The organism is Kitasatospora sp. NPDC015120 (genome assembly GCF_043080305.1).
In the GTDB taxonomy this organism is placed as follows: Bacteria; Actinomycetota; Actinomycetes; order Streptomycetales; family Streptomycetaceae; genus Kitasatospora.
The window spans coordinates 283,528-338,383 of the sequence record NZ_JBIBVJ010000007.1 but is presented as its reverse complement, the minus strand read 5'-3'; the positions used below and the strand labels follow the sequence as shown (position 1 = coordinate 338,383).

General features: G+C 75.9%; 53 protein-coding genes (2 of these 53 running past the window's edge). 31 read left to right on the top strand and 22 right to left on the bottom strand.

The window, feature by feature from the left end; translation table 11 throughout:
• Both ACF1AK_RS19730 and ACF1AK_RS19725 read left to right on the top strand, forming a co-directional pair.
• A protein-coding gene (locus ACF1AK_RS19730; protein ID WP_391500061.1) for a lysozyme crosses the window boundary here: on the top strand, positions 1-905 show its 3' portion. 46 nt of this gene lie to the left of the window's left edge; the window shows 905 of its 951 coding nt (coding positions 47-951); the start codon falls outside the window, past its left edge; the stop codon is at positions 903-905.
• Positions 906-1,112: 207 nt separating this feature from the next.
• A complete protein-coding gene (locus ACF1AK_RS19725) occupies positions 1,113-1,394 on the top strand; it encodes a hypothetical protein (protein ID WP_391500060.1) in 282 nt (93 codons plus the stop codon).
• 70 nt (positions 1,395-1,464) lie between these two features.
• On the opposite strand, the gene ACF1AK_RS19720 is transcribed toward ACF1AK_RS19725, so the two are convergent.
• The gene (locus ACF1AK_RS19720) at positions 1,465-2,439 is read right to left on the bottom strand and encodes a GNAT family N-acetyltransferase (protein ID WP_391500059.1); all 975 of its coding nucleotides are present in this window, start codon (positions 2,437-2,439) and stop codon (positions 1,465-1,467) included.
• Between the two features lie 135 nt (positions 2,440-2,574).
• Here ACF1AK_RS19720 and ACF1AK_RS19715 point away from each other — a divergent pair, with 135 nt between their 5' ends.
• Positions 2,575-3,891 carry a BTAD domain-containing putative transcriptional regulator gene (locus tag ACF1AK_RS19715; RefSeq protein WP_391500058.1) on the top strand — a complete coding sequence of 439 codons (1,317 nt, stop codon included), beginning with the start codon at positions 2,575-2,577 and terminating at the stop codon, positions 3,889-3,891.
• A 43-nt stretch (positions 3,892-3,934) separates the two neighbouring features.
• On the opposite strand, the gene ACF1AK_RS19710 is transcribed toward ACF1AK_RS19715, so the two are convergent.
• The gene (locus ACF1AK_RS19710; RefSeq protein ID WP_391500057.1) at positions 3,935-4,582 is read right to left on the bottom strand and encodes a TetR family transcriptional regulator; all 648 of its coding nucleotides are present in this window, start codon (positions 4,580-4,582) and stop codon (positions 3,935-3,937) included.
• 184 nt (positions 4,583-4,766) lie between these two features.
• Here ACF1AK_RS19710 and ACF1AK_RS19705 point away from each other — a divergent pair, with 184 nt between their 5' ends.
• On the top strand, positions 4,767-5,414 hold the full coding sequence (locus ACF1AK_RS19705; protein WP_391500056.1) for a ScbR family autoregulator-binding transcription factor: 648 nt from the start codon (positions 4,767-4,769) through the stop codon (positions 5,412-5,414).
• Between the two features lie 45 nt (positions 5,415-5,459).
• On the opposite strand, the gene ACF1AK_RS19700 is transcribed toward ACF1AK_RS19705, so the two are convergent.
• Positions 5,460-6,641, bottom strand: coding sequence for an MFS transporter (locus ACF1AK_RS19700; RefSeq protein WP_391500055.1), 1,182 nt, complete (start codon positions 6,639-6,641; stop codon positions 5,460-5,462).
• A gap of 140 nt (positions 6,642-6,781) precedes the next feature.
• Here ACF1AK_RS19700 and ACF1AK_RS19695 point away from each other — a divergent pair, with 140 nt between their 5' ends.
• Positions 6,782-7,120 carry an ArsR/SmtB family transcription factor gene (locus tag ACF1AK_RS19695; RefSeq protein ID WP_391500054.1) on the top strand — a complete coding sequence of 113 codons (339 nt, stop codon included), beginning with the start codon at positions 6,782-6,784 and terminating at the stop codon, positions 7,118-7,120.
• Positions 7,121-7,578: 458 nt separating this feature from the next.
• Here ACF1AK_RS19695 and ACF1AK_RS19690 read toward each other — a convergent pair whose 3' ends face one another.
• Positions 7,579-8,208 (bottom strand): TetR/AcrR family transcriptional regulator, encoded by a 630-nt coding sequence (locus tag ACF1AK_RS19690; protein WP_391500053.1) that lies wholly within the window; start codon positions 8,206-8,208, stop codon positions 7,579-7,581.
• A 174-nt stretch (positions 8,209-8,382) separates the two neighbouring features.
• Between ACF1AK_RS19690 and ACF1AK_RS19685 the strand changes: the two genes are divergently transcribed.
• The gene (locus ACF1AK_RS19685) at positions 8,383-9,141 is read left to right on the top strand and encodes an SDR family oxidoreductase (protein ID WP_391500052.1); all 759 of its coding nucleotides are present in this window, start codon (positions 8,383-8,385) and stop codon (positions 9,139-9,141) included.
• Positions 9,142-9,657: 516 nt separating this feature from the next.
• On the opposite strand, the gene ACF1AK_RS19680 is transcribed toward ACF1AK_RS19685, so the two are convergent.
• Positions 9,658-10,524, bottom strand: a complete 867-nt coding sequence (locus ACF1AK_RS19680) for an NAD(P)H-binding protein (protein ID WP_391500051.1) — start codon at positions 10,522-10,524, stop codon at positions 9,658-9,660.
• Between the two features lie 98 nt (positions 10,525-10,622).
• Between ACF1AK_RS19680 and ACF1AK_RS19675 the strand changes: the two genes are divergently transcribed.
• Positions 10,623-11,051, top strand: a complete 429-nt coding sequence (locus ACF1AK_RS19675) for a winged helix-turn-helix transcriptional regulator (protein WP_391500050.1) — start codon at positions 10,623-10,625, stop codon at positions 11,049-11,051.
• A 7-nt stretch (positions 11,052-11,058) separates the two neighbouring features.
• Here ACF1AK_RS19675 and ACF1AK_RS19670 read toward each other — a convergent pair whose 3' ends face one another.
• The 3 genes from ACF1AK_RS19670 to ACF1AK_RS19660 all read right to left on the bottom strand — a co-directional run bounded on the left by ACF1AK_RS19670 (position 11,059) and on the right by ACF1AK_RS19660 (position 14,814).
• A complete protein-coding gene (locus ACF1AK_RS19670; protein WP_391500049.1) occupies positions 11,059-12,369 on the bottom strand; it encodes an alpha/beta hydrolase family protein in 1,311 nt (436 codons plus the stop codon).
• Between the two features lie 180 nt (positions 12,370-12,549).
• On the bottom strand, positions 12,550-13,761 hold the full coding sequence (locus tag ACF1AK_RS19665) for an acyl-CoA dehydrogenase family protein (protein WP_391500048.1): 1,212 nt from the start codon (positions 13,759-13,761) through the stop codon (positions 12,550-12,552).
• A gap of 3 nt (positions 13,762-13,764) precedes the next feature.
• The gene (locus ACF1AK_RS19660; protein ID WP_391500047.1) at positions 13,765-14,814 is read right to left on the bottom strand and encodes a phosphotransferase family protein; all 1,050 of its coding nucleotides are present in this window, start codon (positions 14,812-14,814) and stop codon (positions 13,765-13,767) included.
• A 166-nt stretch (positions 14,815-14,980) separates the two neighbouring features.
• Here ACF1AK_RS19660 and ACF1AK_RS19655 point away from each other — a divergent pair, with 166 nt between their 5' ends.
• On the top strand, positions 14,981-16,078 hold the full coding sequence (locus tag ACF1AK_RS19655) for a hypothetical protein (RefSeq protein WP_391500046.1): 1,098 nt from the start codon (positions 14,981-14,983) through the stop codon (positions 16,076-16,078).
• Positions 16,079-16,144: 66 nt separating this feature from the next.
• Here ACF1AK_RS19655 and ACF1AK_RS19650 read toward each other — a convergent pair whose 3' ends face one another.
• The 3 genes from ACF1AK_RS19650 to ACF1AK_RS19640 form a co-directional block, all read right to left on the bottom strand.
• Positions 16,145-16,561: a VOC family protein gene (locus ACF1AK_RS19650; protein ID WP_391500045.1), complete on the bottom strand. Its 417-nt coding sequence runs from the start codon at positions 16,559-16,561 to the stop codon at positions 16,145-16,147.
• 171 nt (positions 16,562-16,732) lie between these two features.
• Positions 16,733-17,632, bottom strand: coding sequence for a Gfo/Idh/MocA family protein (locus ACF1AK_RS19645; protein ID WP_391500044.1), 900 nt, complete (start codon positions 17,630-17,632; stop codon positions 16,733-16,735).
• A gap of 126 nt (positions 17,633-17,758) precedes the next feature.
• Complete coding sequence (locus tag ACF1AK_RS19640; protein WP_391500117.1) at positions 17,759-18,451, bottom strand: DedA family protein; 693 nt, start codon at positions 18,449-18,451, stop codon at positions 17,759-17,761.
• Between the two features lie 667 nt (positions 18,452-19,118).
• Between ACF1AK_RS19640 and ACF1AK_RS19635 the strand changes: the two genes are divergently transcribed.
• The 12 genes from ACF1AK_RS19635 to ACF1AK_RS19580 all read left to right on the top strand — a co-directional run bounded on the left by ACF1AK_RS19635 (position 19,119) and on the right by ACF1AK_RS19580 (position 31,089).
• The gene (locus ACF1AK_RS19635) at positions 19,119-19,481 is read left to right on the top strand and encodes a hypothetical protein (RefSeq protein WP_391500043.1); all 363 of its coding nucleotides are present in this window, start codon (positions 19,119-19,121) and stop codon (positions 19,479-19,481) included.
• A 397-nt stretch (positions 19,482-19,878) separates the two neighbouring features.
• Entirely contained in the window at positions 19,879-20,721 is an 843-nt protein-coding gene (locus tag ACF1AK_RS19630; protein ID WP_391500042.1) for an STAS domain-containing protein, read from the top strand.
• Positions 20,718-21,098: an STAS domain-containing protein gene (locus ACF1AK_RS19625; RefSeq protein ID WP_380292005.1), complete on the top strand. Its 381-nt coding sequence runs from the start codon at positions 20,718-20,720 to the stop codon at positions 21,096-21,098. Before ACF1AK_RS19630 ends, ACF1AK_RS19625 begins: the two co-directional genes overlap by 4 nt.
• On the top strand, positions 21,095-21,511 hold the full coding sequence (locus ACF1AK_RS19620) for an anti-sigma regulatory factor (protein WP_391500041.1): 417 nt from the start codon (positions 21,095-21,097) through the stop codon (positions 21,509-21,511). Before ACF1AK_RS19625 ends, ACF1AK_RS19620 begins: the two co-directional genes overlap by 4 nt.
• Positions 21,499-22,734, top strand: a complete 1,236-nt coding sequence (locus ACF1AK_RS19615) for an ATP-binding SpoIIE family protein phosphatase (RefSeq protein ID WP_391500040.1) — start codon at positions 21,499-21,501, stop codon at positions 22,732-22,734. Before ACF1AK_RS19620 ends, ACF1AK_RS19615 begins: the two co-directional genes overlap by 13 nt.
• Positions 22,731-24,533, top strand: coding sequence for an ATP-binding protein (locus ACF1AK_RS19610; RefSeq protein WP_391500039.1), 1,803 nt, complete (start codon positions 22,731-22,733; stop codon positions 24,531-24,533). The genes ACF1AK_RS19615 and ACF1AK_RS19610 overlap by 4 nt, the downstream gene beginning before the upstream one ends.
• The gene (locus ACF1AK_RS19605) at positions 24,530-26,188 is read left to right on the top strand and encodes a SpoIIE family protein phosphatase (RefSeq protein WP_391500038.1); all 1,659 of its coding nucleotides are present in this window, start codon (positions 24,530-24,532) and stop codon (positions 26,186-26,188) included. Before ACF1AK_RS19610 ends, ACF1AK_RS19605 begins: the two co-directional genes overlap by 4 nt.
• Before the next feature lie 33 nt (positions 26,189-26,221).
• Positions 26,222-26,587 carry an STAS domain-containing protein gene (locus ACF1AK_RS19600; protein ID WP_391500037.1) on the top strand — a complete coding sequence of 122 codons (366 nt, stop codon included), beginning with the start codon at positions 26,222-26,224 and terminating at the stop codon, positions 26,585-26,587.
• A gap of 130 nt (positions 26,588-26,717) precedes the next feature.
• Positions 26,718-28,409 (top strand): PP2C family protein-serine/threonine phosphatase, encoded by a 1,692-nt coding sequence (locus ACF1AK_RS19595; protein ID WP_391500036.1) that lies wholly within the window; start codon positions 26,718-26,720, stop codon positions 28,407-28,409.
• A complete protein-coding gene (locus tag ACF1AK_RS19590; RefSeq protein ID WP_391500035.1) occupies positions 28,406-29,464 on the top strand; it encodes a B12-binding domain-containing protein in 1,059 nt (352 codons plus the stop codon). Before ACF1AK_RS19595 ends, ACF1AK_RS19590 begins: the two co-directional genes overlap by 4 nt.
• Positions 29,461-29,802, top strand: coding sequence for an STAS domain-containing protein (locus tag ACF1AK_RS19585; protein ID WP_391500034.1), 342 nt, complete (start codon positions 29,461-29,463; stop codon positions 29,800-29,802). Before ACF1AK_RS19590 ends, ACF1AK_RS19585 begins: the two co-directional genes overlap by 4 nt.
• A gap of 270 nt (positions 29,803-30,072) precedes the next feature.
• The gene (locus tag ACF1AK_RS19580; RefSeq protein WP_391500033.1) at positions 30,073-31,089 is read left to right on the top strand and encodes a YdcF family protein; all 1,017 of its coding nucleotides are present in this window, start codon (positions 30,073-30,075) and stop codon (positions 31,087-31,089) included.
• Positions 31,090-31,182: 93 nt separating this feature from the next.
• Here the strand turns inward: ACF1AK_RS19580 and ACF1AK_RS19575 are convergent, their stop codons facing one another.
• Positions 31,183-34,815, bottom strand: a complete 3,633-nt coding sequence (locus ACF1AK_RS19575; RefSeq protein WP_391500116.1) for a SpoIIE family protein phosphatase — start codon at positions 34,813-34,815, stop codon at positions 31,183-31,185.
• 315 nt (positions 34,816-35,130) lie between these two features.
• Between ACF1AK_RS19575 and ACF1AK_RS19570 the strand changes: the two genes are divergently transcribed.
• The 5 genes from ACF1AK_RS19570 to ACF1AK_RS19550 all read left to right on the top strand — a co-directional run bounded on the left by ACF1AK_RS19570 (position 35,131) and on the right by ACF1AK_RS19550 (position 39,543).
• Positions 35,131-35,514 (top strand): STAS domain-containing protein, encoded by a 384-nt coding sequence (locus ACF1AK_RS19570; RefSeq protein WP_391500032.1) that lies wholly within the window; start codon positions 35,131-35,133, stop codon positions 35,512-35,514.
• Between the two features lie 113 nt (positions 35,515-35,627).
• Positions 35,628-36,065: an ATP-binding protein gene (locus ACF1AK_RS19565; protein ID WP_391500031.1), complete on the top strand. Its 438-nt coding sequence runs from the start codon at positions 35,628-35,630 to the stop codon at positions 36,063-36,065.
• A gap of 209 nt (positions 36,066-36,274) precedes the next feature.
• Entirely contained in the window at positions 36,275-36,679 is a 405-nt protein-coding gene (locus tag ACF1AK_RS19560) for an SsgA family sporulation/cell division regulator (RefSeq protein WP_391500030.1), read from the top strand.
• A gap of 315 nt (positions 36,680-36,994) precedes the next feature.
• The gene (locus ACF1AK_RS19555) at positions 36,995-38,356 is read left to right on the top strand and encodes a bifunctional o-acetylhomoserine/o-acetylserine sulfhydrylase (RefSeq protein WP_391500029.1); all 1,362 of its coding nucleotides are present in this window, start codon (positions 36,995-36,997) and stop codon (positions 38,354-38,356) included.
• On the top strand, positions 38,353-39,543 hold the full coding sequence (locus ACF1AK_RS19550; RefSeq protein ID WP_391500115.1) for a homoserine O-acetyltransferase: 1,191 nt from the start codon (positions 38,353-38,355) through the stop codon (positions 39,541-39,543). The genes ACF1AK_RS19555 and ACF1AK_RS19550 overlap by 4 nt, the downstream gene beginning before the upstream one ends.
• 124 nt (positions 39,544-39,667) lie before the next feature.
• On the opposite strand, the gene ACF1AK_RS19545 is transcribed toward ACF1AK_RS19550, so the two are convergent.
• Positions 39,668-39,823 (bottom strand): hypothetical protein, encoded by a 156-nt coding sequence (locus ACF1AK_RS19545; RefSeq protein WP_391500028.1) that lies wholly within the window; start codon positions 39,821-39,823, stop codon positions 39,668-39,670.
• A 156-nt stretch (positions 39,824-39,979) separates the two neighbouring features.
• On the opposite strand from ACF1AK_RS19545, the gene ACF1AK_RS19540 reads away from it, so the two are divergent.
• A complete protein-coding gene (locus ACF1AK_RS19540; RefSeq protein ID WP_391500027.1) occupies positions 39,980-40,150 on the top strand; it encodes a hydrophobic protein in 171 nt (56 codons plus the stop codon).
• A 151-nt stretch (positions 40,151-40,301) separates the two neighbouring features.
• On the opposite strand, the gene ACF1AK_RS19535 is transcribed toward ACF1AK_RS19540, so the two are convergent.
• A complete protein-coding gene (locus ACF1AK_RS19535) occupies positions 40,302-41,159 on the bottom strand; it encodes a class I SAM-dependent methyltransferase (protein WP_391500026.1) in 858 nt (285 codons plus the stop codon).
• 121 nt (positions 41,160-41,280) lie between these two features.
• Positions 41,281-42,159, bottom strand: coding sequence for a spermidine synthase (locus ACF1AK_RS19530; protein WP_391500114.1), 879 nt, complete (start codon positions 42,157-42,159; stop codon positions 41,281-41,283).
• A gap of 123 nt (positions 42,160-42,282) precedes the next feature.
• On the opposite strand from ACF1AK_RS19530, the gene ACF1AK_RS19525 reads away from it, so the two are divergent.
• Entirely contained in the window at positions 42,283-43,242 is a 960-nt protein-coding gene (locus tag ACF1AK_RS19525) for an alpha/beta hydrolase (protein WP_391500025.1), read from the top strand.
• Positions 43,243-43,390: 148 nt separating this feature from the next.
• Positions 43,391-44,824, top strand: a complete 1,434-nt coding sequence (locus tag ACF1AK_RS19520; protein WP_391500024.1) for a selenium-binding protein SBP56-related protein — start codon at positions 43,391-43,393, stop codon at positions 44,822-44,824.
• Positions 44,825-44,860: 36 nt separating this feature from the next.
• Here ACF1AK_RS19520 and ACF1AK_RS19515 read toward each other — a convergent pair whose 3' ends face one another.
• The 4 genes from ACF1AK_RS19515 to ACF1AK_RS19500 form a co-directional block, all read right to left on the bottom strand.
• The gene (locus ACF1AK_RS19515; RefSeq protein ID WP_391500023.1) at positions 44,861-46,174 is read right to left on the bottom strand and encodes a globin domain-containing protein; all 1,314 of its coding nucleotides are present in this window, start codon (positions 46,172-46,174) and stop codon (positions 44,861-44,863) included.
• Positions 46,175-46,541: 367 nt separating this feature from the next.
• Positions 46,542-47,051, bottom strand: a complete 510-nt coding sequence (locus ACF1AK_RS19510) for a DUF6114 domain-containing protein (protein WP_391500022.1) — start codon at positions 47,049-47,051, stop codon at positions 46,542-46,544.
• A 2-nt stretch (positions 47,052-47,053) separates the two neighbouring features.
• Positions 47,054-47,710 (bottom strand): DUF6230 family protein, encoded by a 657-nt coding sequence (locus ACF1AK_RS19505; protein ID WP_391500021.1) that lies wholly within the window; start codon positions 47,708-47,710, stop codon positions 47,054-47,056.
• A gap of 137 nt (positions 47,711-47,847) precedes the next feature.
• Positions 47,848-48,651: a TetR/AcrR family transcriptional regulator gene (locus ACF1AK_RS19500; protein WP_391500020.1), complete on the bottom strand. Its 804-nt coding sequence runs from the start codon at positions 48,649-48,651 to the stop codon at positions 47,848-47,850.
• Positions 48,652-49,133: 482 nt separating this feature from the next.
• On the opposite strand from ACF1AK_RS19500, the gene ACF1AK_RS19495 reads away from it, so the two are divergent.
• The 3 genes from ACF1AK_RS19495 to ACF1AK_RS19485 all read left to right on the top strand — a co-directional run bounded on the left by ACF1AK_RS19495 (position 49,134) and on the right by ACF1AK_RS19485 (position 52,347).
• Positions 49,134-49,832, top strand: a complete 699-nt coding sequence (locus tag ACF1AK_RS19495) for a Tat pathway signal sequence domain protein (RefSeq protein WP_391500019.1) — start codon at positions 49,134-49,136, stop codon at positions 49,830-49,832.
• A 149-nt stretch (positions 49,833-49,981) separates the two neighbouring features.
• Complete coding sequence (locus ACF1AK_RS19490; protein WP_391500018.1) at positions 49,982-50,854, top strand: AAA family ATPase; 873 nt, start codon at positions 49,982-49,984, stop codon at positions 50,852-50,854.
• Entirely contained in the window at positions 50,851-52,347 is a 1,497-nt protein-coding gene (locus tag ACF1AK_RS19485; protein WP_391500017.1) for a VWA domain-containing protein, read from the top strand. Before ACF1AK_RS19490 ends, ACF1AK_RS19485 begins: the two co-directional genes overlap by 4 nt.
• Before the next feature lie 52 nt (positions 52,348-52,399).
• Here ACF1AK_RS19485 and ACF1AK_RS19480 read toward each other — a convergent pair whose 3' ends face one another.
• The 3 genes from ACF1AK_RS19480 to ACF1AK_RS19470 all read right to left on the bottom strand — a co-directional run.
• Entirely contained in the window at positions 52,400-53,395 is a 996-nt protein-coding gene (locus ACF1AK_RS19480; RefSeq protein ID WP_391500016.1) for an alpha/beta fold hydrolase, read from the bottom strand.
• A gap of 91 nt (positions 53,396-53,486) precedes the next feature.
• A complete protein-coding gene (locus ACF1AK_RS19475) occupies positions 53,487-53,702 on the bottom strand; it encodes a hypothetical protein (protein ID WP_391500015.1) in 216 nt (71 codons plus the stop codon).
• A gap of 10 nt (positions 53,703-53,712) precedes the next feature.
• Positions 53,713-54,856, bottom strand: partial view of an MFS transporter gene (locus tag ACF1AK_RS19470; protein WP_391500014.1) — the 3' portion only. Its footprint extends 155 nt past the window's final position; 1,144 of the gene's 1,299 nt are visible here — the last part of the coding sequence; the start codon falls outside the window, past its right edge; it ends in the stop codon at positions 53,713-53,715.

Here is a 54,856-nt window from a genome sequence, read left to right as displayed (position 1 = left end):
TGCAGGGGAACCGCCGGCTCCCCGCGTTCGCCGCCCTCGCCACCGCGGCCGCCCTGGCCGTTGGCGTGGCCGCCCCGGCGTACGCGGCCGAGCCCGCGCCCGCCACCGCGTCCCCCTCCGACGCGGTCCCCACCGACGCGGTCCCCACCGACAGCACCGCCGCCCGGCACGGCGGTGAGCTGCCGCCGATCCACCCCGAGCTCGACTTCGCCGGCTCCACCGTCGCCGCCCACGAGGGCCGGGGTCCCGGCGCCGCCCCCGCCGCCGCCCTCGCCGTCACCCAGACCCCCGGCCTGGACGTCTCCAGCTACCAGGGCAACGTCGCCTGGTCCACCGTGCGCGCCAACGGCGCCCGGTTCGCCTACGTCAAGGCCACCGAGGGCACCACGTACACCAACCCGTACTTCGCCCAGCAGTACAACGGCTCCTACAACGCCGGCCTGATCCGCGGCGCGTACCACTTCGCCCTCCCGGACCGCTCCTCCGGCACCGCCCAGGCCAACTGGTTCGTGGACCACGGCGGCGGCTGGTCGAAGGACGGCAAGACCCTCCCGCCCGCGCTCGACATCGAGTACAACCCCTACGGCGCCACCTGCTACGGCCTCAGCCAGAGCGCCATGGTGAGCTGGATCCGCGCCTTCAGCACCACCGTGCACACCCGCACCGGCCGCTACCCGACCATCTACACCACCACCAACTGGTGGACCACCTGCACGGGCAACAACGCCTCCTTCGGCGCCACCAACCCGCTGTGGATAGCCCGGTACGCCTCCACCGTCGGCACCCTCCCGGCCGGCTGGAGCTACCAGACAATCTGGCAGCACGCCGACTCCGGCACCTTCCCCGGCGACCAGAACCTCTTCAACGGCGCCTTCGACCGCGTCCAGGCCCTCGCCAACGGCTGAGCCCGGCCACCGGCCCGGGCGGGTGCGGAATCGTTTCCGCACCCGCCCGGGCCTTCGCGCACCGCGGCGGGCGCGGCGGGCCGCACGCGGATGCCGTCCTCGGTTCGGGGGATTGCGACCGGGGTTGCGGGAGGAACCGGACGGCCGGGGAATCCATGGCCCGGAAGGGCGCCTACCGGTTGTGCGCCCTCGGAAGGGAGAACAGTCATGCGTCGTCGGATCGCCGTGGCCGGGATGCTGGCCGCCGCCGGAGCGCTCGCGCTCGCCGTGCCCGCACAGGCGGCCACGGGGGTGCTGGTGGTGAACGGTCTGCCGCAGAAGGACCCGGCACCGGGGTGCTACCCGACCATCTCACCCGTGATCGTCGAGAACCTCACGGACGCGACGGTCGACGTCTACTCCGCACCGAACTGCGGTGGGGTGGTGACGCGGTCGGTGGCCGCCGGGATGTCCGCGGCGACGCTCGGGTTCAGCTACCTCGTCCACTGACGCCGGCCCGGCGCGCGCCCGGGGCCCGGGCGGGCGCGGAGACGGTTCCGTGCCCGCCCGGGCCCCGGCGCTACCGCGGCCGGACGGGGAGGACCAGCTCCCAGGTGTCCACGGCGAAGTCCACCGTCATCCCGTTCCCCTCGTAGAGGGCGAGCGCCCCGGTGGTGTTGGCGGTGTCGACGCCGAGGGCGACGCGCTCGCGGCCCAGCGCGGCGTAGTGGGCGAAGAAGTGGCGCAGCAGGTGGCCGCCGATGCCACGGCCCCGGGCGGCGGGCAGGACGCCCAGGCGGTCGGCCCAGCCGTGGGCGGTGCGGTCGTCGCGGGTGCGGAGCACGGCCACGTCCCCGACGCCCGCCAGGGTGGCGATCCAGGTCAGGGACCAGTCGAGGTGCGCGCCGTCGATGTCCTCCCACCACTGGGCGAAGTCGCGCGGACGGTGGTCGAAGTGCTCGGCGAAGGCCTCCTCCTGGAGCCGGTGGGCGGTGCGGCGGTCCTCCTCCCGCCGGCAGTCCCGCAGGGTGACGCCCGGGGGCGGCACGGGCAGGGGGTCGGTCCGCGGGTCCACCGGCCGGGTCAGCACGTGGTGGCGGAGCACGCGGTCCCAGCCGCGCCCGCGGAGCGCCCCGGTGTCGAGCGTGGGCCGGGCGTTCAGCAGCAGGTGGAGCACCGCGCGGGAGGCGCCGTTGGCCGCCGCCCGCTCCACCGCCCGGCGCTCCATCAGGGCGAACAGGTGCAGCGCCCCGGCCTGGTGCTCCGGCAGCACGTACTGGTCGAGGTCGATCCGCTCACCGCCGGAGCGGTCCCGGAGCAGGCCGTAGCCGACCAGGTCGTCCCCGTCGGCGAGCAGCCAGGAGTCGCGGCGCAGGTCGACGCCCGGGTGCGTCAGGTCCGCCCGGACCTCGTGCAGTTCGGTCCCGGCCCGGCCGATCTCCAGCAGGTCCACCCGGTTGAGCAGGTCGCGGACGGCCGGGGCGTCGTCCGGCGTGGCGGGCCGCACCGTGAGGCCGGCGGGCGGGAGCGGGGTCGTGGTCGTCCTGATGGTCATCCTGGTGGTTCTCCTGGTCGGGGCGGTGGCCGGCGGGGGCCCGTCCGGGCAGCCTGCCGGACCCGGCGTGCAGAACGCGTGCACCCGGCGCGTACGCTGCAGCGACCGTGCGGCGGGCAGGACGGAGGTCGGCGGATGACCGGTCCGGGGTGGCGGTTCGGCGTGCTCGGACCGCTCGCGGTGCACTACGACGGACGGGCACTGCCGCTGGGCGGGGCCCGCCAGCGCACGGTGCTCGCCGAGCTGCTGCTGGCGCACGGCCGGACCGTCCCGACGGCGAGCCTGGTCGAGAGCGTGTGGAACGGCCGGGAGCCCGCCAGCGCCGTCAACACCCTGCAGAGCTACGTCTCCCGGCTGCGCACCCTGCTCGGCGACGCGGCCGGGAAGGCGGCCGGGGACGCCCACCTCGCGGTGCCCCGGCTGCTCGGCACCGCCGGCGGCTACCGTCTGGAGCTCGGTCCGGACGGCGCACCGGGCGAGGAGGCCGTCGACGTCCGCCGCTTCGAACGGCTGACGGCCGACGGCCGGGCGAGGCTGGCCGACGGTGACGCACACGGCGCGCACGCCCGGCTCGTCGAGGCGCTCGGCCTGTGGCGCGGGCCGGCGCTGGCGGACCTGCGCGAGGTACCGCGGCTGCGGGCGGAGGCCGTCCGTCTGGAGGACCTCCGGCTGGCCGCCGTGGAGTCGGCGGCCGAGGCCGAACTCGCCTGCGGGCGGCCGGCGGCGGCCGTCGACCGGCTGTGGCGCACGGCCGCCGAGCACCCGCTGCGGGAGGGCCCGCAGGCCCTGCTGATGCGGGCGCTGTACCGCACCGGGCGGCAGGCGGAGGCGCTGGCGCTCTACGACCGCACCAGGCGACGGCTGGTGGACGAGCTCGGCGTCGAACCGGGCGCCGGCCTCACCGCCGTCCACCGGGCGATCCTCCGTCAGGAGCCGTCGGTCCCCGAGGCCGTCGTCGCGGCCCCGGCGACGGCCGCCGGGCCGTTCGTGCCGCACCGCTTCGAGGTGCCGCTGCGGCTGGAGGGCCCGGGGTTCCTGCTGCGCCCGATCACCGTCCGGGACCTCGCGCAGGACCACGCCCTGGTGACCGCCTCCCGGGAGCAGCTCCGGCAGCAGTTCGGCGAGGCCTGGAACTGGCCGCCGCCGGACCTCACCGAGGAGCAGGACCTCGTCCAGCTCGCCTGGCACCAGCACGAGTTCACCCGCCGGACGTCCTTCGCCCTGGCGGTGGTGTCACCGGGCGGGGAGCGGCTGCTCGGCTGCGTCCACCTCGACCCGCCGGGCGACCCGCGGCACGAGGCCGACCTCTTCTTCTGGACCGGCGAGGGCCCCGGATCCGCGCTCGACGACGCGCTGTCCGGCGCCCTCGACCACTGGCTCACCGCCCGCTGGCCCTGGCAGCGGATCGCCCGCCCGGGCCGCACCGACCCCTGGCCGCCCCCGCCCCCGTGAAAGGACGCCGGCCGGGGCGGCCCGGCTCGGGCCCGGGGCGCCGTCAGGCCCGGGGCGCGGCAACGGCCGGCGCCGGACCCCGGTCGGCGCCGGTCAGGGCCTCCAGCAGCAGCCGCCAGGCCGCGTCGTAGCCGGCCGGACCGGCGGCCTCCGGCGGGCCGAAGGAGACGTGCGGGGCGCCGTGCAGCACGGCCAGCAGCAGCTGGGCGACCAGCTCCGGGGGGCGGGGCGCCATGCTGCCCTCGCCCTGGGCCCGGCGGATCAGCACGACCAGGCCGCGCTGCACGTCCTCGAAGATGTCCGGCGCCTCGGCCGGGGACGGCCGCACGGGGTGCGGCTGCGCCGGGTCCGGGATGTCGGTGGCCAGCCGGAGCGCCGCCCGCAGCCGGACGTCCTCCTTCAGCCGGTGCGCGAGGTCCAGCACGAGCCCCTCCAGCACGGCGGCGGCCTCGACGCCCGGCACGTCGCGGGTCAGCCGCATCTCGTCCCAGACCTTGCGCGAATGCGACATCAGCGCACCGGCGAGCGCGCGTTTGGACGCGAAGTGCCCGTACAGCGCCCCCTTGGTCATCCCGGTCCGCTGCGCGACCGCATTGAGGGTGGCCCGGCTGTACCCCTGGGCGGAAAACTCCTCGGCCGCGGCGTCCAGCACCTTCTCCCTGGTGCGCCGCGCCCGCTCCTGCTTCATCATGTGCCCTCCCTGAAGGAAGAACATACCTTTCTGAACGAATGTTCTCAGCGGTACCCGATGTGCGCAGCGGACACAACTGATGACAGAACATTCATGAATTCCTTCCTCCCGCACGCTCGCGCGCGTCGCGGCGGGACCGCTACATTGCGACGCCCCCGCCACCCCGCCACGTCAGGAGCCGACCATGCCCGAGTCCGACCAGGCCACCCCGTTCCTGGTCCGGCCCATCGTCACCCGGCGGGGGCCCGACCCCAAGCAGGACCGGGCGGCGCGCACCAAGCTGCTGGTGCTCACCGCGGCCGCCGAGCTGTTCGCGGCCCGGGGCTTCCGCCAGACCTCGGTGAAGGACGTGGCGGACCGGGTGGCGATGACCAAGGGCGCCGTCTACTTCCACTACCCCACCAAGGAGGCCCTCGCGGTGGCGGTGGTCGAACAGCACTACGCGCGCTGGCCCGCCCTGCTCGCGGAGGTCACCGCCGCGGGGCACGGGCCGCTGGAGACCTCGGCGCGCCTGCTGGCGGGGGCGGCGGCCGCCTTCCGGGACGACATCGTCGTCCGGGCCGGCGCCCGGCTGCAGATCGAACGGCCGCAGATCGACGCCGAGTTGCCGACGCCGTACGTGGACTGGACCCGGCTGCTGGCCGCCCTGCTCGGGCGCGCCGAGGCGGCGGGCGAACTGCGCGCCGGGGTCTGCCCGCAGGCGGCGGCCCGGTCGCTGGTGGCCGCCCTCTTCGGCACCCAGCAGATCTCCGACATCCTGCACGAGCGCTCGGAGATCGCCGAACGCTGGGCGGAGACCTCCGAGTTGCTCTTCCGAGCGATCCGGGCGTAGCGGTCGGCCGGGACGCCCCCCGCCCCCGGCCGGCCGCCGCGCCGGCTACCGGCCGACCGCCGGAGCGGGCTCCGCACCGGCCGGCCCGGGCGCCGCGCCCCGGGTGGTCGCCCGGGCGGTGGCCGCGGCCACCAGGGCGAGCACGGTCGCCGCGAGCGGGAACCAGCGCTCGCCGAGCAGGGCGATCGCCGCACTGCCGGCCGCGCCGCCCGCGGCCGTCCCCAGGTAGAGGGCGCTGCTGTTGAGCGAGATCAGCAGCTGGGCGTTGCCCGGGTCCAGCGAGGCGAGCCGGTGCGGCAGCGCGACCGAGATCGCCCACCCGGCCAGCGGGGTGACCACGGCGTAAGCGAGCGCGCCGGGCATCGAGCGCCCGGCCCAGGGCAGCGCGGTGAACGCGGCCGCCGCCACCGTGCTGCCGACCAGCAGCACCCGCCGGACGCCGACCCGGTCCACCAGCCGCCCGCCCAGCCAGCTGCCCGCCACCGAGGCGACGCCCGCGACCAGCAGCACCAGGCTCAGCCGCTCCGCCCGGCCGCCGGTGGCCGGGGCGACGGCGGTGGCCAGGTAGATGTAGACGGACTGGAAGGCGAGGAAGAACACCAGGGTGGTGGAGGCGGCGCCGAGCACCCGGCGGTCGCGCAGCGGCGCCAGCCGGTCGCGCAGCCCGGGGGCGGCGGCCGGCACCGGCAGCTCGCGCAGCAGCAGCGCCAGCCCGGCCAGGGCGACCGCGCTCAGCCCCGTCACCAGCCACATCGTCAGCCGCCAGTCGGTGCGCCCGACCCAGGTGCCGAGCGGCACGCCGAGCGCGGTGGCGACGGTCATGCCGCCGAGCACCGTGGCCAGCGCCCGGCCGCGCCGCTCGGGGGCGACCAGGGTGGTGGCGACCGCGTTGGCGGTCGGGGTGTAGAGCGCGGCGCCGGCGGCGGCCAGCACCCGGGTCGCCAGCAGCGTGCCGAACGAGGGGGCGAGCGCGCTGAGCGCGTTGGCGGCGCCGAACACGGTGAGCGCGGTGAGCAGCAGGCGGCGGCGCGGCCAGCGGGCGGTGAGGGCGGCGAGCGGCGGGGCGAGCAGCGCGTAGCCGAGGGCGAAGACGGTCACCAGCTGGCCGGCGGCGGTGACGGAGACGCCGAGGTCGTCGGAGACCGGGCCGAGGATGCCGGCGACGACCATGGCGTCGGTGCCGACGGCGAAGGTGCCGAGGGCGAGCAGGAGCAGGCGGACGGGCACGTCGATCCCCCCAGGGTGGACATTGTTGGACGTGTGGGCAACAGTTTGATACTCGCCAAACAGTACGGATTGGTGGATGATTGTCAAACCGTCCTGTTCCCGCGCCCACCCCGCGCCCTACCCCGAGGAGGCCGCCGGCCATGTCCGACGACGAGCGGCTGCCCCAGCCCGCCCCCGCCGAGATCGATCTGGTCACCGTGCTGCACGCCCTCGGCGATCCGGTCCGGATGCGCCTGCTGACCAGCTACGCGGACGGCGCCGAGCACTCCTGCGACCCGCACCACCTCGGCCTCGACCACCTCCACAAGTCGACCGTCTCGCACCACATGCGGGTGCTGCGCGAGGCCGGCGTCACCAGCACCCGGGTCGCCGGGCGCAACCGGTACGTCTCGCTGCGCCGGGCCGACCTCGACGCCCGCTTCCCCGGTCTGCTGGACGCCCTGCTCGCCGCCGCCCCGGCGCCCGCACCGGCGGACTGAGCGGCCCGGCGCCCGCAGCACCGGCAGTCCGGACGCCGCCCGCCCGGTGGCGTGCCGGGGACGGCAGCGGCGCGGATCAGCGGAAGGCCGGGCGGCAGCGACCCCCCAGGACACCGGCGCCGGCCTGCCGCCCCGGCGCACCGCACCGCCTTCGCCCGGGCAACTTCCACGACCCGGAGTACGCGAACGGCGCGAACGGCGGTGTCCACGCGTGGGAGACGCCACGCCCATGCGCACGGCCCGGCGCCGGGGTCCGGCCGGGGGAGGAACTCGACGCCACCCGCCGACCACCGAAGCACCGGACGCGTCACGTCCGGCTGCCGTACACGGCGCAGCAGCGGTCCGGGTCGGCCGGACCCCGGGCCCGGCTGCGCCCCCCGGTGGAGACGGACGAACGGCGCCCCCGCGCCGCCCGGTCGGTGCGCACCGCCGTCAAGGACGGCCGAGCGGGGCTGCGCTCAGAGCGCGGCGCCCAGCATCCTGAGCACCAGCTCCCCGTAGCGGCGCCCGAGTTCCTCCGGCGTCTCGCTGCTGCGGTCGGTGTACCAGCGGGACACGTCGATCCCCAGCGAGGTGACCGCACGGGCGGCCGTGCGCACCTCGGCGACCTCGAAGACCCCGGCCGCCCGGCCCGCCTCGATCAGTCCGGCGACCTCGCGCTCGATGTCCAGCCGCAGCGCCGCGACCACCGTGTAGGCGTCCGGCGGGAGCGCGTGCAGCTCGTAGTTGACCACCCGGCCGACCGTCCGGGCCCGGGCGTGCCAGGCGGTGAACTCCTCGACCAGGCGCCGCATCCGCGCCACCGGGTCGCCCTCGCCGGCCACCGCCGCGCGGACCAGTTCGAGGGTCGCGGCGTGCCCGGCCCGGCTGATCTCCGCCAGCAGGGCCGCTTTGGAGGGGTAGTGGATGTACAGCGCGGCCGGGCTCATCCCCGCACCGGTGGCGATGTCCCGGGTGGTGGTGGCGTGGAAGCCGCGCTCGGCGAAGGACTCCACAGCGGCCTGGAGCAGCCGGTACGCCGCCTCCGGGCGGGTGCCGGCGCCGCCGGGCAGGACGGCCCGGAGGTCGGCGATGGGCGTGCTGGTCATGGCGCCATCCTCGCAGATCGGTCGGCCGGGCAGTCGCACGGGCGTTCGGCCCGCGGTGCCGCCGCGGACTGTTGACAGGGTCCCGCACCGGCACCATGCTGAGCAAGCGCTTGGTCAGAGCCTCGTTCGTCTGGTCGGCGGCCCGGTCGGCCGCGCCCAGGCCGAAAGGACCCCGTGGTGAACTCCTTCAAGGGCCGGGTGGCCGTCGTCACCGGATCGAGCCGGGGCATCGGCCTCGGCATCGCACGCGAGCTGATCGCCCGGGGGGCCAGGGTCTGCCTCACCGCCCGGACGCCGGAACCGCTCGCCGAGGCGGTCCGCGACCTCGGTGGCCCGGAGGTCGCCATCGGCGTCGCCGGCCGCGCCGACGACCCGGCCCACCAGGAGGAGGCGGTCACCCGCACCCTGGCGGCCTTCGGCCGGCTCGACCACCTGGTCAACAACACCGGTATCAACCCGGTGTACGGCCCGGTGCTGACCGTCGACGAGGCCGCCGCCGCCAAGATCCTCGCCGTCAACGTGCTCGCCCCGCTGGCCTGGACCCGCCGCGCGCACGCCGCCTGGATGGGCGAGCACGGCGGCTCGGTGGTCAACGTCGCCTCGGTGGCCGGGATCCGTTCCTCCCTCGGGATCGGCATGTACGGGGTCTCCAAGGCCGCGTTGATCCGGCTCACCGCCGAACTCGCCGCCGAGCTGGGCCCGCAGGGCATCCGGGTCAACGCCGTGGCCCCCGCCGTGGTGAAGACGAGGTTCGCCGAGGCCCTGTACGAGGGCCGCGAGGAGCAGGTCGCCGCCGCCTACCCGCTCGGCCGGCTCGGCGTGCCCGAGGACGTCGCGGGCGCCGTCGCCTTCCTGCTCTCCCCCGACGCGGCGTGGATCACCGGGCAGACCGTGGTGGTGGACGGCGGCGTGACCCTCGGCGGCGGCCTGTGACCGTCGGCTGACCGAGGACGCGGCGGGTCGCGCGGCGGGCCACGCGGCGGCCGGCAGGCCACCGGCGGCGTCCCGGCGGCGCCGCCGTTCGCCGGGCAGGGCGTGGTGGTCGCCGGCGACGGGGAGGCCAACGCCCGGGCCGCCGGTCCGCTCCTCCCCCGCCGGCCGGCTGCTCACCGTGCCCGGCCCGGCCCCGCACGCCGTCCCCGACCACGGCGCGCCCGCCGGCGCCGAAGGGCTCGCCGCCACCCACCGCCGGGGCGCGGCCTTCGGGTGCACCCGCTCCGCCCGCCGGGCGTCGCGCACCGCGGTGCCGACCGGCACCGGCGCGGGCGGCGAGCCCCTGCCCGCGCCCGCCGCGCCCGGGGCCCGGAGCACCGCCGGCGGCAACGCGTCCGGGAGGGGGCGTGGCGCGGGCCCGGCAGGTGCCCGAGCGCGGCGAGCCGTGCGCGGCGCTGCGGCCCGCCCGCCGGTGACGCGGTAACCGTGCCCGCCCCGGCCCGGCCGGCCGGCGGGTCACCAGGACGCGTCGGCGCCCGCCGCGATGACGTCCAGGGCCGGTCGCGGGGCGCGGCCGAGCAGGGCCGCGAGGTCGCCGGGCTCGCCGGGCCCGGCCAGGAAGCCGTGCGCGATCGCCGAGCACGTGCCCGTCAGCATCGGGACCTGGAAGGCCTCGGCGCCCGAGGCCGCGACCGCCGCCCGGGCCTGCGCCAGGGTGGCGGGGCGGTACTCGACCGGGCGGCCGGTGGCGCGGGTGAGCGCGGCGGCGACGTCGGCGCCGCCGACCGCCTCCTCGCCGACCAGCTCGTAGACCCGGCCCGCGTGCCCGGCCGGCGCCGTCGCCACCGTCGCCGCGACCTCGGCGAGGTCCGCCCGGGCGACCGCCGCCAGCCGGCCCTCGCCCAGCGGGGCGGTGATCACGCCCTCGGCGTCCGGGCGGGCCAGGAGGCCCAGCAGTTCGGCGTAGAGGCCGTTGCGCAGGATCGTCCAGCGCAGGGTGGCCGACGCGCGCAGCCGCCGCTCGGTCCAGCGGTGGGCCAGGGCGTAGGCGAGGTGGTCGCCGTCACCGGAGAGGCTGGTGTAGACGACGTGCTCGACACCGGCGCGTTCGGCCGCCTCGATCGCCGCCCGGTGCCGGGCGGTCACCACGTCGTCCTCGCCGTAGCCGGCCGAGATCAGCAGCAGCGTGCGCACCCCGGCGAAGGCGGCGTCCAGCGTGCGCGGCCGGTCGAAGTCCACCGTCCGCACCGGGATGCCGGTCTCCGGCGCCCGCTGCGGGGTGCGGCTGCCCGCCAGCACGCCCGCCGGGCCGCCGGGCCGGGCGGCCAGCCGCTCCAGCACCAGCGATCCGAGACCGCCGTTCGCGCCCGTGACGAGAAGCATCGTTTCCTCCAGGGATTCGGGGACCGGCCCGCGTCCCCGCGCGGCGGCCCGGTGACCATCCTCGGTAGCCTGGGCATCCGGCGTAAGGAGGCACTTCGATGTCAGTGGGGCACACCGCGGTAACCACCCCGGACGGCACCGACCGCCCGGCGGTCTGGTGCGAGGAGGGCGTGGACTGCGGGATCCGCGACCTGCTGAACCGCCTCGGTGACCGGTGGACCGTCCTGGTGGTGGTCGAACTCGCCCAGGGGGTGCGGCGGTTCCGCGACCTGCAGCGCGCCGTGCCGGGGATCTCGCAGCGGATGCTCACCCTGACGGTGCGCCGCCTGGAGCGCGACGGCCTGGTCTCCCGCACCGTCCACCCGACGATCCCGCCGCAGGTGGAGTACGCGCTGACGCCGCTCGGGCACAGCCTGACCCACCTGGTGCGGGCGATGGCCGACTGGTCCTACGACCACCACGACGCCATCGCCGCCTCCCGGCAGGCCTGGGACGCGGCCAACCCCGGTTCTGAACTGGCCCACTGACGGTCCGTCACTGCTCGAAGCGGATCTCCGGGAAGCGCGGCGAGGGCCCGTCCAGCAGGTGGTCGTCGTGGCCGCGCAGCCAGCGGTCGAAGAAGGAGCCGACGTAGGCGCGGGTGGCGGCCACCGCCCGCTCCGGCCGGACGTCCCCGATGTCGCCGCGCACGGCCTCCTCCGGCACCGCGCCCTGCCGGGCCAGCTGGGGCAGCAGTGCCTGGGCGTCGGTGTACGAGCCGTGCCGCGATCCCCGCAGGGTGACGTCCGCCTTCCAGCCCCGGGTGTGCTGCCAGAAGGCCGCCCAGCCGGGCTGGGCGGTGTAGGGGCCGGAGTCCGCGCTCTCGCTGCCCATCAGCAGGAACGGGCGGTCCAGGCCCTCCTCGGCGACGCCGCCCAGGTGCACGCCGGTGCCGTCGGGGCCGGGGAAGTGCATCTGGCCGTCCAGGTTGACGCCGGCCTTGATCCGGGGGTCGTCGTGCATGGCCTGGGCGGCGGTGAAGCCGCCGGCGGAGTGGCCGGCCATGCCGATCCGGTCGAGGTCCAGCGAACCGGCCAGGGCCGCCGGGAGCCGGCCGTCGCTGCGCAGCGCGGCCAGTTCGTCCAGCACGAAGCGGATGTCGGCGACCCGGGTGTCCATCGCCTTGCGGAGCAGCGCGCCGATGTCGAGGCCGGGTTGGCCGGCCAGCGCGGGGAGGACCGAGGTGGCGAGCCGGCCGTCCGGGAAGGCGACCTCGGAGGCGTCGTAGGGGTGGTCGACGGTGACCACCACGTAGCCGCGCGAGGCGAGGTCCTCGACCAGGGCGGTCCCCCAGGTGCGGGGGTCGCCGAGCCCGGCCGACCAGAGCACCACCGGGCGGGGGCCGGCGCCGAGCAGCGGCGGGGCGTCCGGTCGGGCGTGGGTGCGGACCCAGGTCCAGTCGGTGCGGTCCGGCAGCGCACCGTAGTTGAGGGCGGCGGCGCCGTCCGGGCCGCCGAAGTGCCGGCCGGCGCGCGAGTCCATGTAGGGCGCGCGTTCCCTGCCGTACACCGGGCGGGTGGCCGGGTACCAGAGGCTGATCATCAGCTCGCGGGCGCGCCCCGGCTGCCAGGGGTCCGTACGGCCGGAGTCGACCAGGCGCAGCGCTGTGGTGCCGACGGGGTAGGGGCCGGTCGGCTGCGGCAGCGCGGCCCGGGCGAGCCGCTCGGCGACGGCCGGGGCGGCGGAGGCGGGTACGGCCGCCGCCCCGCCGGCGCCCAGTACCGTGGTGGCCGCCAGGGCGACGGCCACCCCCCTGCGCAGGCCCCGCACGCCCCGCACGTCCTGTCCCCGGCCCCGCTCGCGCATGGTCCCCGACTCCCGTCCACCCCGTGGCGGCCCGCCGCCCTCCGCGGCCGGCCCGTTACGGCGACGGTACGGCCCGCACCGGGGCGCGGGCGTCATACCGCGGTGCCAACCCGCCGGGTGCTACTCCGGTATGACCCGGCCGGGGGCATCACACCGGGGAGCTGCACCGGGGGCGCGGGCTCAGCGGTAGCGGCGCAGCTCCCGCCGGGCCAGGGAGCGCTTGTGCACCTCGTCCGGGCCGTCCGCCAGCCGGATCGTCCGGGCGAAGGCCCAGAGCGCGGCGAGCGGGGTGTCCTGGCTGACGCCGGCCGCGCCGTGCGCCTGGACGGCCTTGTCGAGGATCCACTCGACGGTGCGGGGGGTGGCGATCTTGATGGCCTGAATCTCGGTGTGCGCGCCGCGGTTGCCGACGGTGTCCATCAGCCAGGCGGTCTTCAGCACCAGTAGCCGCAACTGCTCGATGCGGACCCGGGATTCGGCGATCCAGTCCTGCACCACGCCCTGGTCGGCGAGCGGCGCGCCGAAGGCGGTGCGGTCCAGGACGCGCCGGCAGGTCAGCTCCAGCGCGCGTTCGGCGATGCCGATCAGCCGCATGCAGTGGTGGATCCGGCCCGGGCCGAGCCGGGCCTGGGCGATGGCGAAGCCGGAGCCCTCCTCGCCGATCAGGTTCCCGGCCGGGACGCGGACGTCCTCGAAGGTGATCTCGGCGTGGCCGCCGTGGTCGGCGTCGTCGTAGCCGAAGACGGTCATGCCGCGCCGCACGGTCACGCCGGGGGTGTCGCGCGGCACCAGGATCATGCTCTGCCGACGGTGCGGCTCCGCGTGCGGGTCGGTCTTGCCCATCACGATGAGGATCCGGCAGTCCGGGTTCATCGCCCCGCTGATGTACCACTTGCGGCCGTTGACGACGTACCCGTCGCCGTCGCGCTCGATCCGGGTGGCGATGTTGGCGGCGTCGGAGGAGGCGACCTCGGGCTCGGTCATCGCGAAGGCGGAGCGGATGCGGGCGTCGAGCAGCGGCTCCAGCCAGCGTTCGCGCTGTTCCTCGCTGCCGAACTCGGCGAGCAGTTCCATGTTCCCGGTGTCGGGGGCGGCGCAGTTGAGGGCGGGCGGCGCGAGGTGCGGGCTGTGTCCGGTGATCTCGGCGAGCGGGGCGTACTGGAGGTTGGTCAGCCCGGCGCCGTGCTTCCCGGGCAGGAAGAGGTTCCACAGCCCCTGTGCACGCGCCTGCGCCCGCAGCCCGTCGACCACGGCCGGCACCTCCCAGGCGGGCCGCCGCGGGTCGGCGAGCTGGGCGGCCAGCACCGGTTCGGCGGGGTGGACGTGCCGCTCCATGAACGCGGTGAGCCGCTCGCGCAGTTCGAGGGTGCGCCGGTCGTAGGCGAAGTCCATCGCTCAGTGTCCCTTCAGCGTGGTGAGGCCGTGCTCGACGAGCAGGGGCGCCATGGTGCCGGCGCGTTCGAAGCCGGACCCGAGGGTGCGTCCCTGCCGGTAGCGGTAGTGGATGCCCTCGGCGACGACGGCGAGCTTGTAGCAGGCGAAGGCGACGTACCAGTCGAGCGCGGCGGCGTCCCGGCCGGTCGACCCGGCGTAGCGGGCGACGAGTTCGGCGCTGCGCGGGAAGCCGGGGGCGGTCGCGGCGGAGGGGATGAGGCCGCCGCCGACGCCGGCCAGCTCGGTGTACATCACCAGCAGCCCGACGTCGGTGAGCGGGTCGCCGAGGGTGGACATCTCCCAGTCCAGGACGGCGGCGACGACGTCCCGCCCGTCGCGCTCGGCGACGAGGACGTTGTCGAGCCGGTAGTCGCCGTGCACCAGGGCGGGCGCCGGGGAGTCGGGGCGGGTGGCGGCGAGCAGGTCGTGCAGCCGGTCGACGCCGGGCAGATCGCGGCTCCGCGAGGCGTCCAACTGGGCGGACCAGCGCCGCAGTTGCCGCTCCAGATAGCCTTCCGGGCGGCCGAAGCCGGCGAGCCCGACGGCCGCCGGGTCGATCCGGTGCAGGGCGGCGAGGGTGTCCACCAGGGCCTCGCCGATGCCGCGCACCCGCCGCTCGCCGAGGGCGGCGAGGGCGGTGGCGTCGCGGTGCACGGTGCCGGGCACGTACGCCATCAGGTACCAGGGCGCGCCGAGCACCTCCGTGCCCGGGTCGAGGTGGACGGTGGCGGGCACGGGCACGCCGGTGTCGCGCAGCGCGGTCATCACCCGGTACTCGCGGCCCATGTCGTGCGCGGTGGCGAGCACGTGCCCGAGCGGGGGCCGGCGCAGCACCCAGCGGGTGGTGCCGTCGGTGAGCCGGTAGCTGAGGTTGGACCGGCCGCCCTCGATCAGCTCGGCGCGCAGCGGACCGGCGACCGTGCCGGGCAGGGCGCGGTCGAGGTGGGCGCGCAGCCGCTCCAGGTCCGGCCCGGGCGGGGTGGCCGCGGGCTCCGGCGGGGTCTCGGGCACGGGCACTCTCCATTCGTCGACCGGCGGCGCCGGGCAGATGACTAAGCGCTTGCTCAGCATTCAGCCGGCGGCGGCGCCCTGTCAATCCCCGCCGCCGCCCGCCCCGGCCCGCGGACACCCGCCGACCCGGCACGACGGACCCCGGCGGACCGTCACAATGAGCGCCATGAGGCTGATCCACACCGTCGCCGGCGTCCTGCTCCTGCTGGCCACCATCGCCAGCATCCTCCGCACGCTCGTCGTCCCGCGCGGCCTGTACTCCTCCCTGGTGCACGGCCTGTGGCGGGCCCTGCGCACGCTGCTGCGGCTCGCCGCCGCGCCGTTCGGCACCTACCGCGCGCAGGACCGGGCGCAGACCTGGCTGGCGCCGCTGATGCTGACCGGCATGCTGGCGGTCTGGCTCGGCGGCATGCTCGTCGCCTACACGCTGATACTGCACGGCACTTCGGAGCTGGACTGGTCGGTCTCCGTGCGCGAGGCGGGCTCCAGCCTCTTCACCCTCGGCTTCGCCAGCGGCGAGCGGCTGCACCTCTCCCTGATCGACTTCCTGGCCGCCGCCAGCGGACCCCTGGTGATCGCCCTGCAGATCGCCTACCTGCCGACCCTCTACGCCGCCTACGGCCGGCGCGAACTGGAGGTGACCCTGCTGCAGTCCCGGGCCGGGGAACCCGCCTGGGGCCCCGAACTCCTCGCCCGGCAGTCCCTGGTGGACACCCAGACCGCCCTCCCCCAGCTCTACCGGGACTGGGAACGGCTCGCCGCCGACCTCGGCGAGAGCCACTCCAACTACCCCGTGCTGATCTCCTTCCGCTCCCCGCAGCCGCACCGCAGCTGGGTGGTCGGGCTGATCGCCGTCATGGACGCCGCCGCCGTCCACCTGGCGGTCTGCCCGCGCAGCGCCCCGCCCGAGGCCCGGCTGGTGCTGCGCGCCGGGTTCACCGCGCTGCGCGACATCGGCCGGGCGCTGCGCGTCGGCTTCGACCCCGACCCGGCCCCGGACACGCCGATCCGGCTGAGCTACACCGAGTTCGACGCCGCCGTGGCCATGCTCGCCGCCGCCGGCTTCCCGCACGAGCGGCCCGCCGCCGAGGCCTGGCCGCACTTCCACGGCTGGCGGGTCAACTACGAGCCGCTGGCCTACGAACTGGCCCGCCGCAGCGACGCCGTCCCCGCGCTGTGGACCGGCCCGCGCGACTTCCGGGCTCCGGCCATCGCACCGGCCCGCCCCGCCGACCGGCGGCCCTCGGCCGGCCGGGGGGACTGAACACGGCCGGGGGACTGACTGCGGGCCGGGAGGACTCACCGCGGGGCGGGGGCCGGGGCCGGCGGGCTACCCGGCCCGGCGCTGGGTGAAGCGCAGCATGTTGCCCGCCGGGTCCCGGAAGGCGCAGTCACGCACGCCGTAGGGCTGGTCGATCGGCTCCTGGAGCACCTCGCCCCCGGCGGCGCGGATCCGCTCGAAGGTCGCGTCGCAGTCCTCGGTGGCGAAGATGACCGCCCGCAGCAGGCCCTTCGCCAGCAGCTCGGCCATCGCCCGCCGGTCGTCCGGCGAGGCGTTCGGATCCGCCAGCGGCGGCTCCAGCACGATGTCCACGTCCGGCTGCGACGGCGCGCCGACCGTCACCCAGCGCATGTTCTCGAAACCGACGTCGTTGCGGACCTCCAGGCCGAGGACGTCGCGGTAGAACGCGAGCGCCTTGTCGTGGTCGTCGACGGCGATGAAGCACTGCGAGAGCTTGATGTCCATGGGATTCACGCTACGGGCGGGGCGGGCGTTCCGCTTCTCCGTCCCCGGCCGGTGCCCGCCCGGTGGGCGGCCCCGGCGCCACGCGCGCCGGCACGTCCGGCGGCCGCGCGCAGCTTCGTCTCCCCCCGCCCCGGCACGGCCCGCCGCGACCGGCGGGCCGTGCCGGGCGGGTCAGAGCACGACGGTGGCGCCGGTGGCCAGCGAGCGTTCGGCGGCGGCCAGGATCTCGACGGTGCGCAGGCCGAAGGCGGCCGAGCAGGGGTGCGGCTCGCCGGTGCGGGCGGCGGTCGCGAGGGCGTCCAGGGCGCGGTGGTAGGCCGCGAGCGGCCCCTCCCCGCGCTCCGGCAGGTGGACGGTGCCGGACTCGCCGCGCAGCTCCATCCCGGTGCCGCCGCCGGCCACCGGCGCGGTGAGGCTCAGCGCGAGGGTGCTGGAGGCGCCGCCGACGTGGCGCAGCACCAGGTGGACGGTGTCCAGCGGGCCGGCCACGGCGGTGACGGAGGTGGCGTCGCCGATGACCGGCAGCAGCACGGAGAGCGCGTGCGGGCCGACGTCCCAGAGCGCGCCCTTCTCCTTGCGCCAGGGCGAGGCCGCGTACGGGCTGGTGGAGTCGGGGGCGAACACCGAGCCGAGCCAGTCCGAGCGGCCGGTGAACCAGCCGCCGACGGCGGCCTGCTCCTCGATCCACGGCAGCTGGTCGCCGCCGAAGCGGACGGTGAAGAACACCACGGAGGCGACCCGGTGCGCCTCGGCGGCCTCGACCACCCGGCGGGCGTCGGCGACGGTGAGCGCCACCGGCTTGTCGAGCAGCAGGTGGCAGCCGGCCTCGGCGGCGCGCACCGCGAGGTCCGCCTGCACGGTCGGGGGCAGCGCGATGGAGACGGCGTCGACCTCGGCGAGCAGCCCGTCGAGGTCGGCGTGGCCGGGCACGCCGTACGTCCCGCCGAGCGCGGCGGCCGCCTCGGGGCGGCGGCCCCAGACGCCCGCGAACTCGACGCCGGGGTGTTCCGCCAGGACGGGCGCGTGCACCCGCTCCGCCCAGGGGCCGGTGCCCAGGAGTCCGATCCGCATGCTGTTCCCTCTTCTTCCGTCGTGTTCGGTGCTTCCGCGCGAACGCCACTGCCGGGAGGGTGTCCGGGCAGTGGCGCGCGTTCCGGTCCGGGTGGACCGGGGCGGACCCGGGAGGGTCCTGGCCGGTCAGTCCGCGGCGGGCGCGGTGACCGTCGGGGTGACGGGCCCGTCCTGGGCCGCCGCCTCCTGCGCCGCCGCGTCCTCGGCCTCGTGGGCCTCGGCCGTCTTCGCCGCCCGGCGCTTCATCAGCCAGGCCGAGAGGGCGCCGCCGGCCGCGGCGACCAGCAGGCCGATCCAGGAGAACTTGGACAGCCACTGCTCGGCGACCTTGCCGACCTGGTAGACCAGCAGGGTGGTGCCGCCGGCCCAGACGATGCCGCCGAGGACGTTGGCGATCAGGAACTTCCAGTACGGCATCCGCAGCGCGCCGGCGAGCGGCCCGGCGAAGATGCGCAGCAGGGCGATGAAGCGGCCGAAGAAGACCGCCCACATGCCCCACTTCTGGAAGGAGCGCTCGGCGGTGGCCAGGTGGCTGGGGCCGAAGTGCTTGGGGAACTTCCGCCCGAGCTTCTCGAACAGCGGCTTTCCGCCCTTGCGGCCGATCGAGTAGCCGATCGAGTCACCGATGATCGCGCCGAGGATCGCGCAGACCGCCACCCAGACCGGGCTGACCACGCCGCGCGCGGACAGCAGGGCGGCGGAGACCAGGGCGATCTCCCCGGGAAGCGGGATCCCCAGCGACTCCAGTCCGATGATCAGAGCCACCAGGGCGTACACCGCGCCCGGTGGTACGCCTTCGATCCAGGCGTCGATGTGCAGCAAGGCCAGTACCTCCGTGGCAGGACGGGGCCCACGGCGGCCCCGGACGGGGCCCGATCCGGTCCCCGCGGCCCGCACGCCGGTCCCGACGTCGTCCGATGGCGGCACCAGGCCGCTCCCCGAGGATGCAGCCTAACGTGCCGGGCGGCCCGTCCCCCTGGCCGATCACCGCTGGTTACGACGTCCGGAGCGGCGTCCCGGTTCCGCGGCCCCGCCGGCGGTTCCGTCCCCGCACACCGCGCGGGATCCCCCGGAGCCGCGAGCAGCCCGCTCCGGCCCCCGGTACGCGGAGGGCGTCGGCCGGCCGTCGCGCACGGCAGCCGGTGGCACGGTCGGGCTGCGGCTGTCGACGGCACGGTGCCGCAGGGCGGGGAGCGGGATGTTTGCGGGGGCGGATCGGGGTGAGAAGGGAGCCGGGTGGGCGAGAACGCGGGGCCGGACGGCGGCCATCCCCCCTCCGCCGTCCGGCCCCGCCGCCGCCCCGGCCAGTGCCCGGCCCCTGCAGCCCGACGGCCGGCGGCCCACGGGGCCGGCCGTTGCCCCCTCGCGGAAGTCGCCCGGCCGGATCCCTCCGGTCGGTCTCGCGGCGCTCGTGCGCGGATCGCGGCCGGAGTCGGTGCAGGGCGGTCGTGCACTCGGGCCGCGGCCGGAACTATCCTTCGGGAGCATGTCGAACCCTGATGCACTGCTCGTCGAGATCGCCGCGATGGTGGAGTCCGAGCACAGCAACCAGATGCCCCTGACCGTGGTCGTTCCGGGCGCGGTCATCACCGGACGCCTGGCGCCGCAGCGCCTGTGGCACGAGCGGGTCGGCGAAGTCCTCTCGGCCTCCGACCACCTGAAGCCCTTCGCCGCCCTGTTCTCGCAGCCCGCCACCTCGCCCCCCGCCCGGCCGACCCACCTGCACCTGCACGTCGCCCGCATCCTGCAGGGCAGCTACGGGCTGCCCCACAGCGGAGGCATGTACCGCATCGCCATCGCGGACATCAGCAGCTGGACGGTGGGCGACCTCAGCTACACGGACCAGTGACACCTCGCCGGGGCGGGAGCGCGCGGATCCCGCCCCGGCGACGCCGGCACGCCCGGCAGGGCCCCCGTGCCGGCGGACCGGCAGGCCCGCACGGCGCCACAGCCCGGGCGGGGAGGCGTCGGCCCGGCCACGGTTCTCCGGCCGCGGCCGGCAGCGGCGCGCGGCGAGGACCGGGTCCCCCGAGGGCGGGGCCCGCCCCGGCGTCGGGTCCCGGACGAAAAGGTTTGCACGCGGGTGCATGCCCTGCCGTGTTCGGGGCAACCGAGGGCCGCCGACCCGGTCGCCGCACGCCCCGCGGCCCCGGACCCGGCTGACCGGTCCTCATCGGGCCGGGCGCATGGCGCGACGGCCGAGGCTTCCGGGGCGGGGGGAGCCAGCGATCAAGGAGAACGCCCTCATGGCGGTGAAGGAATCGTCCGACCGGCTCGTGGAGCTGCTGACCCGGGACGACACGGTGCTGGACCAGTGGGTGGAGGCGGTCGCCGCGACCCTGCGGGGCCGGATCAGCCGGGCCGAGGTGCAGCGCGAGCTGACGGAGCTCTCCCGCGGCCTGGTCCAGGCCGTCGAGCAGGCCGGACTGGACTGGGAGGGCGAAGGGTTCTCCGAGGTGCGCGCCCTGCTGGTGGAGCTCTCGCGCAACCGCGCCCGGCACGGTTTCACCCCTGGCGAGACGGCCACCAGCGTGTTCGCCTGCAAGGACGTCCTGGTCCCCACCACGGGCAGCTCCGCCGAGGACATCACGGCCTACCTCCAGCTGACGCGCCTGCTCGACGCACTGGGGCTGTTCACCATCGAGGCCTACGCACGCACCCGCGAGGAGATCATCAGCGCCCAGGCGGAGCAGCTGCTGGAGCTCTCCACCCCGGTGGTCAAGCTCTGGGAGGGCGTGGTGGCCGTCCCGCTCGTCGGCACCCTCGACTCGGCACGCACCCAGGTCGTGATGGAGAAGCTGCTGCAGAGCCTGGTCGACTCCGGATCGGAGTTCGCCATCATCGACATCACCGGCGTCCCGGCCGTGGACACCGAGGTGGCGCAGCACCTGCTGAAGACCGTGGTCGCCGCGCGGCTGATGGGCGCGGAGTGCACGATCTCGGGCATCCGGCCGCAGATCGCCCAGACCCTCGTCGGCCTGGGCGTCCAGTTCGGCGACATCGTCACCAAGGCGACCCTGGCCGACGCGCTGCGGCACGTCCTCCAGCTCAGCGGCGTGCAGCGGTCCGCGGCCGGCGGCGACAAGTGACCGACCGCGTCCCCGTCCTGAAGCTCGGCAACGTCCTGCTCGTCTCGATCCAGATCGACCTGGAGGACCAGACCGTCCTCGACCTCCAGGACGACCTCGCCGAACGCATCGTCGCCACCGGCGCCGACGGTGTCGTCATCGACATCACGGCGCTGGAGATCGTCGACTCCTTCGTGGGGCGGATGCTGGCCAACACCGCGGCGATCTCCCGGATGCTCGACGCCGAGACCGTGGTGGTCGGCATGCGCCCGGCCGTGGCGATCACCCTGGTCGAACTGGGGCTCTCGCTGGGAGGCGTGCGCACCGCGCTCACCCTGGAGAAGGGCCTGGCGCTCCTCGAACGTGACCGCACCGCGCGTGCGGGCCGCCGCCCGTGAGCGCGCCCGGTGCGGGAGAGGAACACACGGTTCGCATCGTGTCCAACGACGACGTCGTGCGGGCCCGGCAGACGGTCCGGACCTTCGCTCAGCAGTGCGGGCTCTCGCTCGTCGACCAGACGAAGCTCGTCACCGCCGCCAGCGAACTGGCGCGCAACACCCTCGTCTACGGCGGCGGCGGCCTGATGCGCTGCGCCGTGGTCCACCGGGACGGGCGGCGCGGCGTGCGGGCGGACTTCGAGGACAGCGGGCCGGGCATCCCCGATCTGGACCTGGCGCTGACGGACGGCTGGACGTCCGGCGGCGGCCTGGGCCTGGGGCTGAGCGGCGCCCGCCGGCTGGTGGACGACTTCGACCTCGTGAGCGAGGCCGGCGCCGGTACGAGGGTGTCGGTGACCCGATGGGCACGCTGAACACCGCCCTGTACGAGTGCGAGGACTCGGCCTGGTTCCGCCATGCCGAGTCCCTCCCGGCGGCGGCGCGCAGCACGGCCGGGGAACTGGCCCGCCGGATCGGGCTGCTGCCGGACCGCGCCGCCGAGGTCGGGCTGGCGGTCAGCGAGGCGGCGACCAACCTGCGCCGGCACGCGGTGGACGGCGCCCTGCTGCTGCGCGTCGTGCGCACCGAGACCGAGGCGGCGGTGGAGTTCCTCACCGTGGACAGCGGCCCCGGCATGCCGGACGTGCCGGTCGCGATGTCCGACGGCTACTCCTCCGGCGGCACGCTCGGCATCGGTCTGGGAGCCATCGCCCGGCTCGCCGACGCCTTCGACGTCCACTCGCTGCCGGAGCGGGGCACCGTGCTGACGGCGCGGTTCTGGAACCGCACGCCCGCCGGGCGGCGGGCCGCCGCGGCGGGAGAGCCCGTCGCGGCGGGCATCACCCGGCCGATGAGCGGTCAGGACGTCTGCGGGGACGCCTGGGCCGCCCGCGCCGTGGCACCGGTCGCCGCCCCCGCGCCGCAGCCGCGGCCCGGGGAGCGGCCGGCTCCCGGTGCCCGGCTGGACTGGTCGACGCTGGCCGGCCGCGGTCCCCGGCCGGGAGCGGCGCCCGTTCCCGGGTCGTCCGCCCTCCCCCGGAGCGCACCGGCGGACCCCTCCCCCGCGCCCGGCTGCGCCACCGGCGCGGCCGGCGCGTTCCTGCTGATGTTCTGCGACGGGCTGGGCCACGGCCCGCTGGCCTTCCGGGCGGCCTCCGACGCCGTCACGGCCTTCCGCGGCAGCTCCGCACAGACCCCGGAGGCCGTGCTCGCCGACATCCACCGCGCGCTGCGCGGGGGCCGGGGCGGTGCGGTCGCCGTCGCCCTGGTCGAGCCCGCCGTACGACGGCTGAGCTTCTGCGGCGTGGGCAACGTCAGCACGTTCGTCGTCGACCCCGCCACCGGCGCCCGGCGCGCGCTGCCGTCCACCCCGGGCATCGTCGGCCACCAGCTGCCCAGCCTGCACGGCATCCGGTACGACCTCCCGCCCGGCAGCGCGGTGGTGCTGCACTCCGACGGGCTGACGGCGCGTTGGCAGGCCCCGGCCATCCCCGGGCTGCTGTCCCACCTGCCCGCCACGGCCGCCGCACTGCTGCTGCGCGAGGCCGGGGTCCGCCGGGACGACGCGGGCGTGGTCGTGGCGAAGGGGCGCTGGTGAACGCCCCGCCGCGGTACGCGCCCGTCCACCTGGCCGGGGTGGTGATCACCAGCGTCCAGGAGACCTTCGCCCTGCGCCGCAGCGCCAAGGCCGTCGCCGAACTCCTGGGCGCCGAGGGCCAGGACGCCATCCGGCTCGCCACCGCCCTGAGCGAACTCAGCCGCGACCTGCTCGGCTCGGGCACGCTGAGCGCCGACTTCGAGCTCCGGCCCGATCCGCAGCCCACCCTCCGGGTGACCCTCGCCTGGAGCGGCGGCCCGGGTCCCTGCGCCGAGGCGCTGGAGGCCTCCGCGCGGCTGCTGCCGACCACCCGCACGGGGAGCGCCGAGAGCGGCCGGGTGCGCGTCGAGCAGCGGCTGGCGGTGGCCGCCGACGAGGTCCTCGCCCGGCACGGGCGGGCCCGGCGCCTGCTCCAGGCCCACGGCGGGTCGACCGCCTCGGAGGACGCGCAGGCGCAGACCCGCGACCTGATCGCGGCGCTGGAGCAGACCCGGGCCCAGCGCGAGGAGCTCCAGCGGCTCAACGGCGAGCTGGAGGAGACCAACCGCGGTGTCCTCGCGCTCTACTCGGAACTGTCCGAGGAGCTGGAGGAGACCAACCGCGGTGTCGTCGCCCTGTACGCCGAACTCGACGAGAAGTCCCGTCAGCTGCGCGAGGCCAGCGAGGCGAAGACGCGGTTCTGGGCCAACGTCAGCCACGAGCTGCGCACGCCCGTGAACGCGGTCGTCGGACTGGCCGGGCTGCTCCTCGGCGCCCCGGACACGCCGGACGGCACGCGCCGCCACCAGCTCTCCCTGATCGCCGACTCCGGCCGCACCCTGCTCGCCCTGGTGGACGAGCTCCTGGACGTCGCCAAGGCGGAGTCGGGGAACCTCGAACCCGCCTGGGCGCCGCTGGACCTCCGGGCGGTGCTCGCGCACCTGGAGGGCACCCTGCGCGGGCTGGCCCGGCCCGGCGTGGCGCTGGTCATCGCACCGCCCGCGGTCGTCGCCCCGGTGCTCGGCGACGAGACGATGCTCGTCCGCATCCTGCGCAACCTGCTCTCCAATGCCCTCAAGTTCACCGAGACGGGATCCGTCCGGCTGGACTCCGCCGTCGAGGGCGGCCCCGCCGGCGCCGGCCCCGGTCACCTGGTCCTGACCGTCTCCGACACCGGTGTCGGCATCCCGGCCGACCAGCAGGGACGCGTCTTCGAGGAGTTCTACCAGGTCAAGGGGCAGCACCAGCGGGGAAGGCCGGGAACCGGCCTGGGGCTGCCCTACGCCAGACGCCTCACCGAACTGCTGGGCGGCACCCTGCGCCTGGAGAGCGAACCCGGCCGCGGCACGACCATCACCGTCCGCCTTCCGCTCCGCCCGCCCGCCGACGAGCCGCGGACCACCACCCGTCTGCCCGTCCTCGTCACCGTCGACGACGACCCGGCGTTCCGGGCCGTCGTCGGGCCACTGCTGCACGAGATCGCCGACACCGTCGTCGAGGTCGCCGACGGCCGCAGCGCGCTCGCCGTCGTCCGGCAGCAGCGGCCGGACGGGATCGTCCTCGACCTGCACATGGACGACGTCGACGGCTACGACGTCCTCGCCGGGCTGCACGCCGACCCCGAGCTGCGGCGGATCCCCGTCGTCGTCGTCACCTCCGCCACGCTCCACGCGGCCGACCGCGCCCGGCTCGCCCACGCGCGGGCCGTCCTCCACAAACCCACCCTGACCAGCGGCCGTCTCGCCGCCGCCCTGACCGCCGGACGACCGGCACCACCACCGCCACCGCCACGCCCCACCCTGCCCGAGGACGGTCCGTGACCCACAGCACCCCGGACGCCGAGCCCGCCTCCGTCCTGGTCCTCGACGACAACGACACCACCCGCTACATCGTCGGCAGTTGGCTGCGCCGAGCCGGGCACAGCGTCACCGAGGCGCGGGACGGCACCGAGGCGCTGGCCCTCCTGGACCGGACCCCCGCCGCCTCCCTGCCCGAACTCGCCATCATCGACGTCCAGTTGCCAGACATGACCGGCTTCGAGGTGTGCGAGCGGATCAAGGGCCGGCCGCGCACCGAGGCGACGCCCGTCATCCACATCTCGGCCACCGCGATCCAGGCCAGCGACCGGACCCAGGGCCTGCACCGGGGTGCGGACGCCTATCTGACCGAGCCCATCGACCCCGCGGAGCTGCAGGCCACCGTCACCGCCGTCCTGCGGTACGCCCGCGCCCGGCGGCGGGCCGAGCGACTGGCCGCGCGGGTCGCCGCGCTCCATCGCAGCACCCTCGCCCTCTACGGCGCCGCGGACGCCGACGCCCTCGTCGGCACCGCCGCGCTCGGCGCCATCGACCTCGCCGCGCTGCACGCCACCGTCGTCGTCCAGGGCCCCGGGCGCAACACGCTCCACCTCGCCCACCGTCCGCCGGTCCCCGAGGGAGCGGCCGTGCCGGCGGACGGCGACCGGCCGGTCCGCCTCCTGGACGCCCCGCCCGCGCTGCTCGACACCCTCGCCCACCACACCCTCGGTGACGCCACCGGCACCGACACCGCGGTGCTCTCCGCCGACGAGTGGCGCAGGGCGCTCGCCGACCACGACCTCCCGGACGAACACCTGTGCGCCGGACCCGTGGCCCTCGTCGTCGCCCGGACGAAGCCGGGCCGACCGCTGGTGGCGCTGGCCGTGGACGCCGGCGCCGTCGACGGACTGGACGAACGCCGGCTGCTCTCCCAGCTCACCCAGGCCACCGCCCTCGCCCTCGAAGCCATGCGCAGCCAGGCCGAGGAGCACGCCCTCGCCCTCACCCTGCAGCGCAGCTTCCTCCCCAGCCGGCTGCCCGTCGTCCCCGGTGTCGAGCTGGCGGTCCGGTACGAGCCCGCCTCCGCCCACAGCGAGATCGGCGGCGACTTCTACGAGGCCGTCGCGACCCCCGCCGGGCTGCTGCTCGCCATCGGCGACGTCGCCGGGCACTCCCTGGAGGCCGCGATGGCCATGGGCGAGATCCGTCACGCGCTGCGCGCCTACGCGACCGAGGGGCACGACCCGCGAACCCTGCTGGAACGCCTGGACTCCCTGATCGTCCAGCTCCGGCCCGGCACCACCGTCACCGTCTGCCTGGTGCTGATCGAACCCGACCGGCGGCGCGTCCACGTCGCCAACGCGGGCCACCTGCCTCCGCTGCTGAAACTGCCCGACGGAACGACCCGCTACCTGACCGAGCACGGCATCCTGCTCGGCCTCGACATGCGCCAGCCACCGGCCACCACGCACGCCACGCCCCCCGGCAGCACCCTCCTGCTGGTGACCGACGGCCTCGTCGAGGTCCCCGGGGAGCACCTCGAAGCCGGCCTGACGGCCCTGCGGGAGGCCTTCGCCGACGCCCCCGGCGATCCGGACGCCACCGGCGACCTGCTGCTCTCCTCCTTCGCCAAGGCGCAGGCCGACGACGTCGCCCTGCTGATCGCCCACCTCCACTGACCGGTTCGCCCCCTCTCCCCGCACGGAGCACGAGTGCCCGACTACACCCTGACCATCGAGGTCCGCACCCACCCCGTCGGGGCGACCGTCATCGCACTCGCCGGCGAACTCGACTACCACACCGCGCCACGGCTGCACCGCACACTGGAGCGGACCCCCGAGGCCCGGCCGCTGATCCTCGACCTCGCGCGCCTGCGGTTCTGCGACTCCATGGGCATGGCCGAGCTGCTGTTCCTGCTCCGGCGGACCCAGGAGTCCGGCACCTCGCTCGCCCTGGTCGGCACCACGGCGGACGTCAGCCAGCTGCTCGCCATGATCGGCGTCGAGGCCCTCCTGACCAGCTACGACACGGTCGAGGAGGCCGCCGGGGCGCTGCGTCCGGACCCGGGCGCCGGCTGACGGGGCGGCCCGGTCCACGGCATCGGCTTGCATCATCGGCACGAATACGGAACGGTTGCGAACGGCAAGTTTCTCCGGTCCCCCAGAACGGGAAGGCGGTGGGGTGCGCACCGGCGCGTGCCTTCCCTCTGTGTCTGTTGTCCGCGGTTCCTCCGCCCACCCGTCCGACGCCGACCGCAGGGTCGGCTCGACCTGGGGCGAAGCCCCCCATCCCGTGCTGGTCGTCGACCGGCACGGAACGCTCGTGAGCGTCAACCGGGCCGGCCGAGGCCTCCTGCCGGGTGCGGAGGGCGGCCACCGGCTGGCGGAGGACGCACCCGCCTGGCTGGCCGAGGCGCACGGGCGCGTCGTCGAGGGCTCGCACGATGCGGGCGCCGGCCCGCTCTCCGGGAGGATCGGGGACCGGGTCTACGAAGCCCACCCGACGGCCTCGGCCGACGGTGACGTGGTGTGGTGGCTGGTCGACGACACCGACCGCCGGCTGGCCCAGGAGGCCCTGCGCGACGCACGGGAACGGTCCGGGATCCTGGCCGAGGTCTCCTCGATCCTGCTGTCGACGCTGAACGTGCCGCGGTGCATGGAACTCGCCGCGGGCATGGCCGCCGAGCACCTGGCGGAGGCCGCCGTCCTCATCGCCCCGGCCCAGGGCCGGCGGTACCCGCTGACCCACGCCCTGCGGGGCGGCCCGGCCGTGCGCACCGGCCGGCCGATCGATCCGGGCGACGTTCCCGGACTGGGCGAGGCCCTCCGGGGCTTCCCCCCGGTGCCCGCGCGCTGGATCGATCCCGCCGCCCTGCCGGACTGGGTGGTGCCCGACGGCTTCACCGGAGCGGTCGGCTCGGTGATCGTCACCCCGCTGCCCGGGCACGGGGTGCCCGCCGGCGCGCTGATCCTGCTGCGCTCCAGCACCGAGCAGGCCTTCACCGAGGGCGAGGAGGTCTTCGCCCGGCTGTTCGCCGCCCGGGCCGGGGCGGCGCTCTCGGCCGCCCGCCTCTACACGGAGCAGGCCGCGGTCACCGCCACCCTGATGCAGGAGCTGCTGCCGCCCTCGCTGCACCGGGTGCACGGCGTGGACTACGCCGGCAGCTACCGCACCTCCAAGGCCCACGAGCGCATCGGCGGCGACTTCTACGACGTCCACCCCGGTGCCGACCCCGACCGGGAGACCCTGGTCGTGCTCGGCGACGTCGCCGGCAAGGGCCTGGAGGCCGCGGTGCTGACCGGCAAGATCCGCAACACCCTGCACGCCCTCCTCCCCCTGGCCGACGACCACCACCGGGTCCTGGAACTGCTCAACGGCGCCCTGCTGACCTCCGGCCACACCCGCTTCGCCACCCTCGTGCTGGCCTCGGTCGGACGCCACGACGGCCAGGTGCGGCTGAGGCTCACCTCCGCCGGGCATCCGCCGCCGCTGATCGTCCGGGCCGACGGCCGGGTGGAGGAGGTGGCCACGCGCGGCACGCTGGTCGGCGTGCTCCCGGCCATGCGGACGCACACCGTGCACACCGTCCTGGACCCCGGGGACACCTGCCTGCTGTACACCGACGGCTTCACCGAGGCCCGCGGCGGGCTGCTGGGCGACGAGCAGTTCGGCGAGCGCCGGCTCGGGAAGGCGCTCGCCGAATGCGCGGGCATCCCGGCCGAGGCCGTGCTGGAGCGGGTGCAGATGCTCGCCGCGCAGTGGCTGGGAGGCGGGCGCCACGACGACATGGCCGCCGTGGCCATCAGCGCACCGCGGACGGGGGCGCCCGGCGGGGGCGGCACGTCCGCCGGGGGCGGCGAACCGGCCGGGTCCGGCAGCGGAAGGGGACACCACCGGTGAGGGCTGCGGACGTGCAGACCGCCCTGTGGTCGGCGGTGGTCGACGGTGACGAGTACGCCGCCGTCGAGCTGCTCCGTGCCGCGCTGGAGGGCGGCCTGGACGAGGAGTCCCTGCTGCTGGACGTGATCGCACCGGTGCAGCACCGGGTCGGCGCGGAGTGGGCGGCCGACCGCCTCACCGTCGCCCAGGAGCACGCCGCCACCGCCATCAACGAACGGGCCGTGGCCGCGCTGGCCCACCGCCGCCCCGCGGAACGGGTCCCGGCCCCCCGCGGGCGCGTCACGGTGAGCTGCGTCGACGGCGAGTGGCACGCCTTCCCCGCGCGGCTGCTCGCCGAGACGCTGCGTCTGCGGGGCTGGCGGGTGGACTTCCTCGGGGCGCAGACCCCCACCGCACACCTGATCGCCCATCTGCACCACACCGACCCGGACGCCGTCCTGCTGTCCGGTTCGCTTCCCGTCCACCTGCCCGCCGCCCACACCGCCATCACCGCCTGCCAGGCCGTGGGCGTCCCCGTCATGGCCGGCGGGCGCGCCTTCGGAGCCGACGGCCGCCACGCCCGCGCCCTGGGCGCCGACCGCTGGGCGCCGGACGCCCGCAGCACGGCCGCCGTCCTGGAGGCCGGACTCACCCGGCCCTCGCCCGCGGCGGTCCGCCACGTCATCGACGACCTGCCGCACCTGTCCGACCAGGAGTTCACCCTGGTCAGCCAGACGCGGTCGCGCCTGGTCAAACAGACCCTGGCCGATCTGGAGGGCCGCGTCCCGGCCGTCGGCGCCTACGACGACGACCAGCGGGAACGCACGGCCGAGGACATCGCCCACATCGTGGACTTCCTGACCGCCGCCCTCTACGTCGACGACGCGGAGGTCTTCACCGACTTCCTCCTCTGGACAGCCGACGTCCTCGCCGTCCGCAAGGTGCCGGCGCAGTCCCTCGCCGCCGCCGTGGCCCTGCTCGCGGGACAGCTGCGCGACTTCCCCCGTGCCCTCGGCCTGCTCCGGCGCGGCGGCGAGGCGCTGCGCACCCGCCCCGCCCCGGGGCCCCGCTCATGACCGGGCCGTCGCCGGCCGACTTCGCCGTCACCGTCCACGCCACTCCCCCGACGCTGAGCGTCGGGGTGGCGGGCGAGCTGGACTACGACACGTGCGACGAGTTCCTCGACACCGTGACGCGACAGCTCGCCGACCACGGGCCGGCGCTGCGCGAGGTCCGCCTGGACTTCCGGGGGATGACCTGGATCGACTCCTCGGGACTCTCCGCACTGATCATGGTCCACCGCCGCACCGCCGAGTTCGGCGCGGTCCTGCGCCTGGACAACCGGCCCAGGATCCTGGAGCGCATCCTCACCCTCACCGACGTCCGGGACCACCTGACCGCCGGCGAGGCCTGACCACCCGGGAAGGGCCGGCAGGCGGTCCGCGGCGGTCACCCGGACGCCCTCCCTGCGGGGAGAGGCATGGTCCGCCGCCGGCCGGGCAGTCGTCCGGCAGCTTCCGGCCGGACGCCGGACGGACCACGTCGAGGGAGGCAGGGTGACGGCCGCAGCGCGGGCGCGGACGGGCGGCCGGAGGGCCGCGGCGGCGAGGAGGGTGCCGGAGCGGGTGAAGCGGCCGGCGGCCGGCGCCCGCCTCGCGGTCCGTGAACCCGCCGGGGTGGCGTCATGACCTCCTCCGTCCCGTACTTCCTGGCGGCCGGCGTCGCCCTCCTGGTCTTCCGGCGGCGTTTCCGGGGTGACCGGCGCCGCCTCGGGAACGGCGTCCTGCTGGGCTCGTGCACGCTCCTGCTGCTGCTCGGCGCGCTGGTCGGACTCGGCCGGTTCCCGCACCCCCTGGGCCGGGCGGTCACCGGCGGCATCGTGGTCGCCGTCCCGCTGTGCGCGGTGGCCGTCGCGGCCTTCCTGCTGCTCAACGGGGTCCGGACGATCCGCAGGGAAGGCGCCCGGCCGGCCAACCTGCTCGCGCTGCTGGCCGGAACCGCCGTCCTGGGGGCGCTCGGCCTGCTGGCGGCCGCGGCCGTCGCCGAGAACGGCCCGTTCCGCGCCCTGGCCACCGCGGCCCTGCTGGTGGCCGGCTACCTCTCGTTCCTGCTCACCTGCTTCGTCGGCTACGCCGTGCTCTACCACCGGGTGGTGGCGCGCCGCACGGTCGACTTCGTGGTCGTGCTCGGCGCCGGGCTGACCGACGGGTCCACCGTCCCGCCGCTGCTCGCGGCACGGCTGGAGCGGGCGCTGGCGCTGTTCCGCCGTCAGGCGGCGCGCGGCCGGGCACCGGTCCTGCTGGTCTCCGGCGGCAAGGGCTCGGACGAACAGGTCCCGGAGGCCGAGGCGATGGCGGACTACCTGCTGGCGCGCGGGGTGCCGGACGGGCTCGTCGTGCAGGAGCGTTCCTCGACGAACACCCGGGAGAACCTGGAGTTCAGCAGGACACTGATGGAGCGGCTCCGGCCGGGCTACCGCTGCGTCGTCGTCACCAATGACTTCCACGCCCTGCGGGCCGCCATCACCGCGCGCCGGGCCGGCGTCCGGGGCGAGGCCGTCGGCGCGCCCACCGCGGCGTACTACCGGCCCGGGGCGGCCCTGCGGGAGTTCGCCGCGGTCCTCACCACCTACCCGGCCGCCAACCTGGCGGTGTGCACGGTGCTCGCCGCCGCAGGTCTGCGGGCGCGCTGGCCCGGGTGAGCCCGTCGCCCCGGTGCGCCGCCGCGACGGGCCGGCGGCACGCTCGCCGTGCGGGGGCCGCCCACCGGTGCCCCCGGGCGCCTGCCCGGGGGGTCACGGCGTGCCGCGGTCCGGCGCCGGCGCGGCGGCGGCGCGGTGACGGTAGAGCAGCAGGGCCACGTCGTCCCCGTAGCCGCGGGCCGGAGCCAGCGACGCCGTGAGGTGCTCGGCGAGGTCGTCGAGCGGCAGGTCCGCGCCGGCCCGGAGCGCGCGGCCGGCCCGCTCGATCCCTTCGGTCAGCGGGGCGCTGCGCCGCTCGACCAGCCCGTCGGTGTACAGCAGGAGAACGGCGCCGTGAGGCAGCGCCGCGCCGGCCTCGGGACGCGGCAGCCCGGGCCGGACGCCCAGGGGCAGCGACCGTCCGCCCTCCAGCAGGACCGTGGAGCCGTCGGGGAGCGCCAGGACGCCCGGCGGGTGGCCGGCCGAGGAGTAGCACAACGCGCCGCTCGCGGGGTCGAGCACGGCGCAGAACACCGTGGTGCACAGGGCGCCGGGGATCGTGACGGCGAAGGTGTCGAGCGCGCTCAGGGCACGGGCGGGAGCGTGGTTCTGGAGGAGCAGGGCCCGGCAGGCGCTGCGCAGCTGGCCCATGACGCTGGCCGCCTCCAGCCCCCGGCCCACGCAGTCCCCGACCACGATGCCGATGCGCCCGTCCGGCAGCGCCATCGTGTCGTACCAGTCGCCGCCGACCTCCAGGGGGCGGATCGCGGGTTCGTAGCGGGCCGCGAAGCCCGGGGGCAGGCCGGCCGGGCCGAGGATGGCGCGCTGCAGCGCGATGGCGGTCTCGCGCTGCTGGTCGGCCTGGTGGGCCCGGGTCAGGCCCTGGGCGAGGCGGCCGGCCAGCAGGGAGAGCAGCAGTCCGTCCTCCGCGGTGAACGGACGCCGGCCGCCGAGGTCGACGGACAGGACCAGCGGACCCGCCGGGTGCTCAAGGAGGATGCCGACTCCGCCGGGGAGGAGGACGGGTGTGAGCAGCGGTGCGTCGAGGAGCGAGGAGAGCCGGGCCCGCTCCTCCTCCGGCAGGTGCGACCAGCCGGACGGCGGACGGCCGGGCCCGTCGGCCGCCCCGCGGACCTCGGGCGGCGGCGCGCCGTGGCCGCCGTGGGTGAAGCGGACGGCCAGCACCTGGCGGGCCCGCCACAGGTCGCGCAGCCCGTCCACCGCGTCGGCCAGGACCTCGTCGGCGTTGCGGGCCCGGGCGAGCCGTTCGCCCAGGGCGGCGAGGGCGCTCTCACGCCGGATCGCGTGATGCTCGGCCGTGACGTCGCGCAGGGTGCCGACGACGACGGTGCGTGCGGTGTCGGGGTCCCGGACGCGGTTGAAGGCGGCCTGGACCCACAGGGGGCGCCCGTCGGCGCGGCGGACGGGCAGGTCGGTGCGACCGCTGCCGTCGCGGGTCAGGCCGGCGAACGCGGTGGCCGCCCGGTGGTGGGCCTCGGGGTCCTCGGCGGCGGCGGGCCACCAGGGGTGGGCCGGCGCGTAGGGCAGGCCTTCCGGGCCGTACCCCAGGAGGGTGGTGAACGCCTCGTTGATCTCGACGACCGTGCCGTTCTCCTCGCAGACGAAGAAGGCGTCCTGGAGCGAGTCGATCAGGGCGGTGCGCCAGCGCGCGTGGCGGCTGCGCATCCTGGCCAGCGCGACGGCCGACCGCACGCGGGCGAGGAGTTCGGCGGCGGCGAACGGTTTGGCGAGGTAGTCGTCCGCGCCAGAGCCGAGCCCTTCGAGGGACGCCTCCACTCCGGCCCGCGCGGACAGCAGCAGGACCGGCACCGCTGCGGTGCGCCGGTCGGCGCGCAGCCTCGTCACCATGCCCAGGCCGTCCAGGCCCGGCATCATCACGTCGCTGATCACCAGTTCGGGGACGTCCCGGGTGGCCTCGGCCAGGGCCTGCAGGCCGTCGGCGACCGCGGTGACCCGGTGGCCGGCGCCGCGCAGGATCCTGGTCAGGTACCGGCGCATGTCGGCGTTGTCGTCGGCGACCAGCACATGGGTGGGCACCGGCCCGCCCTCGGGGGCCCCGCCCGTACGGGGCTGCTCGCCCCCGGCTCCGCCGTCCTCGTCGGGCAGCCAGCTCAGCACCTCGCTCAGGAAGGGCTCGGCCCCGGCGGGCCGGTGGGCCCCCGCCCCGCCGGCCGGCAGCGGCACCGCCGCGAACGGAAGGTCGACGGTGAAGCAGGTGCCCCGCTCCGGTACGGAGGTGACGGCGATGGTGCCGCCGTGCAGTTCCACCAGTTCCCTGACCAGGGCCAGACCGATGCCGCTGCCCTCGTGCGACCGGGCGCGGCTCCCCTCGACGCGGTGGAAGCGTTCGAAGAGCCGGGGCAGCTCGGCGGCCGGGATTCCGACACCGGTGTCCTCGACCGTCAAGCGCGCGGAGCCGCCCGCCCTGCGCGTGCGGACCCGGATCGTGCCCTCGAAGGTGTACTTGAGGGCGTTGCCGAGCAGGTTGAACACGACCTTCTCCCACAGCCCGAGGTCGACCAGGACCGGCTTGTCCAGCGGGCCGCAGTCGACGTCGAGGACCAGGCCCGACCGTTCGACGGCGGAACGGAACACCGCCGCGAGGTCCGCGGTGACGGCCGCCAGGTCGACCGGTTCGAGGCGGGCCGGCATGCGCCCGGCCTCGATGCGGGAGAAGTCGAGCAGGGAGTTGACGAGCTTGCCGAGCCGCAGGCTGTTGCGGTGCGCCGTCTCCAGGTCCGCGCGCACGTCCTCGCCGGCGTCCGCCAGCCGCCGCCTCAGTTCCTCGACCGGCCCCCTGACGAGGGTCAGCGGGGTGCGGAACTCATGGCTGATGTTGTAGAAGAACGCGCTCTTCACCCGGTCGAGTTCGGCCAGCTCCTGGGCGCGGCGCTGCTGGAGCTCATGGCTGCGCGCACTCGCGATCCCGGCGGCGAGGTGGCCGGCGATCAGGTCGACGAAGCCGCGGTAGTCGTCGTCCAGGAGGCGGAAGCGGTTCAGCCCCGTCACCAGGAACCCGCTCGGGTCGCCGCCCGCCACGCTCAGCGGCACCACCAGGGCCTCCAGCGGCGGTTCCTCCCAGGCCCCGCCGGGCAGTCCGCCGAACGGAGGGCCGGTCAGCGGCACCAGCGACGTCCGGCCCCGGCGGGCCGCGGCCGCCGGCCACGGCAGCTCCGCGTCCGGCCCGATCACGGCCTGTGCGGCCGGGTGCTCCGGTGCGATGCCGGAGGCCGCGGCGAGCCTGGCGGTTCCGTCGTCGTGGAAGAGGTAGGTCAGCGTGAAGGGCAGGCAGAAGGGGTTGCGGGCCAGCTGCTCGGAGCTGAACTCCAGGAACTGCCCCTCGGTGCGCACGGCCCCGGGGTCGGAGCCCAGGTCGCGCAGGGTCGCCATCCGCCGTTCCGACAGGACGCGCTGGGTCTCCTCGCTGACCACGCACAGCACGCCGACCACCCGGTCGTCCTCGTCCCGCAACGGGCTGTAGGAGAAGGTGTGGTAGCTCTCCTCGGCGTAGCCGGCACGCCGGAGCAGCAGCATCAGCGCCTCGTCCCAGGTCGAGCGGCCGTCGCGCAGGACGGTGTCGATGCGCGGACGGATGGCGTCCCGGATCTCCGGCCAGATCTCGTCGAAGGCGCGGCCGAGCGCCCACGGGTACTTGTGGCCCAGGGTGTCGCGCCGGTAGGCGTCGTTGCAGAAGTAGGTGAGCTCGGGCCCCCAGGCCATCCACATGGGGAACCGGGAGGACAGCAGGACGCCCACCGCCGTGCGCAGGCTCTGGGGCCAGGCCCGGGGATCCCCCAACGGCGTGGCGGACCAGTCCACCCGCGCCAGGTCCGCGCCGACCAGCGGGTCGGCGGCGAACGGACTGGGCACCTCGTCGTGCCCGACCGCGTCGGCCAACGAATCGCTCCCTCCCGTGCCAGGACGGCCCGTGCCGTCCTCGAACCCTCCCACGGCGGCGGGCCGGGAAGGCCCTCGACGAGGGCGGGGTTTCGGGCGGCGGTCACCTCCGCCGCCCCGATCCGGTACGGCTAGCATGATTGCATGACCGACGACAGGAGCCCGGCGCGTCCCCCGGGACCGGGGAAGACGTCCGTGCTCAGGCTGAGCGGTGAACTGGACTACGACACCGGCCGGGAGCTCACCGCGTGCCTGGACGCCGCCGTCGCCGAGCGGCCGGCCGTGCTGGCGGTCGACCTCTCCGAGGTGACCTTCGCCGACTCCTTCGCCCTGCGGGTCCTCGTCCTGGCGCACCGGCGGCTCCAGGAGGCGGGGGGTGCGATGGTGCTCGTGGGGCAGCTCGCGCCGGCCGTGCGCAGGCTGCTGGAGATCACGGCCACCGACAGGCACTTCACCCTCGCCGACAGCGTCACCGCGGCCGAGCGCGCGGTCGGCGGCCACGGCCCGGCGCACTCCGGGACACCATGACGCCGGTGGGTCCGTACGGGGATCGTCCGCGCCCTGCGGGGTAGACGCGCTCCGGTCCCACGATCGTGACACCACCTGTCCATGCCGCGCTCCACCTGATCAAAGGCCGTCACATGCCCCACGCCGATGAGCTGGCCCCGCACCCGGAGGAGAACCCCGGCAGCCGGGTCCCCGAGCGCGCCGAGCCCATCGTGCGCACCGCGAGGGAGGCGCGCGCCCATCTCGCCGGGCTGCTGCATGCCGTGGCCCGGGACACCGACCGCGTCCTCGCGGACGCGCAGCTCGCGGTGACCGAACTCGTCGTCAACGCCCGGACCCACGGCGGCGGCATGACTGGCTTCGAAGCCCGCCTGGACCTGGCGCTCGGCTGTCTGGTCGTCGACGTCGAGGACGGCCACGACGGCCACCCGTCGGGCGAGGCCCTCGACCGCCGTGATCCGGCGGCGCCCGGGGGCCGCGGCTGGGCGCTGGTCCAGCACCTCTCCGGGACCTGCCACGTCAAGCCGCTGCCGGGCGGCGGCAAGCGGATCCGGGTCACCTTCCCGCTGTGAGCCGCACCGCCCCGCCGGGGGTCTGCGGTGAGCGGCGGGTGCCGGCGGCGACGGCCGCGGGCTCGGGCCCGCGGGCCGTCAGGACCCGTGGTGCCGCCGGCCGGAGCCCGGAAGTTCCTCCGCCGCGAGCACGCTGAAAGCGGTGCGCGGGGGTATCCGGGAGCCGCGGCCCTGCAGCGCCGCCCCCACTGACAGCGAGGTCCTGCCGCATGCCCGGAATCACGGTCCACCAGTTCGACGTCAGCCTGCCCTTCAGCGAGTTCCCCCACGTACCCGTGCGGGCCTGGCTGCGGTTCGATTCGTCGCTCCCGTACGGGGTGTGCCTGTCCTTCGGCCGGTGCACCCCCGAAGGGAGCACGCTGGACTGGTACTTCGGGCGTGACCTGCTGTCCGAGGGGCGGTACGCGCCCGCCGGCGACGGTGACGTCCGGGTCCGTCCGGGAGGCCCGGGGCGGACGCTGATCATCCTGCGCACCGCCGAGCGGGAGGCCGTGATCAGTGCGCCCGCCTTCGCCGTGACAGCGTTCCTGGCGGAATCGTTCGCGCTGGTCCCGGCCGGCACCGAGCCGGAGGTGCTGGACCTCGACGCCCTGTGCGCCCGCCTCGTGGCCTGACCCCCGGAGCCCGGCGCGGGGCCGCCGGACCGCCGCGCTGTCCGCATGGTGGGACGCGTTGGTGTCCGCCGCGCGCCTGTGGTTCGCTGAACCCATGATCATGCTCGTGACCCGGCGCCATGTGGACTACACGCGCGTCACGACCATGAGTTGTCGCACCGCCCGCTGACGCGGCGCCTGGTGATCCTTCCGCAGCCGTAGCCGCGATCCGCGTGGCCGCTCCGTCCGGAGCGCCCGCACACCCGTTCCCCGCACCCGCCGCTCGCAACGGCGCCAGCCCGGCCTGCCGGGCTCCATCCGTGTACGAGGAGAAGCATGAGCCAGCCGACCGACGCCGTCACCGCCGACCACACGCCCGACGGCGGGTCCGCCGGGTCCACCACCCCCGCCTGGTCCTTCGAGACCAAGCAACTGCACGCCGGTGCCGTGCCCGACCCCACCACCGGGGCCCGGGCGGTCCCGATCTACCAGACCAGCTCGTTCGTCTTCCGCGACACCCAGCACGCGGCCGACCTCTTCTCGCTCGCCGAGCCCGGGAACATCTACACCCGCATCCACAACCCCACCCAGGACGTCTTCGAGCAGCGGATCGCCGCCCTGGAAGGAGGCGTCGCCGCCGTGGCGGTCGCCTCCGGCCAGGCCGCCGAGACGCTCGCCGTCCTCAACCTCGCGAGCGCCGGCGACCACATCGTCTCCAGCGCCTCCCTCTACGGCGGCACGTACAACCTCTTCCGGCACACCCTGCCCAAGTTCGGGATCGAGGTGTCCTTCGTCGAGGACCCGGACGACGTCGACGCCTGGCGCGCCGCCATCCGGCCCGAGACGAAGGCCCTGTTCTCGGAGACCCTCGGCAACCCGCGCGGCAACGTCCTCGACGTCCGCGCCGTCGCCGACGTCGCCCACGAGGCCGGGATCCCGCTGATCGTCGACAACACCGTCCCCACCCCCTACCTGCTGCGCCCCATCGAGCACGGGGCCGACGTCGTCGTCCACTCGGCCACCAAGTTCCTCGGCGGCCACGGCACCACCCTCGGCGGTGTCGTCGTCGACGCCGGGACCTTCGACTTCGGTGCGCACGCCGACCGCTTCCCCGACTTCAACGAGCCGGACGCCAGCTACCACGGCCTGCGTTACTGGCCCGCCCTCGGGCCCGGCGCGTACGCCGTCAAGCTGCGCGTCCAGCTGCTGCGCGACCTCGGGCCGGCCATCTCGCCGCACTCCGCCTTCCTGCTGCTGCAGGGCGTGGAGACGCTGAGCCTGCGCATGGAGCGCCACTCGTCCAACGCCCAGGCGCTCGCCGAGTGGCTGGAGCAGCGCGACGAGGTCGCCGCCGTCCACCACGCCGGACTGCCCTCCAACCGCTGGTACGAGGCCGGGCGCCGCTACCTCCCGCGCGGTGCCGGGGCCGTGTTCTCCTTCGAGCTGCGCGGCGGCATCGAGGCGGGCAAGCGGTTCGTGGACGCCGTCGAGCTCTTCAGCCACCTCGCCAACATCGGCGACGTGCGCAGCCTCATCATCCACCCGGCCTCGACCACGCACAGCCAGCTCGACGAGGCGCAGCTCGCCGCCACCGGCACCTCCCCGGGCCTGCTGCGGCTGTCGGTCGGCATCGAGAGCCTGGAGGACCTCAAGGCGGACCTCGAAGCCGGCTTCCGCGCGGCGAAGGCGGCGTCCTGAACACCACTGACGGGACCACCCCGCAGGCGACTCCCCCTCCCGCCACCGGTGCGTGGCGGGAGGGGGACCCGCCCGGGCGCCGCCGGTGGTACGACCGCACGGAGCCGCTGCCGCTCGACGCCGGCGGCCGGCTCCCGGGCGTGCGGCTGGCGTACGAGACCTGGGGGCGGCTCGCGCCCGACCGTTCCAACGCGGTCCTCGTCCTGCACGCGCTCACCGGCGACAGCCACGTCGCCGGGCCGGCCGGGCCCGGCCACCCGACCTCCGGCTGGTGGGACGCGCTGGTCGGGCCGGGCCGCGCCCTCGACACCGACCGCTGGTTCGTGGTGGCACCCAACGTCCTGGGCGGCTGCCAGGGCAGCACCGGCCCGGCCTCGCTGCGGCCCGACGGGCGGTACTGGGGCGGGTCCTTCCCGCGGCTGACCCAGCGCGACCAGGTGCTGGCCGAGGTCGGGCTCGCCGACGCGCTGGGCATCGAGCGCTGGGCGCTGGTGGTCGGCGGCTCGATGGGCGGGATGCGCGCGCTGGAATGGGCCGTCTCCCACCCGGAGCGGGTCGCCGCGCTGTTCGTGCTCGCCTCCACGGCGGTGGCGAGCGCGGACCAGATCGCCTGGTCCGTCACCCAGCTCCACGCGATCCGTGCCGACCCGCACTGGAACGGCGGCGACTACCACGACGCCGCTCCCGGACGGGGTCCGCATGCCGGCCTCGGCATCGCCCGGCGCCTCGCCCACATCACCTACCGCGGTGCCGAGGAGCTCGACGTCCGGTTCGGCAACCGCGCCCAGGACGGCGAGGACCCCCGGGCGGGCGGCCGCTACCAGGTCGAGTCGTACCTGGACCACCACGCCGCCAAGCTGGTCCGGCGGTTCGACGCGGCCAGCTACGCGGTGCTGGCCGAGGCGATGAACGCCCACGACACGGGCCGGGGACGCGGCGGCACGCGGGCCGCGCTGGCCCGGGTGACCGCCCGGACCCTGGTGGCGGGAGTCGACACCGACCGCCTCTACCCGCTCGCGCAGCAGGAGGAGCTCGCTGCCCGGATCCCCTCCGCCGACCGGGTCCGGGTGATCTCCTCCCCCTTCGGCCACGACGGGTTCCTGCTGGAGACGGCCCAGGTCTCGGCGCTGATCCGGGAGCTCGTGGACGACGTGCGGGAACCGTCGGCCACCGTTCGCGCCGGGTGAGGACCCCGGCGGGGGCCTCGGGGGGGGGGTCCCGTCGGCCCCGGCGGGCCGGGCGGCAGCCCGGTGACCCTCCGGCAGGGAGCGGCCGGGCAGGTGACTCCCGGCCGGGCGCTGCCGGGACGGTTCAGCGCGGCGCACGGGCGTGACGCGGCTGCCGGACCCGGTCGGGCCGGACGGCGGCGGCCGTCGGCCCGCGGCGCGGACGAACGGCCGAGGGCCCGGTCGCGACCAGGACCATCGCGAGCGCCGGCGGGACGAGCAGGAACACCATGAACACCATCACGCGTGCCTCCAGGGATGTCAGGACGGCAACGACCCACGCTCTTCGCTCCGTCGTCGCCGCGCCGGCCCGAGTGCCCCGGCCCACGGAAAACATTCCCGTGCATATCCTCGCGCCCACCGGGCAGTTGCGGGGCCACACACTCTGGAGGTCACCGTGGTTCCCCTTCTGCTGGTCCTGCTCCTGGCCCTGATCCTCTTCGGCGCGGGCTTCGCTCTGAAGATCCTCTGGTGGGCCGCCGTCATCGTCCTCGTGATCTGGCTGCTCGGCTTCGTCGCCCGCGGCACGCACCCCTCGGGCAGCCGCCACCGCTGGTACCGCTGGTAGTCCGGACCACCGGCACCCGGCCGGGCGCAACGCCCGGCGTCCGCGGCCCGCGCCCCCCTCGCACCCGGCGAGGGGGCGCGGGCCGCGGGCGGTCCGGCGACGAGGACGGAGCGCGCCCGGAACGTCGGCAGGCCGCAGCCGCGACGCTCTGTCAGGGGGTGCAGCTGCCCGGCCGTGCCGGTCCGGGACCTCCGGCGAAGTCGAGGACCGTGACCGAGGGGCGGTGGGCGGCCAGCCACGGGGCGGCCAGGGCGAGCGGCAGGAGGGCACCGAGGAGCCCGCGTCCGCCCGTCGGGCGGACGTCGCGGACGGCCGTCACCGCCGGGCTCGCGGTGCGGAGCTTGTCGCGCTCGCCGGCGTCCATCGCCCACGGCATGGCGGGGAGCTGGTAGGCGGCGGTGCGCATCCTCCCGCTCACCGTGAGCCGGGCGAACCAGCGCGGTACGGCGTCCACGACCATGGAGCCGCCGGGGAACCGGTCCGCGCAGCCCGCGATCAGGGCCTTCACCCGGGCCGGGGGAAGGTACATGCACAGGCCCTGCGTGGTGACCAGGACCGCACGGTCACGGTCGACCTCGTCGGCCCACGCCAGGTCGGTGGCATCGCCCGCCAGGTAGCGCTGCCGCGGGCCGGGCGGCAGCAGGCGCTCGCGCAGGGCGGTCATCTCGGGGAGGTCGACGGTGAGCCAGCGGGCGCGGCCGTTGTCGACCCGCCAGTACTGCGTCTCCAGGCCCTCCCCCAGGCAGACCACCGTGCCGCGCGGCTCGCGGGCCAGGAAGTCCGCCACCTCGCGGTCGAAGCAGCCCACCCGCAGCGCCTGGAACCGGGACTGGAAGCCGCTCGTGCCGAACCGCTCGGCGAACGGGTAGTCGATCCGCCCGACCAGGTCCACCGCCTTCGGGTCGTGCAGCACGGCGTCCGGCCGGCGGGCCTCGACGGCCCGCTGCCAGAGCGTCCACAGCGCCGTCTCGGGCACCGCCGCCAGCTCAGGCCGCTCCACGCTGCTCATCTCTCGCTCGCTCCCTCGGAGGTGGCGGGTGTCCCCGCACGGACCCGCCGATTCTGACACCGGGCAGCGCACGGACGGGGGTGCGCGCGGTCCCGGCGCGCCGGGGCGCCCGGCGGCGCGCTCAGCCGACGCCGAAGGCGCCGTCCGGGGGCGGCGGGGAGTCGGTGGCAGTGGCGTCGGTGACCGGCGCCGTGCGGGCGGTGAACGCCGCGAGGCCGGCACCCTCGGTGAGCCGGGCCGGGAAGACGTCCCCGGCCAGCCGGCGGGCGAGGTCCGCGACCGGCAGCGGGCCGGCCGAGCCGACCAGCAGGATGTTGCCGTAGCGCCGCCCGCGCAGCACCGGCGCCTCGGCGATCAGGCAGGCCTGCGGGAAGACGGCGCGCACCGTCGCCGCCTGGGCGCGGGCGAAGGCCAGCGGCGGGCCGTCGGCGAGGTTGGCGGCGTAGCAGCCGCCGGGGCGCAGCGCCGCCGCCGCCAGCCGCAGGAACTCCACCGAGGTGAGGTGCCCGGGGGTGCGCGAGCCGTGGAAGACGTCCGCGACGACGAGGTCCAGCGAGCCGGGCGCGCTCGTGGCCGTCGCCGCGAGGGCGGCGCGGGCGTCGCCGGCCTCGGTGGTGATGTCGACGCCGGGCCCGTGCCACGGCAGGTGCTGCTCGACCAGCGCGATCAGCGGGCCGTCCACCTCCACCACCCGCTGGCGCGAGCCGGGGCGGGTGGCGGCCAGGTAGCGGGGCAGGGTCAGCGCGCCGCCGCCCAGGTGGAGGGCGTCCAGCGGGCGGCCGGGCTCGGCGAGCGCGTCGGCCAGGTGACCGAGGCGCCGGGTGTACTCGAACTCCAGGTGGGTCGGGTCGGCGAGGTCGACGTAGGACTGCGGGGTGTCGTCGAGGGTCAGCAGCCACCCGCCCTCGTGGTCGACGTCGGGCAGCAGCTTCGCCTGCCCGAGGTCGGTGCGCCGCGCCACCGGCACGGGTTCGTCGGGCGGGCTGGACGGGTCGGGCATCTCGGGCATGTCCGCAGCATAGGCGCCCGGCCCGAGTCGCCGTCACGCCGGAGGCTACCGGCCGGTATCGTCGGGGTTCCCCGAGAAACCCAGTCTCCGAACAGAAAGCGGGTGCCCGTGGCCATGGAGTTCCGCGAAGACATCCTCGGCGCCCCCTACGAGGCCGCCGAGCTGCCGCTGCGGCCCGACGAGGAGGGCGAGGTCTCGGCGACCCTGGTCCGCCGGCTGGTCCCCGGCTCGGAGCGGGCCGTGCTGTACATCCACGGCTACAACGACTACTGGTTCCAGACGCACCTCGCCGACCACTACACCGCCGCCGGCTTCTCCTTCTACGCGCTCGACCTGCGCAAGTACGGCCGCTCGCTGCGCCCGCACCACTCGCCGAACTTCGTGCGCGAGCTCGCGACGTACGACGAGGAGCTGGACGCGGCGGTGCGGATCATCCGGGAGCAGGACGGGCACCGCCGGCTGCTGGTCAACGGCCACTCCACCGGCGGCCTGATCGCCGCGCTGTGGGCCGGGCGCCGCACCGGGCGGGGCCTGGTCGACGGCCTCTTCCTCAACAGCCCGTTCCTGTCCATGCCGGCCGCCCCCGCCGTGCGCACCCTCGGCGCCCCGGCGCTGGAGGCGATCGGCCGCTTCGCACCGACCCGGGTGCTGCCCTCCGCCCTCAACCCGCACTACGTGCACAGCCTGCACCGCGACTTCCGCGGCGAGTGGGACTTCGACCTGAAGCTCAAGCCCGCCGAGGGCGTGCCGCTGTTCGCCGGCTGGCTGGCCGCCGTCCAGCGCGGCCACCGGGAGCTGCGGCGCGGGCTCGGGATCGACGTGCCGGTGCTGCTGATGGCCTCCACCGCGTCCGTCTCCACCACCCGCTGGCACGCCGCCCTGCACCACGCGGACGCCGTGCTGCGCGCCGACGACATCGCGGCGGCCGGTCCGTACCTGGGCCGCCATGTGACGATCGTCCGGATCAAGGGCGGCATGCACGACCTGGTGCTGTCCGGCGAGACCGCCCGGACCCAGGTGTTCGCCGAGCTCGACCACTGGCTCGGGGCGTACTTCCCGTCGGCCGTGCACTGAGCCGGCCGGTACCCGCGCGGGGCCCGGGGTGCGCCACCCCCGGCCCCCGCCCGCTCCCCCGTGCGCCTGCTGTGCGCCCGTGAGTCTGTGGAAGGCTACCCGGGCCCCTGTCACTTCCCTTGCCGAACAGGCGAGTTGAGGAGCCAGCATGCCGCATGGACACGGCCCGCAGCACGACCGGCAGCCCGGCCACAGCGATCCCTCCCTGTACCGCACGCCCGCCGAGGCGATCGCCGCTCCACCGGAGAAGCTCGCCTACGTGGCGGGCTTCGACCGGTCGGCGCAGCGGCCGGACGCGCTGATCACCGTCGACACCGACCCGGCGTCGGCGACCTACGGGCGCGTGCTCAACTTCACCGACATGCCCGGGGTGGGCGACGAGCTGCACCACTTCGGCTGGAACGCCTGCTCCAGCGCGCTCGCGCACGCCTGCCACGACAACCCCGAGCGGCGCTACCTGCTGCTGCCGGGGCTGCGCTCCTCGCAGCTGCACGTGCTGGACACCCGGCCGGACCCGGTCCGCCCGAGACTGGTGAAGACCGTGACGGCCGGGGAACTGGCGTCCAGAGCCGGCTACTCGCGCCCGCACACCCTGCACTGCGGGCCGGACGGCGTCTTCCTGTCCTGCCTGGGCGCGGCCGCCGGCGGCGACGGCCCCGGCGGGGTCGCGCTGCTCGACCACACCACCTTCGACGTGCTGCGCCCCTGGGAGACCGAGCGCGGCCCGCAGAACTTCTCCTACGACGTGTGGTGGCACCTGGGTACCAACGTGGGCGTCACCAGCGAGTGGGGCACGCCGTGGATGGTCGAGGACGGCGTGGTGCCGGAGCTGCTGCTCGGCCGCAAGTACGGGCACGCGCTGCACTTCTGGGAGCTGGACTCGGGGCGCCACCTCCAGCGGATCGACCTGGGCGACCAGTACCAGATGGTGCTGGAGCTGCGCCCGGCCCACGACCCGCAGGCCGAGTGGGGGTTCGCCGGGGTGGTCGCCAATGTGGAGGACCTCTCGGCCTCGGTCTGGCTCTGGTACCGGGACGGCGAGGCGTTCACCGCACGCAAGGTGATCGAGATCCCCGCCGAGCCGGCGAAGGCCGAGGACCTGCCGCCCGTCCTGCAGCCGTTCGGCGCGGTGCCGCCGCTGGTCACCGACATCAACCTGTCGGTCGACGACCGCTGGCTCTACGTCTCCGCCTGGGGCACCGGCGAGCTGTTGCAGTACGACGTGGCGGACCCGTTCCACCCCCGCCTCACCGGGTCCGTGCGGCTCGGCGGGGTGAGCGCCCGCACGCCCCACCCGGCCGCGCCGGAGCGGCCGTTGAGCGGCGCGCCGCAGATGGTCGAGATCAGCCGGGACGGGCGGCGGCTCTACCTCACCAACTCGCTGTACGGCTCCTGGGACGACCAGTTCTACCCGGACGGCATCGAGCCGTGGATCGTCAAGCTGGACGCCGACCCGCAGCGGGGCGGGCTCACGGTGGACCCGCGGTTCTTCCCGCACGGCGAGGAGTTCCGGGGGCTGCGGGTGCACCAGACGCACCTGGCGGGCGGGGACGCCTCCTCGGACTCCTACTGCTACCGGTAGGCGGCGCGCTGTTACCGGTGGGCGGCGCGCCCGCGCTCAGAGGCGGCCGAGCACCGGGTCGTGGTGGATCCGGGCGGAGGGCAGGCCGGAGGCGACCAGCCGGGTGCGGACCTCGTCGACCAGACCCGCCGGGCCGCTGACGCAGGCCAGGTGCTGGGACCAGTCACCGGCCCGGCTGACCGCCTCGGCCAGCCGTCCGCCGGGGGCGGCGGGGCCGTCGGCGGCGTCGTCCGCTACCGGGACCAGCTCCAACCAGGGCTTGCGGCCTCCGAGTTCGGCGAGGGCCGGCCAGTCGTAGAGGTCGGCCCGGGCCCGCGCGCCGACGAACAGGTGGACCCGGCGCCCGCGCGGACGGTGCTCCACCAGCTCCTCGACGATCGCCTTCATCGGGGCGAGCCCGGTGCCTCCGGCCACCAGCAGGAGGTCCCGGGTGTCGTCCTGCGGCATCAGCGTGCCGCGCGGCGGGCCGAGCCGCAGCCGGTCGCCGACGGCGGTGCGCTCGACCAGCGCCTCGCTCACCCCGCCCGGCCCGGTGCGGCGGACGTGGAACTCCAGCTCGTTGTCGGTGCGCGGGGCGCAGCCCATCGAGTACTGCCGCCAGGTGTGCGGCAGCAGCGGGTGTTCGACGCTCCCGTACTGGCCGGCCCGGTACGGGTACGGCTCGCCGGTGCGCACCCGGAGCACGGCGAGGTCGGCGCGGCGGCGTTCGTGGCCGACCACCGTCGCGTGCCAGTACGGGGGTTCGGTGAGCGCCGAGTCGGCGCCGGCCACCATCGAGCGGACGGCGAAGCGCAGCATCCGCACCCAGGCGCCCTCCAGCTCGGCGCTCCAGTGCCGGCCCGCCCGCTGCCGCAGCGCCTCGCGGAGCGCTTCCTCGAAGGCCTCGTAGTGGACCGGGCGGACTCCGAGCTTGCGGTGGTCGCGGCCGAGCTGGGTGAGGGTGGCGGCGAGCCGGCCGGGCTCGTGCAGGTGCTCGATCAGGTAGTCGAACATCCGCTCCAGGTGGACCTGCTGGAACTCCATGGACTCCGGGAACAGCGCGCGCAGGAAGGGGCGGCGGCGGAACATGACCGCGTACAGGTGGTCGATGAGGTCGGCGAACGGGGCCACCGGGCCGAGGCCGCCGAGGATCAGCCGCTGGTCGGCCGCGCCGTCGTGGTCCCGGTCGTAGCCGCCCTGCGCGCCGGGGCCGCCGGGGGCCGGGCGGGCGTCGGGCGCGCCGTCCGGACCGGTGGGCGCTGCGGCGAAGGACGGCGCCGGCGCCAGGATCTGCCGGCGCAGGCGCATGGCGTGGTGGCGCGCGATCAACCGGTCGTACTCGGTGGTGCTGGTGGTGCTGTCCAGGTCCATGGAGCGCAGCCTAACCAGCCGTCAGCCACCTCTCGTACAGCGGTTGTTCACCGTCCGGACGGCTTGCGGCGCGGTTGCGGGCAGGGGGCGGCCGGGACCGGTGGCAGGTCCAGTGAACGGCAGCCCGGGGGGTCTCCGACAGGGCCGGTGGTCCCGGCCGGCCCGGGACCACCGGACCGCCGGGCCGTCGACGAAGGGGACCACCGGCCCGGCGACGGGCGGGGCCGGTGCTCCGCCCCCGGCGCTCTCCCTTCGCCGGGGGCGGAGCACCGGCCCCGGGTCCCTCGGCCGGCCGACGGCGGCGGGGCGGGCCGGACGCGGCGGCGCCGGACGCGGGGTGTGCGTCGGGGCGCCGGCCGCGACCGCCTCAGGCGCCGGCCGGGCCGGCGGCCTTCCGACGGGCCCGGCCCCGGCGCAGCAGGCGGCGGCGCGGGGGCTGGTCGGGTACCCAGCCGAAGGTCAGGCAGCTGCCGATCACGCCGAACAGCATGCCGATCAGGAAGCCGCCCAGGTTGGAGGTGAGCCAACTGCCGAGCGAGGCCAGTACGGCGACGACCGAGTAGAACAGCCGCTGGGCCGGGTTGAACAGGACGAGCAGGCCGCAGACCACCATCACGGTCGGGACGAGGTAGCCGGACAGCCCCTGGAGCCCGATGTGCAGGACGACGGGCAGCGGGGCACGCAGGGTGAAGAGGATCTCCGCGCCGCCGGACAGGATCAGCACCCCGCCCCAGAACGGCCGCCGGCCCCGCCAGCCGCGCCAGGACGGGCGGCTGCGGGCGGACGCGGCCTGCGGCGCGGCGCCGGGCGCGGTCTCGGGCGCGGGCCCGGCCTCCAGGGCGGGCCCGGTGTCGGTCCCGGGTGCGGGCTCCGCCACCGTCAGCAGCCCTCGGAGCTGAAGCTCAGCCGCAGGTTCGGCAGCTTGAAGGCACCGGCGGTGGTCGCGTAGTTGTGCTGGCGCAGGTTGCGGATCTTGACGGTGTCCGCCTGCTGCCCGAAGACCCCGGGCAGGCCCTTGACCCCGGCCTTGGTGAAGGTGCTGGCGTCGCCGCCGATCTCGATGTTCTTGAACTCGGCGTCACCGGTGAGCAGATCGGAGTCGGTGGTGAGGTCGGTGGCGGTCACCGGCGTTCCGCCGTCCCCGGCCTTGATCAGCAGGTTGATGCCGCCGAGTTCGACGCTCTGGCAGAGCTTGGTGAGCGAGGCCTCCTTGATCGCGGACACCGCGACGAGCACCTGCCCGCCGGTGTCCCCGGCGTTGGGGCTGTCCTCGATCATGTGGTCCAGACTGCCGAACTGCTCGAACCCGACGCCGTCCAGACTGTCCGCGGTGACGGTGAACGGCATGCCGGAGATCGAGAACTGGGCGGCGAGCACGCCCTGCGCGGTCAGGGTCATCAGCACCGCGCCGGCGGCGACGGCGGGAACGGCCATCAGCGCGGTGCGCTTCAGCCGGACCCGGCCCCTGCGCTGCGCGGGCGCCTCCGCGTCGGTGGTGCTCTCGTCGTTCCGGGCGGCGTCCTCGGACGTGGCCATGTGTGCTCCCTGGGTGGTGGGGACGGGCAGTCACTGGCACGTTGCCCTGGCGCGGACAGCGTTCTGCGACACGACCGGGAGGGACCGCCCCTCGGCAGCGGGGCGGACCGGTCGGGCCTCAGTGGGTAACTGGGAAGCTACTGCCCGGTATTGAGCGGGTCAATACGGGTGCACGAAGGATCATCGTCCGCTCCCGGGCGGCCCGCGGCCCGGTCGTCGGCGCCGCTGCGCCACGGCGCCGGGTCCAGGGCCAGGCGGCGCGCCGCCTCGGCCGGGCCGAGGAAGGGGGCCAGGCAGAAGAGGCTCAGGAGCGGTAGCAGGTCCGGGAGTTCGGCGGTGCGACCGGCATCGATGCAGCGCTGCAGGGTGCCGTAGACGCCGCCGACCACCGCGTCGACCATCGCCTCCGCCGCCACCCCGCCCGGGAGTTCGGGCACCTCGGCGAAGAACGCCCGGAACCGGGTGAGGAGTTGGTCGCGTTCGCGGCGCCCGGCCGGGCCCACCGCGTCCAGCTCGATGACCGCCATGGTCGCGAAGGCGGGCACCCCGGCCAGCAGTCCGAGCATCGCCCGCAGCGACTCGCGGATCCCGGTGCACCAGTCCGGCGCCGCCGCGAACGCCGCCGCCATCCGCCGGATCACCACCCCCGTGCCGTACCGGTGGGCCGCGAGGAAGGCGTCCTCCTTGCCGGTGAACAGCTCGTAGAACACCGGCCTGGTCACCCCGGCGGCACGGCAGATGTCGCTCACCGTGGCGCGCTGGTAGCCGTGCTGCGCCACGGTGAGCACCAGGCCGTCGAGCAGGCGCTCGCGCTGGGTCGCGGCGACCACCCCGGGCGGCAGCCGGCTCGGGCCGCGCTTGATCGACCGGGCGGGGTCGCGCCCGGTGCGCGCCCCGGGCAGCAGGGCGGTCTCGGACTTCCGGAGGGGTTCCGGTCTCATCGCCAACTCCTGCGCATCTTCTTGACATTGACGTGACGTCCGGTTTACAACACTGGCGGGTTTCCAATCCGCGGCGGACGCCGCCGGAAGCCCGCACGCGTTCCGACTGCTCAGTATGGCGAACGCATGCCCGGCGGTGGCAGCCGCCGACGTGCACCCGGCACCGCACGTACCCCTCGCCCCACCCGCTCCACCTCCGCTCCACCCCGCCGTACTCAGCCGTACTCGCCCGCAGCCGGCCCCGAACGGCCGAGCGCGGCCGATCCGGCCGCCGTACCCGCCGCACAGCGTCGTGCCGCCGGTACCGCCGCCCGTACGGGCGGGCCCGTGGCGCCGGGCCCGCCGAGTCACCGTCCGCGGTGCCCCACCCCGCACCACCCCGTCGCAGCCGGCCCGCGGCCGGCCCGCGGTCGACGCCGCCGCGCGCGCCCCCGCACCGGCCGCACGGGCCCCACCCGACTCGCCCGGAGAGGCACACCCTCATGCGCATCCGCCGTACCCTCGGAACCGCAGTCCTCGCCGCCGCCGCGGTCCTGGCCGCCGGCACCGTCGCCCCCGCCCAGGCCGCCGACGCCACCGCCCCGGCCGCCGCCCCCGTCGCGGTGCTCACCCACACCGCGCTCGCCGGACCGAACGTCTCCGTCGGCGACGTGCTGGTCGCCGACCTGGTGGCCGGCACCACCGCCAACTTCTCCTCCAGCGCCACCGGAACGAGTGGCATCAAGTGCGCCACGTCCGCGTTCTCCGCGACCGTCCTCACCAACCCGGCCGCTCCGGGGACCGCCACCGAGTCGCTCAACACGCAGACCTTCGGCTCCTGCACCGCCAACGTGATCGGCGTGACCGGCGTGCAGAGCATCACCGTCAACAACCTCGCCTACGTCAACTCGGTCAGCGACGCCGCGGGCAGCCCGGTCTCGCTCGACCCGGGCACGGCCGGACCGGTGCAGACCACGGTGGTGCTGAAGACCATCCTCGGCACCATCACCTGCGTCTACCGGGCCCCCGGCGGCCTCGCCGGCACGACCAACAACACCGGCCAGACCATCGGCTTCAACGCCCAGGCGCTGCCCAAGGTCTCCGGCCCGAGCACCTGCTTCCCGGTCGGCTACTTCACCGCCACCTACGGCCCGGTCCGGGACGTCTCGGTGGCCGGCAGCCCGGTCGTCTTCGTCAACTGACGCCCCCGCGGCGCCGGTGACGCGCCCGGTCCGCGGCCACGGCCGCGGACCGGGCCCCGGCCGTGGCCGTGGCCGTGGCCGGGACAGCGAAGTGACCCGCCGGTAGGGTGCTGGCGACAGGCACCGGACGACGGGGATGTGGGGCACGCATGGGCGGCGAGGGCACGCAGTTCTTCGAGTCGGTGGCCGACACGGCCGCCCGGCTGGCCGAGGCCGGCTACCTGGCCTCCACCGAGACCGCCACCGCCGTCTTCCTCGCCGACCGGCTCGGCAAGCCGCTGCTCGTCGAAGGGCCGGCCGGCGTCGGCAAGACCGAACTCGCCAAGGCCGTCGCCGCCACCGGCCGCGCCCGGCTGGTCCGGCTCCAGTGCTACGAGGGCATCGACGAGGCCCGTGCCCTCTACGAGTGGAACCACGCCAAACAGCTCCTGCGGATCACCGCCGGGCGCGACGAGGGCTGGGACCGGGCCCGCACCGACATCTTCACCGAGGAGTTCCTGCTCACCCGCCCGCTGCTGACCGCCATCCGCGGCGACGAGCCGACCGTGCTGCTCATCGACGAGATGGACAAGGCCGACGTCGAGGTCGAGGCGCTGCTGCTCGAAGTGCTCGGCGACTTCCAGGTCACCGTGCCCGAGCTGGGCACCATCACGGCGAACCGGCGCCCGTTCGCCCTCCTCACCTCCAACGCCACCCGGGAGCTCTCCGAGGCCCTGCGCCGGCGTTGCCTCTTCCTCCACCTCGGCTACCCGGAGGCCGAGCTGGAGCGCCGGATCGTGCGGCTGCGGGTGCCCGGCCTGGACGCGGCGCTGGCCGAGTCGATGGTCCGGGTGGTCGGCGCGCTGCGGGCGATGGAGCTGCGCAAGGCCCCCTCGGTGGCCGAGACCGTCGACTGGGCCCGCACCCTGCTGGCCCTCGGCGCCGACACCCTCGACGAGACCGTCGTGCGCGCCACCCTCGGCGTGATCCTCAAGCACCAGGACGACGTGCTGAAGGCCACCGAGAAGCTCACCCCCGCATGAGCGTCCCGCCGCAGGCCGCCGACGGCGCCGCACCGGCCCCCGGCGCCCCGCCCGCCGACCTCGCCGCCCGGCTGACCGGCTTCGTCCGCGCGCTGCGCACCCACGGCCTGCCGGTCGGGCCCGCCGAGACCGTCGACGCCGCGGCCGTCCTGGAGGTCCTCGGCCTCGCCGACCGCGCACAGGTCAGGGCCGGGCTGGCCGCCGCCCTGCTGCGCTCCGACGGACAGCGCGGGGTCTTCGACGCCGCCTTCGACCTGTTCTTCCCGCTCGGCGTGGGCGATCCGCAGGCCGTGCGCCGGGCCGCCGCCACCGCGGCCGGGCACGCTCAGGCCGCCCAGGACCCGGCGCCACCGGACCCGGCCGCCCTGCGCGAGGACCTCCGGGCGCGGCTCGCGGCCGCGCTCGCCGCCGACGACCGGGCCGCCCTGGCCCGGCTCGCCGGTGAGGCGGTGGCCGCCTTCGGCCGGTACGGCACCGCCGGCGGCTCGGACCGGCCCGGCAGCGGCGGCTGGTCGGCCCACCAGACCCTCGGCCGGCTCGCCCCGGAGACGCTGCTGGCCCGGGTGCTGGCGGCGCTGCGCGCCGGCGCCGACGGCCGGGGCCCCACCGCCGCGGACCTGGCCGACGGCCTCCTTCCCGACGAGGTCCGCCGCCGCATCCAGGACTTCCGCGCCCTGGTCGCCACCGAGGCCCGCCGGCGGGCGGCCGAGCTGCGCGGCACCGAGCACGTCGCCGAACGGGCCGTCGCGCCCAGCGCCGACCGGATCGACTTCCTCACCGCGGGCCACGACCAGCTCGCCGAACTACGGCGCACCGTGCACCCGTTGGCCCGCAAGCTGGCCACCAGGACGGCCGCGCGCCGGCGCCGGGCGGCGCGCGGGCAGATCGACCTGCGGCGCACCCTGCGGCGCTCGCTGTCCACCGGCGGCGTCCCGCTGCGCCCGGCCCACCGGCTGCGCCGCCCCGCCAGGCCGGAGCTGGTCCTGCTCTGCGACGTGTCCGGCTCGGTGGCGGGCTTCTCCGACTTCACCCTGCTGCTGGTCCAGGCGATGCGCGACCAGTTCAGCAAGGTCCGGGTGTTCGCCTTCGTCAACCGCACCGCCGAGGTGACCGCCCTGCTCACCCGCGGCGGCGACCCGGCCGCGCCGGCCCGGCGGATCCTCACCGAGGCCGCGGTGGCGGGCCACCACGGCAACAGCGACTACGGCGCGGCGCTCGCCGAGTTCGCCGACCGCCACCTGGACGCCGTGGGCCCGCGCACCAGCGTGCTGATCCTCGGTGACGCCCGGAACAACCACCGGGACCCCGGGCTGCCCGCCCTGCGGCTCATCGCCGCCCGGGCCCGCCGGGTGCACTGGCTCAATCCGGAGCAGCCCGCCCTCTGGGGCACCGGCGACTCGGCCGCCCCCGCCTACGCCGCGGTGGTCGAGATGCACTGCTGCCGCAACGCCCGCCGGCTGGGCGAGTTCATCGCCCGGCTGCCGCCGGTCTGATCCGGACCGGGGCGGCGGGGCGGGAGCCGTCCCGCCCCGCCGCCCCGCGCCCTCAGCCGTCCAGGTGCCGCAGGAAGTCCAGCAGGGCTTCGGTGACCTCGGCCGGGCTCTCCTGCTGCGTCCAGTGCCCGACGCCCGGGAGGGTGACGCGCCGGTACAGCTTGGGCGCGAGGTGCTGCAGCAGCTGCCGCATCGCCTCCTCCGGGATCAGGGTGGTGACCATGTCCTGGTCCCCGGCCACGTAGAGCGCGGGGACGCCGACGGGCAGGCCGAAGAGCCCGGCGAGCAGCTCGTTGTTCCGGTCGATGTTGCGGTACCAGTTGAGGCCGCCGGTGAACGCCCGCTCGCCGTGCTCGGCGTAGTCGGCGACGTAGGCCTCGATGTCCGCCTCCGACAGCCACGCCGGCAGCTTCTCCGGTTCGGCGAGGCCGTCCAGCAGGGTCTGGCCCTCGCCGACCACCCAGGCCCGCGACTCCCCGGTGCGCGGGCGGTCGCCGGAGCCGGTGTACAACAGACGGCGGAACGTCAGGTGCGGGTCCCGGACGAGCTCGGCGTCGGCCACCCCGGGGCGCTGGAAGTAGACCTGGTAGAAGCCGTCGCCGAACCGCTCCCTGGCCTGCGCCAGCGGCGGCAGGCCGAGCGTCGGCACCGGCGGGACGCTGAGCCCGGCCACGCCGCGCACCAGGTCGGGCCGCAGGGTCGCGGTGGTCCAGGCGACCGGGGCGCCCCAGTCGTGACCGACCAGGACCGCGCGCTCCTCGCCGAGCGCGCGGATCAGGCCGGTGACGTCCCCGACCAGGTGGAGCAGGGTGTAGGAGTCGACCGACGCGGGCTGCTCGCTGCGGGCGTAGCCGCGCTGGTCGACGGCGACCACCCGGTAGCCGGCCTCGGCGAGCGGGGCGAACTGGTGCCGCCAGGAGTACCAGCTCTCCGGGAAGCCGTGCAGCAGCAGGACCAGCGGCCCCTCCCCCTGCTCGGCGACGTGCAGCCGGACGCCGTTCACCTCGACGTGGCGGTGCGCGATCCGTCCGTAGGCCTGCTTGGTCATGCGGCTCCTCCTCGTCGACGGCCCGTCGGACGGTCCAACGAGCGGCGCCCGGCCGTGCGTTCCCGCTCGCCGCACCCGCCCCCGGCCCGGCTCAGTCCCCGGCGCCCAGCCGGTCCAGGAGCGCGGTACCGAGGGCGAGCAGGACGCCCACCCCGATCAGCGCGAAGTAGCCCGCGGTCTGGTGGCCGGAGGGCACGAGGTAGCGGACGAAGCCGAACACCCGCAGGCCCCACAGGTGGTCGGCGAGCAGCCCGCTGATCCCGCCGACGATCAGGACGAAGCTCACGAAGCCGAGGAAGTTCTTCATGCCGCCGACGTTAGGCAGCGGCGTCCCGGGCGGGATCCGACTTTCGGCGCGACCCGGCGTCACCAAAGTCGCGCGTCCACAGCACCGGTGCGGCGGCCAGGGCCGGTGCGGCGGCGAGGGCGAAGCAGAGCGGCAGCGGCAGATGACCGACCATCAGGCCCACGGCCGCGCCGCCGCCGGCCGATCCGGCGTTGACGGCGGTGTTCACCCAGGCACCGGCGCGCGTGCGGGCGCCGGGGACGACCGCCTCGTCCGCCACCAGGTAGGCGGTGGTGAGGGCGGGCGAGACGAAGAGCCCGGCGAGCGCGACGGCCGCGCCGAGCAGCAGCAGGCCCGGCGCGAGCCCGGCGGCGGCCAGGGCCAGGCCGAGACCGGCCGTGAACAGCGGCAGCCGGGCGGCGTTCGGCAGCGGACGGTCCAGTGCGCCGAGCCCGAGGCCGCCGACCGCGCTGCCGAGGGAGAGCGCGGCCAGGATCCAGCCGACCGCCTCCGGCCGGCCCTGCCGCTCGGCGGAGGCGACCACCATGAGGTCGAGCGCGCCCAGGGCCAGGCCGGTGACGGCCGCCGCGAGCACCGCGCGGCGCAGCGCCCGGCCGCCGCCGAGCCGGCCGCCGGCCCGCCGTCGCCGGCGGCCGCCGGTCGCGGCGTCCTCCCCCTCGGCCGGGCCGTCCTCGCGGGTGCCCGGCGCCGTGAGCGGCGAGGCCACCATCAGCAGGGCCCCGGTGAGCAGCAGGCCCGCTCCCGCGACGACGGCACCGTCGGGGCCGGTGACCGGCAGCAGCAGCCCGACCAGCAGCGGTCCGGCGACGAACAGCAGTTCCTCGAAGACGCCGTCGAGGCTGTAGGCGCGTCGCAGCAGCGCCGCGTCGGGGTGGAGCCGGCGCCAGAGCGTGCGCATCACCGGGCCGAGCGGCGGGGTGCAGACGCCCGCCGCGAGGACCAGCGCCGCGAGGACGGCCGGCGGCGTACCGGGCCGCGCGGCGGCGGCCACGGCGAGCAGCAGCGCGGTGTACAGCGCGGCCATCGGCGGCAGCGCCCGCCGGGGGCCGTGACGGTCGACCAGTCCGGCCCTGACCGGGGAGAGGGCGACACTGGCCAGGCCGAACAGGGCCATCGCCGCGCCGGCGGCGGAGTAGGAGCCGGTGGCGTCGCGG

What these genes read in the sequence shown, in the direction of transcription:
- ACF1AK_RS19725 (WP_391500060.1), top strand. Translation starts at nt 1,113, where the DNA reads ATGCGTCGTCGGATCGCCGTGGCCGGGATGCTGGCCGCCGCCGGAGCG.
- ACF1AK_RS19720 (WP_391500059.1), bottom strand. Translation starts at nt 2,439, where the DNA reads ATGACCATCAGGACGACCACGACCCCGCTCCCGCCCGCCGGCCTCACG.
- ACF1AK_RS19715 (WP_391500058.1), top strand. Translation starts at nt 2,575, where the DNA reads ATGACCGGTCCGGGGTGGCGGTTCGGCGTGCTCGGACCGCTCGCGGTG.
- ACF1AK_RS19710 (WP_391500057.1), bottom strand. Translation starts at nt 4,582, where the DNA reads ATGATGAAGCAGGAGCGGGCGCGGCGCACCAGGGAGAAGGTGCTGGAC.
- ACF1AK_RS19705 (WP_391500056.1), top strand. Translation starts at nt 4,767, where the DNA reads ATGCCCGAGTCCGACCAGGCCACCCCGTTCCTGGTCCGGCCCATCGTC.
- ACF1AK_RS19695 (WP_391500054.1), top strand. Translation starts at nt 6,782, where the DNA reads ATGTCCGACGACGAGCGGCTGCCCCAGCCCGCCCCCGCCGAGATCGAT.
- ACF1AK_RS19690 (WP_391500053.1), bottom strand. Translation starts at nt 8,208, where the DNA reads ATGACCAGCACGCCCATCGCCGACCTCCGGGCCGTCCTGCCCGGCGGC.
- ACF1AK_RS19680 (WP_391500051.1), bottom strand. Translation starts at nt 10,524, where the DNA reads ATGCTTCTCGTCACGGGCGCGAACGGCGGTCTCGGATCGCTGGTGCTG.
- ACF1AK_RS19675 (WP_391500050.1), top strand. Translation starts at nt 10,623, where the DNA reads ATGTCAGTGGGGCACACCGCGGTAACCACCCCGGACGGCACCGACCGC.
- ACF1AK_RS19670 (WP_391500049.1), bottom strand. Translation starts at nt 12,369, where the DNA reads ATGCGCGAGCGGGGCCGGGGACAGGACGTGCGGGGCGTGCGGGGCCTG.
- ACF1AK_RS19665 (WP_391500048.1), bottom strand. Translation starts at nt 13,761, where the DNA reads ATGGACTTCGCCTACGACCGGCGCACCCTCGAACTGCGCGAGCGGCTC.
- ACF1AK_RS19655 (WP_391500046.1), top strand. Translation starts at nt 14,981, where the DNA reads ATGAGGCTGATCCACACCGTCGCCGGCGTCCTGCTCCTGCTGGCCACC.
- ACF1AK_RS19650 (WP_391500045.1), bottom strand. Translation starts at nt 16,561, where the DNA reads ATGGACATCAAGCTCTCGCAGTGCTTCATCGCCGTCGACGACCACGAC.
- ACF1AK_RS19645 (WP_391500044.1), bottom strand. Translation starts at nt 17,632, where the DNA reads ATGCGGATCGGACTCCTGGGCACCGGCCCCTGGGCGGAGCGGGTGCAC.
- ACF1AK_RS19635 (WP_391500043.1), top strand. Translation starts at nt 19,119, where the DNA reads ATGTCGAACCCTGATGCACTGCTCGTCGAGATCGCCGCGATGGTGGAG.
- ACF1AK_RS19630 (WP_391500042.1), top strand. Translation starts at nt 19,879, where the DNA reads ATGGCGGTGAAGGAATCGTCCGACCGGCTCGTGGAGCTGCTGACCCGG.
- ACF1AK_RS19615 (WP_391500040.1), top strand. Translation starts at nt 21,499, where the DNA reads ATGGGCACGCTGAACACCGCCCTGTACGAGTGCGAGGACTCGGCCTGG.
- ACF1AK_RS19585 (WP_391500034.1), top strand. Translation starts at nt 29,461, where the DNA reads ATGACCGGGCCGTCGCCGGCCGACTTCGCCGTCACCGTCCACGCCACT.
- ACF1AK_RS19580 (WP_391500033.1), top strand. Translation starts at nt 30,073, where the DNA reads ATGACCTCCTCCGTCCCGTACTTCCTGGCGGCCGGCGTCGCCCTCCTG.
- ACF1AK_RS19575 (WP_391500116.1), bottom strand. Translation starts at nt 34,815, where the DNA reads ATGTGGATGGCCTGGGGGCCCGAGCTCACCTACTTCTGCAACGACGCC.
- ACF1AK_RS19570 (WP_391500032.1), top strand. Translation starts at nt 35,131, where the DNA reads ATGACCGACGACAGGAGCCCGGCGCGTCCCCCGGGACCGGGGAAGACG.
- ACF1AK_RS19565 (WP_391500031.1), top strand. Translation starts at nt 35,628, where the DNA reads ATGCCCCACGCCGATGAGCTGGCCCCGCACCCGGAGGAGAACCCCGGC.
- ACF1AK_RS19560 (WP_391500030.1), top strand. Translation starts at nt 36,275, where the DNA reads ATGCCCGGAATCACGGTCCACCAGTTCGACGTCAGCCTGCCCTTCAGC.
- ACF1AK_RS19555 (WP_391500029.1), top strand. Translation starts at nt 36,995, where the DNA reads ATGAGCCAGCCGACCGACGCCGTCACCGCCGACCACACGCCCGACGGC.
- ACF1AK_RS19545 (WP_391500028.1), bottom strand. Translation starts at nt 39,823, where the DNA reads ATGGTGTTCATGGTGTTCCTGCTCGTCCCGCCGGCGCTCGCGATGGTC.
- ACF1AK_RS19535 (WP_391500026.1), bottom strand. Translation starts at nt 41,159, where the DNA reads ATGAGCAGCGTGGAGCGGCCTGAGCTGGCGGCGGTGCCCGAGACGGCG.
- ACF1AK_RS19530 (WP_391500114.1), bottom strand. Translation starts at nt 42,159, where the DNA reads ATGCCCGACCCGTCCAGCCCGCCCGACGAACCCGTGCCGGTGGCGCGG.
- ACF1AK_RS19525 (WP_391500025.1), top strand. Translation starts at nt 42,283, where the DNA reads ATGGAGTTCCGCGAAGACATCCTCGGCGCCCCCTACGAGGCCGCCGAG.
- ACF1AK_RS19520 (WP_391500024.1), top strand. Translation starts at nt 43,391, where the DNA reads ATGCCGCATGGACACGGCCCGCAGCACGACCGGCAGCCCGGCCACAGC.
- ACF1AK_RS19515 (WP_391500023.1), bottom strand. Translation starts at nt 46,174, where the DNA reads ATGGACCTGGACAGCACCACCAGCACCACCGAGTACGACCGGTTGATC.
- ACF1AK_RS19505 (WP_391500021.1), bottom strand. Translation starts at nt 47,710, where the DNA reads ATGGCCACGTCCGAGGACGCCGCCCGGAACGACGAGAGCACCACCGAC.
- ACF1AK_RS19500 (WP_391500020.1), bottom strand. Translation starts at nt 48,651, where the DNA reads ATGAGACCGGAACCCCTCCGGAAGTCCGAGACCGCCCTGCTGCCCGGG.
- ACF1AK_RS19495 (WP_391500019.1), top strand. Translation starts at nt 49,134, where the DNA reads ATGCGCATCCGCCGTACCCTCGGAACCGCAGTCCTCGCCGCCGCCGCG.
- ACF1AK_RS19490 (WP_391500018.1), top strand. Translation starts at nt 49,982, where the DNA reads ATGGGCGGCGAGGGCACGCAGTTCTTCGAGTCGGTGGCCGACACGGCC.
- ACF1AK_RS19485 (WP_391500017.1), top strand. Translation starts at nt 50,851, where the DNA reads ATGAGCGTCCCGCCGCAGGCCGCCGACGGCGCCGCACCGGCCCCCGGC.
- ACF1AK_RS19480 (WP_391500016.1), bottom strand. Translation starts at nt 53,395, where the DNA reads ATGACCAAGCAGGCCTACGGACGGATCGCGCACCGCCACGTCGAGGTG.
- ACF1AK_RS19475 (WP_391500015.1), bottom strand. Translation starts at nt 53,702, where the DNA reads ATGAAGAACTTCCTCGGCTTCGTGAGCTTCGTCCTGATCGTCGGCGGG.